At 60.2% G+C, this 56,200-nt stretch carries 56 protein-coding genes and 3 tRNA genes (1 of these 59 running past the window's edge); 42 read left to right on the plus strand and 17 right to left on the minus strand.

What is annotated here, in order from left to right:
- The first annotated feature begins 6 nt into the window (after positions 1-6).
- The 10 genes from AAEZ10_RS15620 to AAEZ10_RS15665 are packed head-to-tail and all read left to right on the plus strand — an operon-like array spanning position 7 to position 11,966.
- Entirely contained in the window at positions 7-1,398 is a 1,392-nt protein-coding gene (locus AAEZ10_RS15620; protein WP_122692670.1) for an undecaprenyl-phosphate glucose phosphotransferase, read from the plus strand.
- 46 nt (positions 1,399-1,444) lie between these two features.
- Positions 1,445-2,803, plus strand: coding sequence for a UDP-glucose dehydrogenase family protein (locus AAEZ10_RS15625; RefSeq protein ID WP_110646543.1), 1,359 nt, complete (start codon positions 1,445-1,447; stop codon positions 2,801-2,803).
- Complete coding sequence (locus AAEZ10_RS15630; protein WP_110646542.1) at positions 2,800-3,507, plus strand: WecB/TagA/CpsF family glycosyltransferase; 708 nt, start codon at positions 2,800-2,802, stop codon at positions 3,505-3,507. Before AAEZ10_RS15625 ends, AAEZ10_RS15630 begins: the two co-directional genes overlap by 4 nt.
- Before the next feature lie 11 nt (positions 3,508-3,518).
- Positions 3,519-4,598 (plus strand): glycosyltransferase, encoded by a 1,080-nt coding sequence (locus AAEZ10_RS15635; protein WP_350569950.1) that lies wholly within the window; start codon positions 3,519-3,521, stop codon positions 4,596-4,598.
- Positions 4,595-5,701 (plus strand): glycosyltransferase, encoded by a 1,107-nt coding sequence (locus AAEZ10_RS15640; RefSeq protein ID WP_350569952.1) that lies wholly within the window; start codon positions 4,595-4,597, stop codon positions 5,699-5,701. The genes AAEZ10_RS15635 and AAEZ10_RS15640 overlap by 4 nt, the downstream gene beginning before the upstream one ends.
- A gap of 1 nt (position 5,702) precedes the next feature.
- Positions 5,703-7,010 carry an O-antigen ligase family protein gene (locus AAEZ10_RS15645; protein WP_350569954.1) on the plus strand — a complete coding sequence of 436 codons (1,308 nt, stop codon included), beginning with the start codon at positions 5,703-5,705 and terminating at the stop codon, positions 7,008-7,010.
- Entirely contained in the window at positions 7,004-7,933 is a 930-nt protein-coding gene (locus tag AAEZ10_RS15650; RefSeq protein ID WP_110646538.1) for a glycosyltransferase family 2 protein, read from the plus strand. Before AAEZ10_RS15645 ends, AAEZ10_RS15650 begins: the two co-directional genes overlap by 7 nt.
- Positions 7,934-7,950: 17 nt before the next feature.
- Complete coding sequence (locus AAEZ10_RS15655) at positions 7,951-9,369, plus strand: oligosaccharide flippase family protein (protein ID WP_350569956.1); 1,419 nt, start codon at positions 7,951-7,953, stop codon at positions 9,367-9,369.
- Between the two features lie 31 nt (positions 9,370-9,400).
- Positions 9,401-10,456, plus strand: coding sequence for a UDP-glucose 4-epimerase GalE (gene galE, locus AAEZ10_RS15660; RefSeq protein ID WP_350569958.1), 1,056 nt, complete (start codon positions 9,401-9,403; stop codon positions 10,454-10,456).
- 31 nt (positions 10,457-10,487) lie between these two features.
- On the plus strand, positions 10,488-11,966 hold the full coding sequence (locus tag AAEZ10_RS15665) for a family 16 glycosylhydrolase (RefSeq protein ID WP_110646535.1): 1,479 nt from the start codon (positions 10,488-10,490) through the stop codon (positions 11,964-11,966).
- 185 nt (positions 11,967-12,151) lie between these two features.
- Here the strand turns inward: AAEZ10_RS15665 and AAEZ10_RS15670 are convergent, their stop codons facing one another.
- Positions 12,152-12,466, minus strand: coding sequence for a hypothetical protein (locus AAEZ10_RS15670; protein WP_016774554.1), 315 nt, complete (start codon positions 12,464-12,466; stop codon positions 12,152-12,154).
- Positions 12,467-12,786: 320 nt separating this feature from the next.
- Between AAEZ10_RS15670 and cyoA the strand changes: the two genes are divergently transcribed.
- The 9 genes from cyoA to AAEZ10_RS15715 all read left to right on the plus strand — a co-directional run bounded on the left by cyoA (position 12,787) and on the right by AAEZ10_RS15715 (position 21,396).
- Positions 12,787-13,716, plus strand: coding sequence for a ubiquinol oxidase subunit II (cyoA, locus tag AAEZ10_RS15675; protein ID WP_016774553.1), 930 nt, complete (start codon positions 12,787-12,789; stop codon positions 13,714-13,716).
- Positions 13,717-13,719: 3 nt separating this feature from the next.
- Entirely contained in the window at positions 13,720-15,693 is a 1,974-nt protein-coding gene (gene cyoB, locus AAEZ10_RS15680; protein ID WP_039760284.1) for a cytochrome o ubiquinol oxidase subunit I, read from the plus strand.
- A gap of 2 nt (positions 15,694-15,695) precedes the next feature.
- Complete coding sequence (locus AAEZ10_RS15685; RefSeq protein WP_130929946.1) at positions 15,696-16,310, plus strand: cytochrome o ubiquinol oxidase subunit III; 615 nt, start codon at positions 15,696-15,698, stop codon at positions 16,308-16,310.
- 1 nt (position 16,311) lies between these two features.
- Positions 16,312-16,650, plus strand: a complete 339-nt coding sequence (gene cyoD / locus AAEZ10_RS15690) for a cytochrome o ubiquinol oxidase subunit IV (RefSeq protein WP_016774550.1) — start codon at positions 16,312-16,314, stop codon at positions 16,648-16,650.
- On the plus strand, positions 16,608-17,633 hold the full coding sequence (gene cyoE / locus AAEZ10_RS15695) for a heme o synthase (protein ID WP_350569962.1): 1,026 nt from the start codon (positions 16,608-16,610) through the stop codon (positions 17,631-17,633). The genes cyoD and cyoE overlap by 43 nt, the downstream gene beginning before the upstream one ends.
- Positions 17,626-17,886 carry a metallothionein gene (locus tag AAEZ10_RS15700; RefSeq protein ID WP_122704539.1) on the plus strand — a complete coding sequence of 87 codons (261 nt, stop codon included), beginning with the start codon at positions 17,626-17,628 and terminating at the stop codon, positions 17,884-17,886. Before cyoE ends, AAEZ10_RS15700 begins: the two co-directional genes overlap by 8 nt.
- Entirely contained in the window at positions 17,883-19,067 is a 1,185-nt protein-coding gene (locus AAEZ10_RS15705; protein WP_350569964.1) for an MFS transporter, read from the plus strand. The genes AAEZ10_RS15700 and AAEZ10_RS15705 overlap by 4 nt, the downstream gene beginning before the upstream one ends.
- Before the next feature lie 27 nt (positions 19,068-19,094).
- The gene (locus AAEZ10_RS15710; RefSeq protein ID WP_071172297.1) at positions 19,095-19,769 is read left to right on the plus strand and encodes a polysaccharide lyase family 7 protein; all 675 of its coding nucleotides are present in this window, start codon (positions 19,095-19,097) and stop codon (positions 19,767-19,769) included.
- A 289-nt stretch (positions 19,770-20,058) separates the two neighbouring features.
- Positions 20,059-21,396 (plus strand): MFS transporter, encoded by a 1,338-nt coding sequence (locus AAEZ10_RS15715; RefSeq protein ID WP_350570068.1) that lies wholly within the window; start codon positions 20,059-20,061, stop codon positions 21,394-21,396.
- Between the two features lie 7 nt (positions 21,397-21,403).
- Here the strand turns inward: AAEZ10_RS15715 and AAEZ10_RS15720 are convergent, their stop codons facing one another.
- Complete coding sequence (locus tag AAEZ10_RS15720) at positions 21,404-21,532, minus strand: hypothetical protein (protein ID WP_024012797.1); 129 nt, start codon at positions 21,530-21,532, stop codon at positions 21,404-21,406.
- Between the two features lie 132 nt (positions 21,533-21,664).
- Complete coding sequence (locus AAEZ10_RS15725) at positions 21,665-22,216, minus strand: cytochrome b (protein WP_073474667.1); 552 nt, start codon at positions 22,214-22,216, stop codon at positions 21,665-21,667.
- Positions 22,217-22,391: 175 nt separating this feature from the next.
- Between AAEZ10_RS15725 and AAEZ10_RS15730 the strand changes: the two genes are divergently transcribed.
- The 9 genes from AAEZ10_RS15730 to AAEZ10_RS15770 all read left to right on the plus strand — a co-directional run bounded on the left by AAEZ10_RS15730 (position 22,392) and on the right by AAEZ10_RS15770 (position 29,456).
- Positions 22,392-23,069, plus strand: coding sequence for a thermostable hemolysin (locus AAEZ10_RS15730; RefSeq protein ID WP_350569967.1), 678 nt, complete (start codon positions 22,392-22,394; stop codon positions 23,067-23,069).
- Entirely contained in the window at positions 23,059-24,537 is a 1,479-nt protein-coding gene (locus AAEZ10_RS15735; protein ID WP_350569969.1) for an AMP-binding protein, read from the plus strand. The genes AAEZ10_RS15730 and AAEZ10_RS15735 overlap by 11 nt, the downstream gene beginning before the upstream one ends.
- Entirely contained in the window at positions 24,537-25,211 is a 675-nt protein-coding gene (locus AAEZ10_RS15740; protein WP_073474673.1) for an iron-containing redox enzyme family protein, read from the plus strand. Before AAEZ10_RS15735 ends, AAEZ10_RS15740 begins: the two co-directional genes overlap by 1 nt.
- On the plus strand, positions 25,198-26,007 hold the full coding sequence (locus AAEZ10_RS15745; protein WP_350569971.1) for an SDR family oxidoreductase: 810 nt from the start codon (positions 25,198-25,200) through the stop codon (positions 26,005-26,007). The genes AAEZ10_RS15740 and AAEZ10_RS15745 overlap by 14 nt, the downstream gene beginning before the upstream one ends.
- Positions 26,004-26,648 (plus strand): tetratricopeptide repeat protein, encoded by a 645-nt coding sequence (locus tag AAEZ10_RS15750; protein WP_041478760.1) that lies wholly within the window; start codon positions 26,004-26,006, stop codon positions 26,646-26,648. The genes AAEZ10_RS15745 and AAEZ10_RS15750 overlap by 4 nt, the downstream gene beginning before the upstream one ends.
- A gap of 11 nt (positions 26,649-26,659) precedes the next feature.
- Complete coding sequence (locus tag AAEZ10_RS15755; RefSeq protein ID WP_016774538.1) at positions 26,660-27,322, plus strand: response regulator; 663 nt, start codon at positions 26,660-26,662, stop codon at positions 27,320-27,322.
- Positions 27,319-28,689: an ATP-binding protein gene (locus tag AAEZ10_RS15760; protein ID WP_350569974.1), complete on the plus strand. Its 1,371-nt coding sequence runs from the start codon at positions 27,319-27,321 to the stop codon at positions 28,687-28,689. The genes AAEZ10_RS15755 and AAEZ10_RS15760 overlap by 4 nt, the downstream gene beginning before the upstream one ends.
- Before the next feature lie 8 nt (positions 28,690-28,697).
- Entirely contained in the window at positions 28,698-28,901 is a 204-nt protein-coding gene (locus AAEZ10_RS15765) for a hypothetical protein (protein ID WP_224787232.1), read from the plus strand.
- A 342-nt stretch (positions 28,902-29,243) separates the two neighbouring features.
- Positions 29,244-29,456, plus strand: coding sequence for a hypothetical protein (locus AAEZ10_RS15770; protein ID WP_225914367.1), 213 nt, complete (start codon positions 29,244-29,246; stop codon positions 29,454-29,456).
- A 44-nt stretch (positions 29,457-29,500) separates the two neighbouring features.
- Here the strand turns inward: AAEZ10_RS15770 and AAEZ10_RS15775 are convergent, their stop codons facing one another.
- Complete coding sequence (locus tag AAEZ10_RS15775) at positions 29,501-30,421, minus strand: universal stress protein (RefSeq protein ID WP_350569977.1); 921 nt, start codon at positions 30,419-30,421, stop codon at positions 29,501-29,503.
- Positions 30,422-30,654: 233 nt separating this feature from the next.
- Here AAEZ10_RS15775 and fnr point away from each other — a divergent pair, with 233 nt between their 5' ends.
- The 4 genes from fnr (at position 30,655) to AAEZ10_RS15795 (ending at position 35,176) form a co-directional block, all read left to right on the plus strand.
- A complete protein-coding gene (gene fnr, locus AAEZ10_RS15780; protein ID WP_073474686.1) occupies positions 30,655-31,395 on the plus strand; it encodes a fumarate/nitrate reduction transcriptional regulator Fnr in 741 nt (246 codons plus the stop codon).
- Between the two features lie 71 nt (positions 31,396-31,466).
- The gene (locus AAEZ10_RS15785) at positions 31,467-32,657 is read left to right on the plus strand and encodes a cation:proton antiporter (RefSeq protein WP_122746382.1); all 1,191 of its coding nucleotides are present in this window, start codon (positions 31,467-31,469) and stop codon (positions 32,655-32,657) included.
- A gap of 223 nt (positions 32,658-32,880) precedes the next feature.
- Positions 32,881-34,221 carry a putrescine-ornithine antiporter gene (gene potE / locus AAEZ10_RS15790; protein ID WP_350569980.1) on the plus strand — a complete coding sequence of 447 codons (1,341 nt, stop codon included), beginning with the start codon at positions 32,881-32,883 and terminating at the stop codon, positions 34,219-34,221.
- Between the two features lie 49 nt (positions 34,222-34,270).
- Positions 34,271-35,176 carry an amino acid ABC transporter substrate-binding protein gene (locus AAEZ10_RS15795; RefSeq protein WP_350569982.1) on the plus strand — a complete coding sequence of 302 codons (906 nt, stop codon included), beginning with the start codon at positions 34,271-34,273 and terminating at the stop codon, positions 35,174-35,176.
- Positions 35,177-35,217: 41 nt separating this feature from the next.
- On the opposite strand, the gene AAEZ10_RS15800 is transcribed toward AAEZ10_RS15795, so the two are convergent.
- On the minus strand, positions 35,218-36,129 hold the full coding sequence (locus AAEZ10_RS15800; RefSeq protein ID WP_350569984.1) for a universal stress protein: 912 nt from the start codon (positions 36,127-36,129) through the stop codon (positions 35,218-35,220).
- Between the two features lie 212 nt (positions 36,130-36,341).
- On the opposite strand from AAEZ10_RS15800, the gene AAEZ10_RS15805 reads away from it, so the two are divergent.
- The gene (locus tag AAEZ10_RS15805; protein ID WP_122704567.1) at positions 36,342-36,905 is read left to right on the plus strand and encodes a GNAT family N-acetyltransferase; all 564 of its coding nucleotides are present in this window, start codon (positions 36,342-36,344) and stop codon (positions 36,903-36,905) included.
- 53 nt (positions 36,906-36,958) lie between these two features.
- On the opposite strand, the gene AAEZ10_RS15810 is transcribed toward AAEZ10_RS15805, so the two are convergent.
- The 4 genes from AAEZ10_RS15810 to AAEZ10_RS15825 all read right to left on the minus strand — a co-directional run bounded on the left by AAEZ10_RS15810 (position 36,959) and on the right by AAEZ10_RS15825 (position 40,595).
- Positions 36,959-37,882: a universal stress protein gene (locus tag AAEZ10_RS15810; RefSeq protein WP_350569987.1), complete on the minus strand. Its 924-nt coding sequence runs from the start codon at positions 37,880-37,882 to the stop codon at positions 36,959-36,961.
- 100 nt (positions 37,883-37,982) lie between these two features.
- The gene (locus AAEZ10_RS15815) at positions 37,983-39,224 is read right to left on the minus strand and encodes an MgtC/SapB family protein (RefSeq protein WP_280035691.1); all 1,242 of its coding nucleotides are present in this window, start codon (positions 39,222-39,224) and stop codon (positions 37,983-37,985) included.
- A gap of 37 nt (positions 39,225-39,261) precedes the next feature.
- Positions 39,262-39,486, minus strand: a complete 225-nt coding sequence (locus tag AAEZ10_RS15820; protein WP_071172276.1) for a hypothetical protein — start codon at positions 39,484-39,486, stop codon at positions 39,262-39,264.
- Between the two features lie 35 nt (positions 39,487-39,521).
- The gene (locus AAEZ10_RS15825; protein ID WP_350569990.1) at positions 39,522-40,595 is read right to left on the minus strand and encodes an NAD(P)-dependent alcohol dehydrogenase; all 1,074 of its coding nucleotides are present in this window, start codon (positions 40,593-40,595) and stop codon (positions 39,522-39,524) included.
- 258 nt (positions 40,596-40,853) lie between these two features.
- Here AAEZ10_RS15825 and AAEZ10_RS15830 point away from each other — a divergent pair, with 258 nt between their 5' ends.
- Positions 40,854-41,780 (plus strand): universal stress protein, encoded by a 927-nt coding sequence (locus tag AAEZ10_RS15830; protein WP_350569992.1) that lies wholly within the window; start codon positions 40,854-40,856, stop codon positions 41,778-41,780.
- Between the two features lie 144 nt (positions 41,781-41,924).
- Here the strand turns inward: AAEZ10_RS15830 and AAEZ10_RS15835 are convergent.
- Positions 41,925-42,011 (minus strand) — tRNA-Leu (locus AAEZ10_RS15835).
- Between the two features lie 491 nt (positions 42,012-42,502).
- On the opposite strand from AAEZ10_RS15835, the gene AAEZ10_RS15840 reads away from it, so the two are divergent.
- A complete protein-coding gene (locus tag AAEZ10_RS15840; protein WP_163012213.1) occupies positions 42,503-43,036 on the plus strand; it encodes a GAF domain-containing protein in 534 nt (177 codons plus the stop codon).
- Between the two features lie 83 nt (positions 43,037-43,119).
- On the opposite strand, the gene AAEZ10_RS15845 is transcribed toward AAEZ10_RS15840, so the two are convergent.
- The 6 genes from AAEZ10_RS15845 to AAEZ10_RS15870 form a co-directional block, all read right to left on the minus strand.
- Positions 43,120-43,193 (minus strand) — tRNA-Cys (locus AAEZ10_RS15845).
- Between the two features lie 46 nt (positions 43,194-43,239).
- A tRNA-Gly gene (locus AAEZ10_RS15850) sits at positions 43,240-43,315 on the minus strand.
- A 60-nt stretch (positions 43,316-43,375) separates the two neighbouring features.
- Positions 43,376-43,936, minus strand: a complete 561-nt coding sequence (pgsA, locus tag AAEZ10_RS15855; protein ID WP_016774513.1) for a CDP-diacylglycerol--glycerol-3-phosphate 3-phosphatidyltransferase — start codon at positions 43,934-43,936, stop codon at positions 43,376-43,378.
- A gap of 32 nt (positions 43,937-43,968) precedes the next feature.
- Complete coding sequence (gene uvrC, locus AAEZ10_RS15860) at positions 43,969-45,792, minus strand: excinuclease ABC subunit UvrC (protein ID WP_024012762.1); 1,824 nt, start codon at positions 45,790-45,792, stop codon at positions 43,969-43,971.
- Between the two features lie 2 nt (positions 45,793-45,794).
- Entirely contained in the window at positions 45,795-46,436 is a 642-nt protein-coding gene (gene gacA / locus AAEZ10_RS15865; RefSeq protein ID WP_024012761.1) for a response regulator transcription factor GacA, read from the minus strand.
- A 127-nt stretch (positions 46,437-46,563) separates the two neighbouring features.
- Positions 46,564-47,007, minus strand: a complete 444-nt coding sequence (locus AAEZ10_RS15870) for a GNAT family N-acetyltransferase (protein ID WP_122707932.1) — start codon at positions 47,005-47,007, stop codon at positions 46,564-46,566.
- A gap of 602 nt (positions 47,008-47,609) precedes the next feature.
- Between AAEZ10_RS15870 and AAEZ10_RS15875 the strand changes: the two genes are divergently transcribed.
- Positions 47,610-48,683: a 3-deoxy-7-phosphoheptulonate synthase gene (locus tag AAEZ10_RS15875; RefSeq protein WP_350569996.1), complete on the plus strand. Its 1,074-nt coding sequence runs from the start codon at positions 47,610-47,612 to the stop codon at positions 48,681-48,683.
- Positions 48,684-48,700: 17 nt separating this feature from the next.
- Here the strand turns inward: AAEZ10_RS15875 and AAEZ10_RS15880 are convergent, their stop codons facing one another.
- A complete protein-coding gene (locus AAEZ10_RS15880; RefSeq protein WP_110646512.1) occupies positions 48,701-49,813 on the minus strand; it encodes a hypothetical protein in 1,113 nt (370 codons plus the stop codon).
- 334 nt (positions 49,814-50,147) lie between these two features.
- On the opposite strand from AAEZ10_RS15880, the gene AAEZ10_RS15885 reads away from it, so the two are divergent.
- The 6 genes from AAEZ10_RS15885 to AAEZ10_RS15910 form a co-directional block, all read left to right on the plus strand.
- Positions 50,148-51,017 (plus strand): esterase/lipase family protein, encoded by an 870-nt coding sequence (locus AAEZ10_RS15885; protein ID WP_073474794.1) that lies wholly within the window; start codon positions 50,148-50,150, stop codon positions 51,015-51,017.
- 95 nt (positions 51,018-51,112) lie between these two features.
- The gene (locus tag AAEZ10_RS15890) at positions 51,113-51,394 is read left to right on the plus strand and encodes a peptidylprolyl isomerase (RefSeq protein ID WP_073474718.1); all 282 of its coding nucleotides are present in this window, start codon (positions 51,113-51,115) and stop codon (positions 51,392-51,394) included.
- 131 nt (positions 51,395-51,525) lie between these two features.
- On the plus strand, positions 51,526-53,394 hold the full coding sequence (locus tag AAEZ10_RS15895) for an extracellular solute-binding protein (RefSeq protein ID WP_073474720.1): 1,869 nt from the start codon (positions 51,526-51,528) through the stop codon (positions 53,392-53,394).
- Entirely contained in the window at positions 53,394-54,455 is a 1,062-nt protein-coding gene (locus AAEZ10_RS15900; RefSeq protein ID WP_071172270.1) for a microcin C ABC transporter permease YejB, read from the plus strand. Before AAEZ10_RS15895 ends, AAEZ10_RS15900 begins: the two co-directional genes overlap by 1 nt.
- The gene (locus tag AAEZ10_RS15905; RefSeq protein ID WP_024012756.1) at positions 54,455-55,477 is read left to right on the plus strand and encodes an ABC transporter permease; all 1,023 of its coding nucleotides are present in this window, start codon (positions 54,455-54,457) and stop codon (positions 55,475-55,477) included. Before AAEZ10_RS15900 ends, AAEZ10_RS15905 begins: the two co-directional genes overlap by 1 nt.
- A 9-nt stretch (positions 55,478-55,486) precedes the next feature.
- Positions 55,487-56,200: the start of an ABC transporter ATP-binding protein gene (locus AAEZ10_RS15910; protein WP_073474724.1), read on the plus strand. Its footprint extends 861 nt past the window's final position; the window shows 714 of its 1,575 coding nt (coding positions 1-714); its start codon is at positions 55,487-55,489; its stop codon lies beyond the right edge, outside the window.

Consider the following 56,200-nt stretch of genomic DNA (forward strand, 5'->3'; position numbering starts at 1 on the left):
GCGCCGATGACCTCGCAATATTCCGCGCAAATGGCACACCGTCGCGGCCTCACCTTCTGGGTGCAATGGCTGTGCGCAATGACCCTGGTCAACCTGTTGCTGATCGTGCTGGTGCACTGGCGCATCGGCGAGTTGCCCAGTGAATATCGGCTGCTGATCATTCTCACGGTGCTTGGCTCGATGCCGGTCTACGGCCTGGTGCAGGTCTACCACAAGCGCCATGGTCTGCTGGTCGGGCTCGGGCGTTTGCTCGCCGGCTGGCTGATTCTGCTCGGGCTGCTGATGAGCATCGCCTTCGTCACCCAGACCAGCGCGTTATTCTCCCGGCAAGTGGTGATTGTCTGGGCCGTGGTGGGTTTTCTCGCCCAGGCGGCGACGTTTCTGCCGCTGCACCTGTTCGTGCGCATGTACACCAAGATGATCTGCAACGAGCGCCGCGCGGTGATCATCGGCACCTGCCCGACCGCCCATGAACTGGCGCGCAAACTGCTCGACCCGGATCGCGCACTGCTGCTGGGTTTTGTCGCGGCGAAAGCCGACAGCGGCCCGGCGCCGAGCATCCTGCCGCTGCTCGGCGAGGTCGAGGACATTCGCGAAATCATCACGCGGTTGCAGGCGCGGCGCGTGTACATCGTGCTGCCGATGGCTGAGGCAGCGACCATCGAAGCGCTGTACATCAACCTGCTCGACATGAACGTCGACGTGGTGTGGATTCCGGATCTGGGCAGCATGGTCCTGCTCAATCATTCGATCTCCGAGATCGAGCGCATGCCGGCGATCTATCTCAACGAAAGCCTGCTCACCTCGCACCCCGGCAGCCTGTTCTGCAAGGACCTGTTTGAACGCAGCGTCGCTGCGGTGGCGCTGATTCTGCTCAGCCCGCTGCTGCTCGGCGTGGCCATCGCGGTCAAGCTGAGCTCGCCGGGGCCGGTGCTGTTCAAGCAGAACCGCCATGGCTGCGACGGCGAAGTGATCCGCGTGTGGAAATTCCGCTCAATGCGCGTGCACGACGATCAGCAAGTGCGTCAGGCCACCCGCGACGACGACCGCGTCACGCCGCTGGGGCGCTTTCTGCGACGCAGCTCGATCGATGAGCTGCCGCAACTGTTCAACGTACTGTTCGGTCACATGGCGCTGGTCGGCCCGCGCCCGCACGCAGTCACCCACAACATCTATTACACCGGCAAGGTGCGCGCCTACATGGCGCGGCATCGGCTCAAGCCTGGCATCACCGGGCTGGCACAGATCACCGGGCATCGCGGCGAAACCGAGACCGTGGAAAAGATGCAGCGCCGGGTCGCCCAGGACCTCAATTACATCAATCAATGGTCGCTGTGGCTGGACATCAAGATCCTGCTGAAGACGCCCTTCACCCTGTTCTCGAAAAACATCTACTGACAGCGGCCTGCGCTCTGGCCCACCCCGCCACGCATGAGGTTTTCCCATGAATGTGAGTGTATTCGGTATCGGTTATGTCGGACTGGTCCAGGGCGCCGCGCTGGCCGAGGTTGGCCACAACGTGCTGTGTGTGGATGTCGATGCGGCCAAGGTGCAGGCCTTGAACGACGGCACTCTGCCCATCTACGAACCCGGGCTGAAAAGCCTGGTGCGGGACAATCATCACAGCGGCCGTCTGCAATTCGGCAGTGATCTGGCCGCTGCGGTAAAGCACGGCGATGTGTTGCTGATCGCGGTCGGCACGCCGCCGGACGAGGACGGCTCGGCGGATCTCAAACATGTGCTCAGCGTCGCCCGCACCATCGGCGAGCACCTGCGCGGCGAGCAGATCATCGTCGACAAATCCACGGTGCCGGTGGGCACGGCGGATCGGGTGCGCGAATGCATCAGCGCCATCCTCGGCGAAAGCGGCCGTGGTGCACTGACCTTCGATGTGGTTTCCAATCCGGAATTTCTCAAGGAAGGCTGCGCGGTCGACGACTGCATGCGCCCCGACCGGATCATCATCGGCACCGACAGCCCGCGCGCTGAAGCAGTGATGCGCGAGCTGTACGAACCGTTCAATCGCAGCCGCGAAAAAATCATCGTCATGGATGTGCGCAGCGCCGAGCTGACCAAGTACGCGGCCAACTGCATGCTCGCGACCAAGATCAGCTTCATGAACGAAATGGCCGGGCTCGCGGAAAAGCTCGGCGCCGACATCGAAATGGTTCGCCACGGCATCGGCTCGGATCCACGCATCGGCTATCAGTTCATCTACCCCGGCATCGGTTATGGCGGCTCCTGTTTCCCCAAGGATGTGCGGGCGCTGATCCACGCCGCCCACGGCGTCGACATCGATGCGCGCCTGCTCCGCGCGGTGGAATCACGCAACAACGAGCAGAAAAGCACGCTGTTTCACAAGATCGCCGAGCACTTCAACGGCGCGCTGGAAGGCAAAACCTTCGCGCTGTGGGGCCTGAGCTTCAAGCCCAACACTGACGACATGCGCGAAGCCCCCAGCCGCGTGCTGATGGAGGCGTTGTGGCGAGCCGGCGCCAGCGTGCAGGCGTTCGACCCGAAAGCCATGGAACAGGCGCAGCAGCTTTACGGCGCGCGCGATGACCTCTCGTTGGCGGGGACCAAAGAGGCGGCGCTGAAAAATGCCGACGCGCTGGTGATCGTCACCGAATGGCAATCGTTTCGCGCACCAGACTTCGAACTGCTCGCCCGCCAGTTGAAAACTCCGCTGATCTTCGATGGCCGCAATCTGTTCGATCCGCAACGCCTCAGCGCACGCGGCTTCACCTACATCAGCGTCGGACGGCCAACCTGCGCCGCTGAAGCACAGGATCTCGCGTCATGATCCACCTGGAATTGCTCGACCGTTATTCGCCGGCGCTGCTGGACTCCAACCGGGCCTTCTCCTTTCTCAACTTCGCCTCGATCGGCAGTTTCATCCGCCAGCCGCCGCCGTCGCTGGCGTATTTCTGCGACGGCATGCTGATGTCCGGGTTCATGTCGCGCATCACCGGGCGCGCGGTGCAGCGGGTCAGTTTCGATTTCACCTCGATTGCCGACCCGGTGCTGAGTGAATCCGAGCAGCGCGGCAAGCGCGTGTATGTGGTCGGTGCGAAGCAGGCAGAGCTTGACCGCTTCGTGGAAAAACTCGGCACGCAGTACCCGCGCCTGCAATTGGTCGGCGCACACAACGGTTACTTCGACGCCGAACAAGGTGCGGCAATTCAAGCTGACATCCGCCGACAGCGCACCAACCTGCTGCTGGTCGGTCTCGGTGCAGGTCTGCAGGAGCGCTTTATCCTCGAAGCACTGCGCGGTGGTTTCAGCGGCGTGGCGTTCACCTGCGGCGGTTTCATTCGTCAGGAGGCCAATGCCAGCGAGCGTTACTACCCCGACGCGATCAATCGCCTGCACCTGCGCGCCTTTTACCGCATGTATCGCGAGCCGCACACGATCAAGCGTTACCTGCTCGACTACCCGAGCAATGCGCTGCGCCTGACCGAACTGATTCTGCGCCAGCAAGTGGCAATCAATGTCACTGCCCCATGAGGATTGTGCCGATGCATATTCTGTTCACGCTCAAGGATTATCAGACTGGCGGCGGCGTCGAGTGCGTGCAGCAACGCCTCGCCGAGCAGTTTCTGGCGGACGGACGGCGGGTGAGTTTTTTCGTCATGAACGGCGACTCGCCCAACGTTGACGGCGCGCCGAGCATGGCCGGTGGCGGCGGCGGCCTTGCTGGCTGGCTGAAATCGATCGTACTGCTGCGCCGGCTGATTCGCCGCGAAGGCGTGACGCACCTTATTGGCGCCAAGGAACAGGCCAATCTCTGCACCTGGTTCGCCACCCTGGGCAGTCCCTGCAAAGTCATCTACACCCGCCATGCCGCGCTGGATTGTGCCGAGCAGAACACCGGGCGCGCCAGCCTGCGGCTGTTGTACGCGCTGTACCTGTGCGGCAGCGGCAAGGTGGTCGCGGTGTCCCACGGTCTGCGCCAGTCGCTTGCCGGGTTGATGCCGTGGGGGCGACCGCGTATTCGTTATTGCCCGAACGCAGTGATCAGCGAACAACTGATGCGTGCGGCACAAGCGCCGTTGCCCGGTGGTGTGCCCCATCATTACTGGCTGGGCATCGGCCGATTGGTGCACACCAAGGGCTTCGATCTGCTGCTCGACGCCTACGCGCTGGCGGCGCAACAACGCCCGCTGCCGTATCTGGTGATTGCCGGCGACGGCCCGTTGCGCACAGCGCTTGAAGCGCAGGCACAACGGCTGGGCATCGAACGCCTGGTGCATTTCACCGGGCATCTGCGCAATCCCTATCCGCTGATCCGCCATTCGCAACTGTTGGTGCTCAGCTCTTTGCACGAAGGCTTGCCGACGGTGCTGGTCGAGGCGCTGGCGCTGGGCACTCCGGTGATCTCCACCGATTGTGGCAGCGGGCCGCGCGAGTTGCTCGAAGATGGACGCCTCGGGCGTTTGGTCGGTGTCAATGATGTGCCGGCCCTGACCGAGGCAATGCTCGACAGTCTGGCCAACCGCGAACCGGCAGCTCCAGCCCGACATTCAGTCAGCGAAGCGATCCTGCCCTATACCAGCCAGTACGCCGCCCAGGCCTATTACCAGGTATGGAACCGATGAAAAAGCTGCTGATCATCCTCCAGGACCTCGGCGCCGGTGGCGCGGAGAAAATGATGGTGCGCCTCGCCGGCGCCTTGGTTGAGGCCGGCAATGAAGTCACGCTGCTGATGCTCACCGGTGCCGGCATCAATCAACCGGCGCTCGACCCACGGGTCAGGCAAGTGTTGCTCGACAGCCCGCGCAGCGCCGCTGCCGTGCCCGCGCTGATGCGCTTTTTGCGCAGCAATCGCTACGACGCGCAACTGGCGGTGCTCACTCATGTCAACGTCGTGGCGATTGCCGCCGCCGCGTTGTCCGGTACCTTGGCGCGGCTGCATGTCAGCGAGCGCAATGCCTTTTCGCGGGACAAGCACGTCAACCCGGCCCTGTCGGTCAAGCTCGCCTACTGGCTGGCGCCGTGGCTGTACCGGCTGATTCCCAACCCGGTGATCTGCGTGTCGCAAGGCGTCGCCGAAGACCTGGTCGACACCACCATCGCCCGCCCGCGCGATGTGACGACCGCTGACAACCCGGTGCTCGACAACGATTTTCGCGACAAACCCGCCGCCGCGCCCAGCCATCCCTGGCTGAAGGACAAAACCACCCCGGTAATCGTCGCTGTAGGACGCCTGGCGCAACAAAAAGGCTTCGACACCCTGATCGACGCCTTCGCCCGCCTGCCGCAAGGCGATGCGCGGCTGATCATCTTCGGCGAAGGCGCTTTGCGCGGCGAACTGCTGGCCCAGGCGACAGCGCTCGGCGTTGCAGAGCGTTGCGATCTGCCGGGGTATGCCAGCGACCCCATCGCCGAAATCGCTCGGGCCGATTGCTTTGTTTTGTCGTCACGTTTCGAAGGCAGCCCCAACGCCCTGGTCGAAGCCCTGTCGACCGGCACGCCGGTCGTGGCGACCCGCTGCCCGTACGGCCCGCAGGAAATTCTCGCCGATGGCGCCGTCGCGCCCTTGGTCGAGGTCGACGACCCCGCCGCGCTCGCCGTCGCGATCAGCCAACAATTGGCCACGCCGCGAGCCGTGCATCGCCAGCGCCGCATTGATGCTGCCGCGCGCTTTGTCAATGCTCGCGCGGTGCAGACCTACCTCAAGGCGTTACTCGGGAGGCGCTGAGATGAACCGCCTGCAAGTGCGTTATTCGACGCTGGCCGATGCCTTCACCCTATTCGGTGTGCTGTTCTATACGCAAGTGATCGGCTTCTTTTTGCGCCTGGGCAATGTGAGCACGCTGGACGATGCCCAGCAGGATCTGGAAGGCAATCTGGCCAATCAAGTCTGCGGTTTGCTGACCTTGCTGGTGCCGCTGTTTTTCTTCATCCGGCACAAGGTGTTCCTCAGCAAGAGTTTCTACCGGCAGAACCTGTTCTTGCTGTTGTTTCTCGGCTGCGTGGCGGCGTCGATCAGTTGGTCGAGCGAGCCGATGCTCAGCTTCAAGCGTTTCATTGCGCTGCTCAGCGTGGTGTTCTTTGCCGGTTTTATCGCTTGGCGCTACAGCATCGAGCGGATCGCTTTTCTGTTCGGCTGCGTGATCGGTGCAGCGGCACTAGTCGGGTTGATCTTCGCCGTGATTCGCCCGGACATCGCCTTCATTTCCGGCGGCATCCGTGACGGTGCGTTTCGCGGGGTGTTCGCGGAAAAGAATGCCGGTGCACGCCTGAACGCTATTGCGATCCTGTTGCTGCTGCCGATGATCCGCCAGCGCAACCCAATGGCCATGCTCTACGGCCTGTTCGCGCTAATTGCCATTGGCCTGGCGCAGTCAGCCACGGCGATTGCGCTGATCGTCGCCGGCACCGCCAGTTACGCCTACTTCATCACGCTGATCCGCTTGCGCATCAACCGCTCACTGTTGGCGTTCACAGCGGCGACGCTGGTGTTCTTCCTTCTGTGTGGCGTGCTCTACGCCAACTACGCGATGCTGCTGGAACTGGTTGGCCGTGACCCGTCGCTGACCGACCGCACGCTGATCTGGGAGCTGTTGCAGCCGCTGATCGATGCGCAATTTCTCAAGGGCTACGGTTTCGGCGCGTTCTGGGCCAGTGCCGATGCCGATGCGTTCATCACGCGGTGGGGCTACATCGGCAATGCCCACAGCGGCTACGTCGAAACCCTGCTCAACGGCGGTTTGATCCAGTTGATCGCCCTGCTGCTGATGTTTGCCCAGACCCTGAGCAAGCGCTATCGCGCAATCACCGCAGATCAGTCCGCGCGCTATCAGGCCTGTGCGCTGGTGATCATCGGCCTGTTCGTCGTTACCAATTACGTCGCCTACGTGATCCCAAACTATCGCTCGGGTGAGTTCCTGATCTTCTGCGTGCTCAGCCTGACCTTCCGCCACCACCTCGTCGCCCGTCCGCAGCCGCTGCCAGCGGCGAATGCTCGGCCAATGCGCGGCACTTTCCGGGAGCAACGCCCATGCTGAATGATCCCTCCGCCGTCACCGTGTGCGTGGTGATTCCGCTGTACAACGCCGCCGCCAGCATCCAACGCACACTGGACTCGGTGTGCGCACAGACCCGCCTGCCGGACAAAGTCATTGTCGTCGATGATGGTTCCAGTGATGCCGGTCCAGAGATCGTCAAGCACTACGCCGCGCCCTTGCCCATCGTGCTGTTGCAGCAGCCCAACCAAGGCCCGGCGAGTGCGCGCAATCACGGCGTGTTCAGCGCCGAAGAAACCTTTATCGCCTTCCTCGATGCCGATGACCGCTGGCATCCGGAAAAACTGCAAAAACAACTGGCGCTGCACGCGGAGTTGACCCGACAGGGACGCAAAGTCGGCTTGATCGATTGCTTTCAGATGAGCGAATTCAGCGACGGCAAACGCCAATTGGAGGACCGCTGCAAACACGGCGAGCACTTTGCCGACTTCATGCGCGAGAACATCATCAACGGCACCTCCGGCGTACTCGCCCTGCGCGAGATCATCGTCGCCATTGGCGGCTTCGATCAGAGCCTGCGTTTTGCTGAGGATCGCCTGCTGTGGACGCGCATCGCGGAAATCAGCGAGATCCACAGCGTGCCGCAGATCCTCCACTGGCGCGCCGTCAACGCCGCCAACATCACCGCGCAACCGCACAAGTATTACCCGCACAAACTGCGCTTCATCCAGCTGTACCTGGCGCGTTACGGCACCCGGCTGAACAAACAGCAACGGATCTATTTCGTCCTCGCCAACCACGTGGAATTTCTCAATGCGTTTTCCCGGCGCGGCGATCATCGACGGGTTATCGAGGTGTTCCGGCAGATGCTCGGGCATTCGTGGCAGACGCTGTTCTTCTTCCAGGGCAAACCGACCCTGCGCTACCTCTACGCCTGCTTGAAAAGCCTGGGCAACAGCCGCTGAATTACAGGGATCGCGCCATGGCCAACCGTCGCCTGATGACCCTCGTATGGATTTTCACCGAGAAGTTCGGCCTGATCTTTCTGTCGATGATTACCTTCGTCGTCTACGCGCATCTGCTGACGCCGACGGAGCTGGGCATTGGCACGCTGATCATCGCCGTGGTCGAAGTGGTCGGCATTCTATTCTCGTCGATGCTGGAAGATCCGCTGGTGCGCCTGCAACGTGTCGAGGACAAACACATCAGCAGCGTGTTCTGGTTTGCCGTGCTGGTCAGTCTGTTGTCGATTGCTTTGATTTCGCTGGCAGTGGTGCTGTATACGCCGTCCACCGCGCTGCGCTGGATGACCGCTGTGGCCTCGGTGAAAATCCTTTTCACCCTGATGGCGCGGGTGTATGTGGCGCAAATGCGCCGCAGCGGCAATTTCAAGTTGCTGGCCTCGCGTACCTTGCTCGGCAAAGTCGCGGGCGGTGTCGGCGGTGTGGCTGTGGCGATGCTGGGTTTCGGCCCGTGGGCGGTGGTTGCCCAGGCGCTGATCATGGACAGCGTTTCCACACTGGTACTGATGCGCAGCGAGCGTCGGCGCATTCCCTTCCTTATCGACCGCCAGGTGCTAGGCGAACTGCTGCGCGCCGGTCTCCCCGTCTGCGTCAACGTGATGAGTTCGCAAACCCTGCAACGCGGCGTCAACCTGATTCTCGGCCTGACTGCCGGGGCGCATGCGGTGGGCATGTTCAACCTGGCCATGCGCATCATCGACCTGCCGCGCTCGGCGATCTACAACGGCTTGATGAGTTACGCCCTGCCGGTGTTCGCCCGGCGCAGTGCCGAACCGGCGCGGCTGATCGGGATGATTGGCGATTCCACGGCGATCAGCGGCTTCGTGCTGACACCGCTGTTCTGCGGCATCGCCCTGACCGCCGAGGACATCATCCTGCTGATCTTCGGCGCGAAATGGGCCGATGCGATTCCCTTGCTGCAAGTGCTCGCCTGCACGGCGGCGCTGGGCAACCTGGCGCTGTATGCAACCACTGCGCTGGTGGCGGTCAACCGCACGCATTTGACCCTCAAGGCGGAAGTCGCCACCACCTTGCTCGCGCTGGTGCTGGTGTATCTGCTCGGCGCGAGCTACGGCGGCATGGCGGCGGCGCTGGCTTTGCTGCTGCGCATGCTGCTGATCACGCCGTTGCAGGTACGCGGCCTGCACGCCGCGATCGGTTACGACTGGCGCAGCTTCTTTCAGTCCGGTTACCGCAGCCTGCTTGCCTCTCTCGTGATGGTCGTCGTGGTGATGTGGGCGTCGCGGCAAACCGGCCTGTCCGGCTACGCGCACCTGGCCGGCGATATTGCCATCGGCGCGCTGACCTATGCCTTGGCCTACAGCCTGCTGCACCCGCGCTGGCCGCAAGAATTCAAGTTGGTGTTTACCGCCCACTGAGCTGCATTTCCTCGCAATGGAGCACGTCGTCATGCGCAAAACCACGTTGATCACGGGCGGTGCCGGCTACATCGGTTCGCACACGGCATTGCAACTGATCGGATCCGGACACTCGGTACTGATCCTCGACAACCTGTGCAACAGCAGCCGCGAAGCAGTCGCACGGCTGGAGCTGTTGAGTCACTCGCACGTCGATTTCATCGAGGGCGATATCCGCGACGCCGCGCTGCTGGACGAGATTTTCAGCACCTACGCGATTGATGCAGTGCTGCATTTCGCCGGCCTCAAAGCCGTTGCGCAGAGCGTGCGCCGGCCGCTGGATTACTACGCCAACAATGTCGTTGGCACCCTGAGCCTGTGTCAGGCGATGGCCCGCGCCCACGTGTTCAATCTGGTGTTCAGTTCCTCGGCCACCGTCTATGGCGAGCCGAGCGTGATGCCGATCGTGGAATCGCATGGCACCGGCAAACCGGCTAACCCGTACGGGCGCTCGAAGCTGGTGATCGAAGAACTGCTCAGCGACCTCGCCCTCGCGGATGCGCGCTGGAGCATCGCTGTGCTGCGTTACTTCAACCCGATCGGCGCGCACCAGAGCGGGCTGATCGGCGAAGCGCCCAACGGTCGGCCGAACAATCTGCTGCCGTGCCTGACCGAGGTTGCCAGCGGCCAGCGCGCTGCGTTGACTGTTTACGGCAACGACTATCCAACCGTCGACGGCACCTGTATTCGCGACTACATCCATGTGCTGGATCTGGCCGAAGGTCATCTCAAGGCGCTACAGGTTTTGCAGGACGATGAACATGGCCTGCACGTGTGGAATCTCGGCACCGGCAGCGGCTACAGCGTCTTGCAGATCATCAGCGCCTTCGAAGACGTCACCGGCCTGCGCATTCCCTACCGCTTCGCCCCGCGCCGCGCCGGTGATGTCGCCGAGTGCCGCGCCGATGCGAGCAAGGCCGGGCGCGAACTGGGCTGGCGGGCGGAGCGCGAGCTCACGCAAATGCTCATCGACAGCTGGCGCTGGCAGACCAACAACCCCTGGGGCTACCGCCCGCAACCGGCGCCGCTGCTGGCGGTGGGCACGTAATAACGGGGCAAATCCACGTTAGGGACGACTCATGAACAGATCACGCTGCTTGCTGTTGGTTTTGCTGCTGCTGAGCGCTGGCGCCAACGCCAATATTCCACGACCGGTGGCTGACGGACTGGTGCTGTGGCTGGACGGCAATGATCCGGCCTCGATGACGCTGGAGGGACAAAATCAGGTCGTGCGCTGGCTGGATAAATCCGGCAAGGGCAATGACGTGGTCGTCGACAACCGCGCGGCGACGACTTTGCCCACACGCGTCGATGGCGCCGTCAACGGCCACGGCGTGGTGCGCTTCAGCGGCACGGCGGCGTTCATGGGCCAGACGATCCGCACAAGCAAAGGGCCGGTGACGGTGTTCGTTGTCTCGCGGCGTCTGCCCGAGCAAGCCGGCGGCAAGGCCTGGCAGCGCCTGTTCAGCTCGCGGCCGCAACTGGCGGATAACGATAACGTCGCGCCGAACTTCGGCATCAGCGTGCAGCAGACCAGCGCGTACGAGCCGGCGCTGGCGTTGCTGGAAACCACTGACGTGCCGATCGGCCCGTTTGCGGTGGCGCGCAATGTGGTGGGCACCTCGGAAATCCTCCGCGGTGACATCGCCGAAGTACTGGTTTATGACCGCCCATTCAGCAGCCAGGAAGAACGCCGCAACGTGTTCGAATATCTGGCGCAAAAGTGGGCGGTCGCCATTCCGCAACAGGTCGATGCCTGGACTCGCGTCGGTCCGCTAGGCCCGACCCCGACGCACGTTACGCCCGACCTGCCGTTATCGGACCAGGCCAATGCCGGCGGTTGGAAACGCGATACGCGGCTGTCCGACGAATTCAACGGCAGCGCCCTCGATGCCGAACGCTGGCACGTCAACAACGCCACCGGCACCGATTCCCTCGGGCGCAAACCGGCGCTGTTTTTGCCGGAGAACGCCAAGCTCGGCAACGGCAATCTGAACATCACTTTCCGCAAGCAGACCTTGCCGGAAAAATACGTCGCACTGGGCTACAAGGACTACAGCTCGGCGATGGTGCGAACCAACGAACGGGGGATGTACGGCTATTACGAAGCCCGGGCGAAACCGATGAACTCTGCCGGTTCCAGTGCCTTCTGGCTGGCCTGGACGGGGCTGCCGGACAACGCCACGGAAATCGATATCTTCGAAATCGGCGGCAAGACCCGAAACGAAGCCTTTGATCGCCGGTACAACATGAACGCGCATGTCTGGGCCAGACCGCAGAATGATCAACACTTGAGTTCCGGCAGTACCTGGGTCGCACCGTGGCGGCTGGCCAATACCTTTCACGTCTACGGCTTTGACTGGCAACCCGAGACTTTGCGCTGGTACGTCGACGGCGTGCTGGTGCGAGAGGCGAAAAACAACTACTGGCATTTCCCGATGCAAATCGTCTTCGACAGCGAAGCGATGTGGGACTGGTTCGGCGTGGTCGACGATGCTGACCTGCCGTCGGTGTTTCGCATCGATTACGTCAGGGTCTGGACGCGCTCAGAGCAATAAGTCAGCGCTCAGCGGTTACGGACCAGCGCCTGCATCTCCCCCCTGGCCTGCGTGCAGCTCCTGCGGCGTGCCGCCCTGCACGATCTCGCCGTCCTCCAGCGCCATCCCTCCCCCTCGATACCCGCACCCCCCAAAACCGCTCGGAAAGGTTGGAGCGCGCCAAGCCAACTGTGCGTTGCACACGCTCACTCATTCTCGTGACCGTGCGCATCGGCACAGGACAATCGTCCGGACTCGCCGCCGGCAATTCGTTCTGCCTGATCGATGCCACGTTTGAGCGCGTCCTCGACTTCCCACTCCACGCCGGGCAATTTCCTGATGCGCTCGTAGGCGCATTCGCCGGTCGCGGTGTAAACGCTGATGAACATTTCGACGTCGCCATCATCGGCTTCCCGTGCCCGTACCTCGATATGACAGCCGTTTTCAACCTCTTCGGTATGGCACTTTTCCGCCTTTTCCGTCGCCTTCCATTTGTTGTAGGTTTCGCCGCGTTTGAACATGTCGTACTCCTGAACTCAACTCGCTCACATCAAAGATCTTTCCTTTGGCGGAATAATTCCACGGACTGCCAAGAGGCATTTTCAGCATAGCGCGTTGATTCGCGCCCGCCGTTTCGCTAGTTCAACCGTTCGTCAGCTTGCGTAACATTCTGTAAAACCAACGCCGGAATGCTCATTCAAAAAGTTCGTGGCCCAGGCGAGCTCAAGTACAACTCGTTATTCAGCCCAGTGTGATTAGCCGGTACAGAAACAGGGTTTTCTGTCCATGGCCAACTGTTGCCCGAAGAAAACAAGGATCGATATAAAGAACAGGAGCATGTATGAAGCGAACAATCAGCTATTGCCTGGTCTATCTCGCTACCAGCGTTCTGCTCGCCGGTTGCAATCTGGTGGTGTTCAACCCCAAGGGCGATGTTGCCCGCGATGAACGCGACCTGATCATTCTCGCCACGGGCCTGATGCTGTTGGTGGTGATCCCGGTCATCGTCATGACCTTCCTGTTCGCCTATCGCTACCGCGCGACCAACAAGAAGGCCCGTTATTCGCCGCGTTGGGCCAGTTCGCACAAGATCGAAGCGGTGGTCTGGGGCGTGCCGTTCCTGATTATTTGCGTACTCGGCTGGGTGACCTGGGAAACCACCCATGCACTCGATCCCTATCGCCCGTTGGACTCCGACGTGCCGCACCTCAATGTGCAAGTGGTGGCAACGGACTGGAAATGGCTGTTCATTTACCCCGATCTGGGTATTGCCTCGGTCAATGAACTGGCGATACCGGTGAATACGCCGGTAAGTTTCACCGTCACTTCCGACGCGGCCATGACTTCATTCTTTATTCCGGCACTCGGTGGGCAGATATATGCCATGGCCGGCATGCAGACCAAGTTGCATTTGATCGCCAATGAAATCGGCCAGTATCGCGGGATTGCTGCGAACTATAACGGCCACGGTTTTTCCGACATGCACTTCAGCACCCTGGCACTCAGTGGCGCGGATTACGAAGCGTGGGTCAACAAAGTCAAAGCGGCGCCCGGGCAACTTGATCAAGCCAGTTACGCGGAATTAGCCAAGCCCTCCGTCGCGCACAAGATCACTTATTACTCGGCTGTGCAGGAGCGACTGTTTCTCGACATCGTCGACAAGTACGAAGGAATGAACAAAGCACCGCGCAAGAAGGAAACCCAGGTGCAAAGCAACAGCGACGATGTGCGCGTCAATCAACAACCGAGTCTGCTGGCCGAGGAGCGTTAAATCATGTTCGGGAAACTTTCATGGGACGCGGTTCCATTGCACGAGCCGATTGTCATGTACACCCTGGCTATCGTCGGCCTGATGGGTTTTGCCCTGGTCGGTACCGTCACCTGGAAGCGCAAGTGGGGCTACCTGTGGCGCGAGTGGTTCACTTCGGTGGATCACAAGAAAATCGGCTGCATGTACATCATCGTCGCGCTGGTCATGCTGCTGCGCGGTTTCTCCGACGCGATCATGATGCGCACCCAGCAGGCCATGGCTTCGAGCGGCGGCCCGGGTTATCTGCCGCCGGAACACTACGACCAGATCTTCACCGCCCACGGCGTGATCATGATTTTCTTCATGGCCATGCCGTTCGTAGTCGGCCTGATGAACATCGTCGTGCCACTGCAGATCGGCGCCCGCGACGTCGCCTACCCGTTCCTCAATGCGCTGAGTTTCTGGCTGTTCGTGGTTGGCGCGGCACTGGTGAACATCTCGCTGGGCGTTGGTGAGTTTGCCCGCACCGGCTGGGTCGCCTACCCGCCCCTGTCCGAGCTCGGCTACAGCCCCGGAGTCGGGGTGGATTACTACATCTGGTCATTACAGATATCCGGCATAGGGACGCTGTTAACCGGGGTTAACTTCTTCGTGACCATCCTGAAGATGCGCACCGAAGGCATGACCCTGTTCAAGATGCCGGTGTTCACCTGGAACGCACTGTGCACCTCGATCCTGATTCTCGCTGCGTTCCCGATCCTGACCGCCACCCTGTTGATGCTGACCCTCGATCGTTATCTGGGTATGCACTTCTTCACCAACGAGGCCGGCGGCAACCCGATGATGTACGTCAACCTCATCTGGGCGTGGGGGCATCCGGAGGTGTACATCCTGATTCTGCCGGCGTTCGGGATCTTCTCGGAGATCGCCGCGACCTTCAGCAGCAAGCGCCTGTTCGGCTATGTCTCGCTGGTGTGGGCGACGATTGCGATCACGATCCTGTCGTTCATCGTCTGGCTGCACCACTTCTTCACCATGGGCGCGGGGGCCAACGTCAACGCGTTCTTCGGCATCATGACGATGATCATTGCAGTGCCGACCGGGGTGAAGATCTTCACTTGGCTGTTCACCATGTATCGCGGCCGCGTGCGCTTCGAAACGCCGATGCTGTGGACGCTGGGCTTTATCGTCACGTTCAGTATCGGCGGCATGACCGGCGTGCTGCTGGCGGTGCCCGGGGCCGACTTCCTGCTGCACAACAGCCTGTTTCTGATCGCGCACTTCCATAACGTGATCATCGGCGGCGCCGTGTTCGGCTACATGGCCGGGCTGACTTACTGGTTCCCCAAGGCGTTCGGCTTCCGCCTCAACGACCGCCTCGGGCGCATTGCGTTCTGGTGCTGGCTGGTCGGTTTCTACTTCGCGTTCATGCCGTCTTACGTGCTCGGTTTCATGGGCATGACCCGGCGCCTGAACCATTTCGACAACCCTGCCTGGCAACCGTGGCTGCTGCTGGAACTGTTTGGCGTCGGCATCATTCTTTGTGGCGTGTCCGCGCAGGCGTTGCAGCTCTACGTAAGTATCCGCAACCGCGCGAAACTGCGCGACCTGACCGGCGACCCGTGGGACGGTCGCACGCTGGAATGGGCCACGGCCTCGCCGCCACCGTTCTATAACTTCGCCGAGCAACCGAAAGTCAACGATCTCGACGCCTATTGGGGCATGAAAGAGCGCGGCGTCAGCACCCTCAGTCACACCGACTACCGCGCCATTCACATGCCGCGCAACACCTCCGCCGGCCTGGTGATCAGTGTCTTCGCGCTGATCTGCAGCTTCGCCTTGGTGTGGCATATCTGGTGGCTGGCGATCTTCGGCTTGGTCGCTTCGGTGGTGGCGATGATCGTGCGCAGCTATGACGAAGACATCGACTATTTCGTCCCGGCGCAGGAAGTGGCGCGGATTGAAAAAGCGCGTCTCAAAGACTTGGCGGAGGCTTGAACATGTCCAACATCGTTCTGGATAAAGACATCGCGCACAGCCATGAACATGGCCACGAAGACGCGGGCTCGATGCGCATTTTCGGTTTCTGGATCTACCTGATGACCGACTGCATCCTGTTTGCGACGCTGTTCGCAGGCTATGCGGTACTGCGTGACAGCGTGGCTGGCGGGCCTTCGACCGTCGACATTTTCGAACTGCCCTACGTCCTTGCCGAAACCGCGTTGCTGCTGCTCAGCAGCATCACTTACGGCTACGCGATGCTGGCGATGAACCGCAATGACAAATCCCACGTGCTGCGCTGGCTTGGCGTCACCTTCGTGCTGGGTTGCGGCTTCATCGCCATGGAAATCAACGAATTCCATCATCTGATCGCAGAAGGCTACGGGCCGGATCGCAGCGGTTTCCTCACCGCGTTCTTCACCCTCGTCGGCACCCACGGCGCCCACGTGCTCAGTGGTCTGGTGTGGATGGCGGTGTTGATGCTGCAAGTGCGCAGCCGGGGCCTGACCAATACCAACACCACGCGCCTGAGTTGCCTGAGCCTGTTCTGGCACTTCCTCGATGTGGTGTGGATCTGCGTATTTACCGTGGTTTATCTGCTGGGGGTGGTGTGACATGTATAACCAGAGCCCGATTCATAGCAGTGCCGGCACCAGCCATGGCACCAGTCGTTCGTACATGGTCGGTTTCATCATTTCGGTGATTCTGACCGTCATTCCCTTTGGCCTGGTCATGTACCCGACGTTGCCACGCAGCGTCACCGCCTGGGTGGTGGTTGCACTTGGCGTGGTGCAGGTCTTCGCCCACCTCAAATATTTCCTGCATCTGGACACCGCCAAGGAGCAACGCTGGAACCTCAGAGCGCTGATCTTCTCGGTGGTGATCATTCTTCTGCTGGTGGGGCTTTCGCTATGGATCATGGACAGCATTCACCACAACATGCTGGCGCACTGAAGCAATGGCGGCTGTCGCTGAATGTCGGGCTGGAACTGACCAAGCCCGGCATCATCGTCGGCAATCTGGCTTCGGTGTTCGGCGGCTATCTGCTTGCCGCCGGTGGCCGCCCGGTGTCCCTGGCGCATTTATTGACCGCCCTGCTCGGCACCGCGCTGGTCATCGCTTGCGGTTGCGTGATCAACAACTGCGTCGACCGCGATATCGACCGGCGCATGGTGCGCACCTGTCATCGGGCGCTGGCCGTTCGCGCTGTGTCGTTGCCCAGTGCGTTTTGCTACGCGGCAGTGCTGGGTGTGATCGGCTTCGGTTTGCTGTGGGTCGGCACCACAGCACTGGCCTGCGCCATGGCGGCAGTCGGTCTGATCGTTTATGCGGGCGTTTATACCTGCCTGATGAAACGCCGTTCGCACTGGGGCACGCTGGTCGGCAGCCTGTCCGGGGCCATGCCGCCGGTGGTCGGTTATTGCGCCGTGACCGGCAGCTTCGATGCCACGGCGCTGATGCTCATCGTGGTGTTTTGCTGCTGGCAGATGCCCCACTCCCACGCGATCACCGTCATGCGCCATGAAGACTTTCGTGCCGCCGGATTGCCAACGTTGACGCTCAGACAGGCACGACGCGAGATCAACCTGTACATGGTCGCGTTCCTGATCAGCGCGGCGATATTGGGCTGGGTGGCAGCTATCAATGTTTCTTATCCGCTGGTGGTGCTCGGGCTGGGCGGCTACTGGTTTTATCTGACGTTGCGACCGGTGCGAAATGCCAATGCGAAAGTCTGGGCGCGGCGCATCTTCAGCGTGTCGATCCTGCTGATCCTGGCGCTGAATCTTTCACTGGCGTTGAACGCCGTACTGCCCTCGCCCTCTGCGCTCTACCGCTCATCGAGCGTGGGGGAAAATCATCAAACGCAGGTGCGTGGCGGGTTATCAGAATCGATAACGGCTTCAACACCAGACACCCTGGAGGAAACCCATGGCTAACGATCCTTCAACATCCGATTGCGCCTGCCCGGGCTGCACCTGCAAGTGCAGCGGTGAGCAAACCTTCGAACGCGACGGCAAGCAGTTTTGCAGTCAGGCCTGCGCCGATCTTCACCCGAAGGGCCAACCCTGCCCGTCCTCGGCCTGCCATTGCGAGCAGAACCTTGGCGCCGATGAGCGTAATGTCAGTGATTCGAAACTGGATCAGGCGGTCGAGGAAACCTTCCCTGCCAGCGATCCGATTTCACCGTGAGCCACAATCGACGCAGCCTCAATCTGGTCGCGGCAGCGTTCGCGCTGACCGCCTTGTCCTATGGCCTCGCGCGCTTCGCCTATGGACTGCTGCTGCCACAGATTCGTCAGGATCTGACGCTCAGCGTGACCGCTGCCGGATGGATCGGAGGCAGTGCGTTTGCGGCTTACTGTGTGGGCATCGTTGCGACGTTTGCCTGCAACGGCAAAGTCAGTCCGCGCGGGTTAACGGTAATGGCCGGCGCGGCGGCGGCGCTCGGGATGGGTTTGATTGTGCTCGCGTCGTCGGGATTGGCGTTGGGCTGCGGTGTGGCGCTGGCGGGATTGAGCACGGGTCTGACTTCGCCGCCATTGGCCAGTGCGGTGGCAGCGCGTCTTGATGATGCGGATCGCCCACGGGCCAATGGTTTTATCAATGCCGGGACAGCGGCGGGCATCGTTTTTTCCGGTTTGGCGGCGATATTGGCAGCCGGGCAATGGCGCCAGCTGTATGCCCTGTTTGCCTTGATCGGCATCGGCGTCACGATCTGGCTCTGGTTTGCGCTACCGCGCCGGGTCGAGCATTACGTCGCGCAGAACTTCTCGCTGGCAATGCTGCGTCGACCCGGCGTACTGCCTTTGTGCGCCAGTGCTTTCCTGATGGGCCTGGCGAGCACGGCGATCTGGACATTCGGTGCCGACATTCTGCGCAGCGAGGCTGGATTCAGTGATCGGTCGATCGCCTGGGCGTGGATCGTCCTGGGGGCGGCGGGAATCAGCGGATGCATGACGGGCGTGCTCACTGGCCGCTTCGGTGTCGCACGGATGCAGCATCTGGCGCTTGCCGGGATCGCCCTCGGGACATTGGGCCTTTCTGCCGCATCAGTTTCCGCCGGATCGGGCCTCGCCGCGATGTGCCTGTTTGGCGCGGCCTACATCGTTTCTTCAGGCGTTTATCTGCTGCAAGGCATTCGTTTGTTGCCGGACCGCCCGGACCTGGGACTGGGCATTCCGTTTCTGCTCCTGGCACTCGGCCAAACCGCCGGCACGCCGATTTTCGGCGCAGTGCTGGAGGCAACGGGCGTGACCTTTGCCCTGTGTGTTTTCGCGGCGGCCGCTTGCGCCGCCATGGTGCTGCGCCCAAGAGATGGTGAAAGTCCGCGCGGACAGATGTGCCAATCCACCGAAGGCTTGGGTCGCTAATGATTTTTATCGTCAGGAGTACAAACCATGGCCGTAAACATCAGCAATCTCACCCTCTCCACCCCGGTCCCCGTTTCGGCAACCAATCCGGTCGCACTTGAGCTCAACGGCGCCGAGGCCATTGCGCAGTTCCCCAGCATCGTCACGGTGCTGCCGGATGGATCGCTGCAACTGTCCGCGCCAACCAAAGGCGCCTCGAGCAAGAGCACTCACCGCACTCGCTGCGAATGGAAAGAATCCTTCTATTGGTCTCTGGCCAGCGCCGCTGACCACCTCAACTATCAGGAAATGACCGTGACCAAGGTCAACTCTGCGCAGAAAGTGGTTATCTCGCAGATGCATGTGAAAAACGACGACAGCCCTGCAATCAAAGTGTTCTGGCAGAAAGGCAACATCACCATGGGCTTCCGCCAGAGCTTCAACCAGCCCACCCCGGTCAACACCACGGTGCTCAAGGGCGTGCCGCTGGGGGCGAAGTTCAAGATCACCATTCGCGCCAATTCAGCCGGCGTGGCTCGAGTCACCGTTGACTACAACGGCGTTGTCGGTACATCAGGTGATTTGCAGCTCGACTCAACGTGGAATTCGCAGGTGTTCAATTTCCACGGCGGGGTCTACAACCAGATCGACTACACCGACGCCACGCCGCCAGAGGATGGCTCGATCTGCATCATCAGTGACTTGTTGATTTCGCATACTTAGGCGCTGAAACGAGCAAGGGCCTGCGTCAGCTTTCGCTGGCAGGCCCTTGTCAGAGCTGAGCTCGATGGTGGGTTTTCAGCCTCCTCTTCGACTTCGAAATTGCCTGCGTCCTAACGTCGCAGCCTTCGGCTATTGGCAAATCCTGCGCAAGCCGTAGAATCCCGCGCGCTCTTGCAATCGCGCGTCTGGTCACAGACGCGAACTTGCAGGGCTGGCCATGTCGTCCGACGCCACCGCCCTGCCCGATCGGCAGACATTTGCACAACACCTGTTCCAGCCTGGCAACCGCATGCGCAGAGGCGCACGTTGCGCTGTACGATTTCTTGAGGTTTTTATGTCTCCGCGTTTGCTGGCCATGGCGCTGGCGCCCCTGCTCGGGCTGTTCATTATTGCTCTGGGCAACGGTTTTCTGTCTTCCCTGACCACCCTTCGCCTGGACGCCGCCGGCGCCTCGGCGACGATGATCGGAATTGTTTCGTCGGCCTACTTCATCGGCCTGACGCTGGGCGCGGTGTTCAACGACCGGCTGATACTGCGCATCGGCCACATTCGTGCCTACGGCAGCTTCGCCTCGCTGATCGCCGTGACGATCCTTTTGCAGGGTCTGTTCTATGACGCTTGGGGCTGGCTGGTCCTGCGCCTGATCAACGGCTGGGCCACGGTCGGTGTGTTTCTGGTGATCGAAAGCTGGCTGCTACTGGCCGGTGACGAGAAGATTCGCGGGCGCTTGCTCGCGCTGTACATGATCGTCCTTTATGGCGCTGGCGTTTTGGGCCAGGCGACGCTGGGAACCATCACCGGCATGAGCGACAGCGCGCCGTTCATGGTCGCCGGCATGCTCGCTGCGTTGTCGGTGCTGCCGATCGTGATCCTGCCGCGCGTGTCGCCGCTACTCGATCAGGTCGAGCCGCTCAAGCCCCGGCAACTGCTGGGCGTGACGCCGACCGGGCTGGTCGGCTGTTTCGGTTCGGGCGTGACCATCGCGGCGATCTACACCTTGTTGCCGCTGTATCTGCAACGCATAGGTCTGGACGTCGGTGAAGTCGGCAGCATGATGGCCTGGACGATTCTCGGCGCGATGTTGCTGCAGTATCCGGTCGGACGCTGGTCCGACCGCACCGATCGCTTGCAGGTGCTGACGCTGCTGACGGTGGCATGCACGGCCTTATCGCTGGTGATTGTGCTGCTGCCGCTGTCTTCGACAATGCTCGCGGCAATGCTGTTTCTGCTCGGTGGCGGCGTCTTCGCGCTGTACCCGGTGGCCGTCAGCCACGCGGCCGACCGCGCCCCGGCCGAAGCGCTGGTGCCGATGATTCAGGGTTTGCTGCTGATCAACTCGCTGGGCTCGGCCATCAGCCCGATGATGATCTCGCCGGTGATGAACTCGTTCGGCGCCAACGGCCTGTTCTGGGTCTTCGCAGTGGTCAATTTGAGCATGGTCAGCTTTTTCTTCTGGCGCCGTGGCAAACGCCCGGTGCCGGCCAACCCCGCACCGTTCACGGCGGCAGCCACCTATTCGCCGACGGGTGCGGAGTTGCGGGTCACCGAGGATTTGCGCGTCGCCGCTGAGGAGCATCCGGCGATGATGGATGCGATCAGCGGGGAACTGGTGACGCAGCCACGGTGACCGCTGATCAGCAACTGCCCGGCGGGATGCCGTCCTTGTTGAAGTCCTTCAAGCGCTCGCGCTCTTCTTCGGTGGAATGCGCCGGGGTTGTTTGATCCGGTACTTCTTGCGGCACTTCGGTTTTTTCTTCAGTCATGGCTTTGCCCTCGTTGTCGATGCTATTTCGGCATCGGCGAGGGCTGGCAGTTCCGGATTTGCAGCTCCACCGCAGCCATGCGCTTGAGTTGCGGCGAACACTCCCTTCGACGAACAGCGCAAGATGCTTGCCTCAAGAGCGGGCACGCTCAATCAACATCCTCTGCAACGTGTTGTCCTTCACCCAATAATGGTGGAACAGCCCCGCCAGCGCGTGCAGGCCGATCAGCCAGTAGCCGGCACTGCCAATCCATTCGTGCCAGTACTTGAGTTGTTTGGCCAGGTCCGGATCAATAGCCACCGGCGCCGGCACATGGAAGCCGAAGTACGGAAACGGCTTATCGCCCGCCGCGAGCATCAGCCACGCGAGGAGCGGTGTGGCAATCATCAATCCATACAGCGCCAGGTGTGTCAGGTGCGCGATTGCGGTCTGCCACGCCGGCGGCTTGGGGATAATCGGCGGACGCGGAGTCAGGCGGCCGATCAGGCGAATCCACACTAATGCGAAAATGCTGGCGCCAAACAGGCCATGCAGGCCCATCAGCACGCCGCGTCCCTCACTGCCCTTGGGCAGGTAGCCCTTGATTTCGACGCACGCATACACCCCGACGAACAACGCCAGCATCAGCCAGTGCAGGATGATTGAGAGTTTTCCATAACGGGTTACAGCGGTGTCGCGGATCATAGGAAACGCCTCGTGATTGTTGTGGAACGACGAACTTTTCGCTGGCCTACCGTGCTCGCCCAGCCTTAAGACAGTCTGAAGATCGGCGCTGCGGTTAACGGTTTTTCATCTTCAGACTTCGTTAAGAAATGGCTTGGATACTGCGCTCAAACCCATTGAGGGAGGCGCTCTGCCCATGCCCGAATTCGACTGGAACATCCCGCTGCCCTTGCACTTCGGCCAGGCCGAATCGATGCCGATGACGCTGAGAAACGCGTTGCCGGAGGACGAGCTGCGCGCGCCCTTCGAAGCCTTTATCCAGCAGCGTTTCCGCACGGCTCACGGTGCCGAAATCCGCCATTTCATGCCCGAGCTGTTCGGCATGCACAACAGCGATGGCCAGTTGTGCGCGGTGGCCGGGGTCCGTCGAGCGCATCTGGAGGCACTGTTTCTCGAGCGCTATCTGGATGAACCGATCCAGTCGTTGATCAGTGCCGCCGCCGGTCGTGCAGTGGATCGCACGGTCATCGTCGAAGTCGGCAACCTCGCCGCCAGCGATACCGGCAGTGCGCGCCTGAGCATCATCGCCATCACCTATCTGCTGGCCATGGGCGGCCTGGAATGGGTGACCTTTACCGGCAACATCGGGCTGGTCAACAGCTTCCATCGCCTGGGCCTGAAGCCTGTGACATTGTGCGCCGCTGATCCACAGCGACTGGGTGACGAGCGTCAACACTGGGGCAGTTATTACGAAAGCAAACCCTGGGTGCACGTCGGCAACATTCGCGCGGGATTTGTTCATCTGCGCAATATTGGCCTGTTCACTCGCCTGGGTTTGCCGACTTCCGTTGAAGGAGCCTGCCATGTCGCTTGAATTGCAGCGCTTCCAGGAAACCCTGCGCGACCATGCCCGGCGCAATGACAACGCCTCAGCCCTGTGGGGCGACACGCTGAGAATAGATTACGCCACGCTGTATGCCGAGGTGTTGTATCGCCAGGAGCGCCTGCGCGATGAGCAGGTGCAGGTGATTGCGCTGGCGCTGGACAACGGCGTCGACGCGATGCTTTGGGATCTGGCTGTGTTGTTCGAAGGCTTGACCTGCGTAACGCTGCCGCCGTTTTTCAGTGCCGCGCAGCGCGCCCATTGTCTGGAACAGAGCCAGGCCGAACGGGTGATCGCCGAGCCGGTACTGCAAGCCGAGCTGCTGGCGGCGGGCTATGAATTACGAGGCGAATTCTGGTGTCGCTCGTTCAATGGCCCGAGTCGCATGCCGGCGGGCACCGCGAAACTCACGTTTACCTCCGGGACCACCGGCACGCCGAAAGGGGTGTGCCTGAGCGCCGACAGCTTCCTGCGCGTTGCCCGGGAGCTTGATCAGGCAAGCGCAGCTACTGGGCCGGAGCACCATCTGGCGCTGTTGCCTTTGGCGATCCTGCTGGAGAACCTGGGCTGTTATGCCGCGCTGTACGCCGGTGCGGTGTTGAGCCTGCCAAGCCAGACAACCCTCGGCATTCAAGGCGCCAGCGGCATCGATGTTGCGCGCCTGCTCGGTTATCTGGCCAAGCGTGCGCCGGAGAGCCTGATACTCGTACCACAGCTTCTGCAAGTTCTGGTCAGCGCCGCTGAACAGAAGGCTTTCGATCCGCAAACTTTGCTCTTCGCCGCGGTCGGTGGCGCGCGGGTGTCAGCGGATCTGCTGCACCGCGCGCAACGGGTCGGGTTATCGGTTTACGAGGGATACGGCTTGTCCGAATGCGCCTCGGTCGTATGCCTCAATCGCCCCGGCGCGCGCCGTCCGGGCAGCGTCGGGCGCCCTCTGCCTCACATCGAGGTGCGGTTGGCCGAGGACGGTGAAGTGCTGATCAAGGGTTCGGTGTTGCTCGGTTATCTGGGGGAGCCGGCGTATACCGATCAATGGTGGCCGAGTGGCGATCTGGGCGAGTTCGATCCGGAAGGTTTTCTCTATCTCAAGGGCCGCAAAAAACACCAATTCGTCACCAGCTACGGGCGAAACGTCAACCCGGAATGGGTCGAGTCGGAACTGACCCAGCGCCGCCACATCGCTCAAGCGTTCGTCTATGGCGAGGCGATGCCGCACAACCACGCCCTGCTCTGGCCGCATCGTCCGGACTGCACCGATGCCGAGATGGCCGCCGCCGTCGCCGAAGCGAACGAGGCGTTGCCCGATTACGCCCAGGTGCATCAGTGGACGCGCCTGGCGCAGCCCTTCACCGCCGCCAACGGCCTGCTCACCGCCAATGGCCGGCCGCGCCGCGACGCCATCATCGCGCAGTACCGCACGCAACTGACCGAATCCGCCACTTCCGAGGAATCCGCATAATGAGTTTTTTCGACACCCTGCAAGAAGCCACGCAACGCGAGCGCCACGAGCTGTTCAACCTGCCGATCATCGTCGATGCGTTGCAAGGCAAGGTCAGCCTCGACAGCTATCGGGCCTTTCTTGCCCAGGCTTACTACCACGTGCGCCACACCGTGCCGCTGATGATGGCTTGCGGTGCACGCCTGCCGACGCGCCTGGAATGGCTGCGCAAAGCGGTGTGCGAATACATTGAAGATGAATACGGCCACGAGCAGTGGGTACTCAACGACATTGCCGCCTGTGGTGGTGATCGCGACGCCGTGCGCGATGGTCAGCCGTCATTGTCAATCGAGCTGATGGTCAGTTTTCTCTACGACCTGATCGCCCGGGGCAATCCGGTGGGTCTGTTCGGCATGGTAAACGTGCTCGAAGGCACCAGCATTGCCCTGGCCACCCACGCGGCGGGGAGCATTCGCGATCGCCTGACGCTGCCGGAAACGGCATTCAGCTATCTGAGCTCCCACGGCGCGCTCGACATCGAGCACATGCAGACCTATCGGCGGTTGATGAATCAGCTGGAAGACCCTGACGATCAAGCGGCGGTCATTCATGCCTCGAAAGTCGTCTATCGCCTCTACACCGACATGTTCCGTGATCTGCCGCGCGACGCTGAGGCTCAACATGCAGCTGCATGAAGCCCGCGTGGTGCTGACAGGTGCCAGTGGCGGCATCGGCCTGGCCATCGCCAGTGCCTTGTGCGCCGCCGGTGCCAGGGTATTGGCCGTGGCGCGGCATCAGGAGGCGCTGTTGCCGCTGCTTGAGCGGTATCCGCAGAACCTGTGCTGGGTCGCCGCCGATCTGACCTTCATCAGCGATCGGCGCAAAGTGTTGGCCGCCGCCGACGGCATCGGCGGCATCAATCTGCTGATCAACGCCGCCGGGGTCAATCACTTCGCCATGCTCGAACAGCTCGATGACAGTGACATCAACGCGATGCTGGCGGTGAACATCAGCGCGCCAATCTGCCTGACCAAAATGCTCTTGCCGCAGCTCAAGCAGGCTGACAGCGCGATGGTGGTCAACGTCGGCTCGACCTATGGCTCGATCGGCTACCCCGGTTACGCCAGTTATTGCGCGAGCAAATTCGCCCTGCGCGGGTTCTCCGAGGCGTTGCGCCGCGAGCTGGCCGACACGCGGGTCAGCGTGTTGTATGTAGCGCCCCGGGCAACTCGTACCTCGATGAACAGCGCCGCTGCGCAAGCCTTGAACGATGCCCTCAAGGCCAGCGTTGACGATCCGCAAACCGTGGCGTCGGCAGTGATGCATGCGATTGCCGGCGACCGTCGTGACCTGTACCTAGGCTGGCCGGAGCGGTTTTTCGTCCGTTTGAACAGCTTACTGCCGCATCTGGTGGATCGCGGTCTGCGCAAGCAGTTGCCACTGATCCGCCGTCTCAGTGAAAAACCTGATAACGAGGCTCCAACGCCATGAAAAAACTCTCCACATGCCTGCTGTTTGCCGCCCTCAGTCAAAGTGTCTGGGCGCTTGAGCCGGCTGATCAGCAACGTCTCACCGGCATCCAGCAGAACTGGGCGCACATTCAATACGAGGTCGCGGAAAAACAGCGCGCCGCGGCGTTCGAGCAATTGGCCAGCGAAGCCAACGCGTTCACCACGCAACGTCCGAATGTGGCCGAAGCCTGGATCTGGAAAGGCATCGTCACCAGCAGTTGGGCCGGTGCCGAGGGCGGGCTCGGTGCCTTGGGCAAAGCCAAGGACGCCAAGGCGGACCTGGAAAAATCCCTGACTCTTGACCCTAAAGCCTTGCAAGGCTCGGCCTATACCAGCCTCGCTGCACTGTACGATCGGGTACCGGGCTGGCCGATCGGCTTCGGCGACAGCGACAAGGCCGAGCAATTGCTCAAACAAGCCCTGCAGCTCAACCCCGATGGCATCGACAGTCTGTACTTCTGGGGCGACCATCTCTACCGTCAGAAGCGCTACGCTGAAGCCAAGGCAGCGCTGATCAAGGCCAGACAAGCCGCACCCCGTGCGGGCCGCGAAAGCGCCGATGCCGGGCGTCGTAAAGAGATCGACGCCTTGCTGGTGGACGTGAACAAGAAACTCGACTGAAAGGAGTGCGCGTGCGTTTATTACTGATCGAGGACGACGTAGCGCTGGGTGAAGGCATTTACCAGGCGCTGGGTCGCGAGGGTTACACGGTCGACTGGCTCAAGGACGGCAGCAGCGCCTTGCATGCACTGCTCAGCGAAACGTTTGACGTCGCCGTGCTGGACCTCGGCCTGCCACGCATGGATGGCCTCGAAGTGTTGCGTCGTCTGCGTGACAGCGGATCGAACCTGCCGGTGTTGATTCTCACCGCGCGCGATGCCACCGAAGACCGCATTGCCGGACTCGACGCTGGTGCTGACGATTACCTGGTCAAGCCGTTCGACCTCGCCGAACTCAAAGCCCGTCTGCGCGCTTTATTGCGCCGCAGTGCCGGGCGCGCCCAGGCGCTGATCGAGCACGCCGGTATCAGCCTCAACCCCGGCACCCAGCAGGTCAGTTATCAAGGCCAACCGGTCGCGCTCACCCCCAAGGAATATCAGTTGCTGCACGAACTGCTGTCGCCGCCGGGGCGGGTGATGACTCGCGATCAATTGATCCAGTTGCTCTACGGCTGGAATGAAGAAGCGGAAAGCAACACCCTGGAAGTGCACATTCATCACCTGCGCAAGAAGTTCTCCACCGACCTGATCCGCACCATCCGCGGCGTGGGTTATCTGGTGGAGGAGCGTCGATGACCTCGATCCGCCGGCGCACGCTGACCCTGATCATCGGCCTGTTACTGGCCGGTCTGGCGGTACTCAGCCTCTTCAACGTGCATGACAGCAACCACGAAATCGCCGAGGTGTACGACGCGCAATTGGCGCAGAACGCACGCCTGTTGCAGGGCGTAATGCGTATGCCGATGGCGAGTACCGAGCACGCGCAGTTGTATCAGGCGTTCAATCAGGCTCTCGGGGAAGCCAAGCCCCGGGTTGACGGACATCCTTACGAAAGCAAAATCGCCTTCCAGGTGTGGAACCCGCAAGGCGAGGTGCTGGTACACACCGCCAGTGCGCCCTCCTTCACTGCGCCGCCGACGAGAACGGGCTTCAGCGACGTTGTCGATCTGAAAGGTCGGCAATGGCGAGCGTTCATGCTGGAAGACAAGCAGAACGGCCTGCGCATCTGGGTCGGCGAGCGCGACGATGTGCGCACCGACCTGGTCGACCGCATCGTACGCCACACGCTGTGGCCGAACATGCTCGGCAGCCTGATCCTCGCCGCGATGATCTGGCTGGCCATAGGCTGGGGGCTCAAGCCCCTGGCAGACATGGCGGCGACTCTGCGCGCCCGTCACAGTGGTTCACTTGAGCCGCTGCAACTGACGCCCCTGCCCAGTGAGCTGGAGCCCATGCAGGCAGCGCTCAACCGCATGCTCGCGCAGATTCAGGAAGTGCTCGGCCGCGAGCGTCGCTTTATCGCCGATGCCGCGCACGAAATGCGCACGCCGCTGGCGGTGCTGCGGGTGCATGCACAAAATCTGCAGGAGGCCGGTACCGAAGAGGAGCGCCGTGAGTCGCTGGAATTTCTGATCTCCGGAGTCGACCGCACCAGCCGGCTGGTCAACCAACTGCTGACCATGGCACGTCTTGAACCCAAACCCAACCCGCCGCCACTGCAACGCATTGATCTCAGCGAAACCGTACGCAACAGCCTGGTGCAATTGACACCGTGGTTGCTGAGCAAACACCTTGAGTTGATCTTCGAGGTCAGCGACCAACCGTTTCATGTCCTCGCCGACCCCGCCGCCATCGATATCGCGCTGAATAACCTGATCACCAACGCGGCGAATTTCTCCCCCGAACACGGTGCGATCACCGTGCACCTGAGCAAGTCCGATGGCTTCTGTCATTTGACGGTCGACGATCAAGGGCCGGGAATCGATGAATCGGACAGAGAGCGATTGTTCGAGCGTTTCTACAGCCGTGGCACGGAGCATGGCGCCGGGTTGGGGTTGACCATTGTCAACACCATCGCGATGCGACTGAACGGACGGATTGAACTGGCGAACCGCGCAGAGGGAGGTTTGAGGGCGACGTTATCGATTCCGGCAGGGGAATAATCATCCGATTGATTCAGCTGTATGCCGCCGGCCCCAAATACCTGCTGCTCAGCGCTCTGCTCTACGCGCCTGGCTCGTTGATTTACCTGGGCACGCTGAAAACGCGTCAGGGTCAGCCGCTCAGCGGTCCGGAAACGGGTGTGTTGATCATCATCTGGGCCGCCGCGATTTACGCTGGCCGGATGTTGTGGGCCGGAACGCTGACTTTGTAAGGTGCACCAGCGTTGGCGCTAGACCGCCAGTACGCTGCAGGGGACCTGGTACAGCGAAAAACCTGAATATCGAGGCTTGTCCACCACCCTTGCGCAAGCGCCTGGAAAACCGACAAAGCGGCGATGAAACCGGCGAGCGACATTGATCTGGATCAATCGCTGCGACGACAAACTGGATCGAAATAGAGTCATGACTCGGCTGCGCCCGCATCTCGGATCAGGGACAGTCACAAGCTGCTCGAAGGCGTGAAAGTTACAGATGCGGCCACAGGGTGACAGGTCCGCAACCCACCCTCATTCTTGCTTTGCGAGGTTCACGGTATGGTCATCAATGATCCAGCCATGACAACCGCCAATGTCCCCGACGCGATCGATGACAGTGGCGCACTGTTTCACGAAGCCGATCGGCTCAGCGAACGGGCCTATGCCGTCCTTGAAGAGCCGTTTTCTCCAGACACCATGCACAAGTTCACTGAAGCGAGGAAACGCGCCGATGAGAAATATCGGCACGCCTGGCAACAATGGCATTACGCACACGGCGGGCGCAGTCACTGATGGATTACCCCCAACCGATTACCATCAACTGCTGCGATGACCGGTCAGGCTGTGGCAGGCATTGCCTTGACCATCAACAAACTGCAAGGAGCCCGGTTCATCAGGCATTCGGCCGTGCCGCCGATAAAGCCGTCGAGCGCTTGATGGTGACAGATGCCGAGCACCAGCAGATCGAACGCGTGCTGCCGGGCGAAGTCTTCGATCACCCGGAACGGGACACCTGAGAGCAGGTGGCTATGTTCTTCATCGAGACCATAGCGCTCGGCCAGCGTATCGAAGGCTTCCTGCTGAGTGTCGTTGATCGCATCGCGCAAACTGTGATCCAGACTCAAGTTCGGCACACTCATCGCCGCATCACCCACCACCGACCAGTTGCTCACATTCAACAAGTGCAGCGAGGCATCGCATTTCGCTGCCAATGTCGATGCAACGTCAAGTAACCGGTCGTTGAGGCCTTGGGTCAGATCCTCGAGATGCGACAGGTCAACGGCCGCCAGTATCTTCAAGGGTTTCGGATGTGCGGCCTCGGTGACCAGATGCACGCAGGCGGGACAATCTCGTACCAATAGCCAGTCCAATGGCGGATGAAACGATTGATTGAGTGCCGAAACATGGTGAGCATCCTTGATCACCAGATCGACATGAAAGTCATTGATGTACTCAAGCACATGCGCCGGGGTGGCCCTGGCCCAGACCACTTCGGTGCTGACTTGCACGCCGGCGCCACGTTGAAACCGGGCCTGCTGCTCCAGCCACTGGCGATGCATCTGCAAATAGCCTTCACGCGCTTGCGCCATGGCGTCGTGGTCGAACAGACCGACCAACGCCAGGGACTGGACATGATCGAACGCCACGATGTGCAGCAACGCGCCAGTGGCCCGAGCCAGCGCCTGGGCGCGATCAAACGCCGGGGTGCGGGTCATTTCGGCAGGTGCGATCAACAGAATGCGTTTGAGCCTGAACATCACGAGTGTTTCCAGTCAGCGCCATCGGACGATTCTGCAACTCTGCCAACCGCCACGCTTGATATGCATCAAGTCTCCCCATCAACCCTGCGACACAAGAGCGGCGCAGAGGCCGTTGCCTTTGTGATTCCCCTCCTCGCCGTTCGTCCGTAATCACGCTGACAAACCAAACGAAAGGCACGTGCGCTGCGAAGACTTCTATGCTTATCACACTCATTGGAGGCTGCTTATCCATGCTTGAAGCCCACTCGCCCCCGCCGATTCTCAAAACTGCCTGTTCCAACTGCAGCGTGGTTGAGTTGTGCCTGCCGCTCGGTCTGACGGGCGCGGAGGTCGAGCGGCTCGACACGCTGATTGTGCAGCGATACAAAGTGAAGAAAGGTGCCGCTCTCTACCGCACCGGGGACCCGCTGCGCTCGCTGTACGCTGTGCGAATAGGTTCGTTCAAGACCAGCGTGGTCTCCGTCGATGGGCGCGAGCAAGTGACCGGTTTTCATATTCCCGGCGAAATGCTCGGGCTGGACGCCATCAGCATCGATCAACACGCGTGTACTGCGTATGCGCTGGAAGACAGCGAAGTCTGTCCGATCCACTTCGCACAGCTGGAAAAACTCGCGCAAAGCCTGCCATCCCTGCAGCACAACCTCAATAAACTGCTGAGCCGGGAAATTGTGCGCGATCACAGCATGTTGATGCTCATGGGCAACATGAACTCCGATGAGCGCCTGGCGGCTTTCCTGCTCAACCTCTCACAACGCCTCAGCTCCCGTGGCTATTCCTCGAAAGAGTTCGTGCTGAAAATGCGCCGCGAAGAAATCGGCTCCTACCTTGGGCTGCGTCTGGAAACCATTTGCCGCGGCATTGCCCACTTGCGCGATCAGGGCTTGGTGGAAATCACCGCGCGTGACGTGAAAATCCGCAACATGGACGGCCTCAAGCAGATGGTGTCGGGCTGCAACCGCCAGAGTCATTGAGCCCGTCCAAGCTCGCCTGAGAAGGCCCGTAATGCCATTGCTGTGGCATCCATCAGAACAGGCAAGCGGTCATGTATCAGAACCTCGCCCTGCTTGCCGCTTTCCTTCTGACCTACAGCATATTTGCCGGGCGATTCGAGTCACGTCTGCTCAATGGACCACTGATGTTCATGCTGGCGGGTCTGATTCTCGGCCCGGCGTTTCTGGGCATTCTGCAACCACGGATCGATAGTCATGGGCTCAGGATTCTTGCAGAACTGACATTGGCGATCGTCCTGTTCAGCGATGCCGCCAATGCCGATCTCAAAGTTCTCAAGGCGCACGAAGGATTACCGCTGCGCTTGCTGTTGATCGGTCTGCCGCTGACCATGCTGAGTGGCTGGCTGCTGGGCATCTGGCTGTTCCCGCAGGCGCCCTTGATCGAGTTGGCATTACTGGCAATCCTTCTGGCCCCCACAGACGCAGCGCTGGGCAAGGCTGTCGTGACCAATCCCAAGGTTGCAGCGCCCGTGCGCGAGGGATTGAACGTGGAAAGCGGGCTCAACGACGGCATTTGTGTTCCGGTGTTGTTGATGTTCCTGGCCTTGTTGATCGAAGAGCACACGCAGTCCCCCCTCTCGCTGGCGATAGAGCTTTTTTTCGAGGAGCTTGGTATCGGCGCGCTCATCGGCGGCACCCTGACTTTCATGGCCTGGCTGATGCAGCGCTACTCTGGAAAACATCACTGGCAGACACCGATGTGGTCGCAGCTGACGCTGCCCGGGTTGGCGGTGCTTTGCTTTGCCACCGCCCAAACACTGGGTGGTAGCGGGTTTATCGCCGCGTTCGTCGGCGGGCTGCTCGCCAGCTATCTGTTCGCTGAACAAAAACATGACCTGCTCAAGGCCAGTGAAGAGTTCGCCAGCCTGCTGTCGATCATCACCTGGGTCGTGTTCGGCGCGCTGGTGATCCCTTCGGTCTGGAGCAGTTTCACGGTCGATGTCTGGCTGTATGCGTTGCTCAGTCTGACCGTGATTCGCATCGTGCCGGTACTTGTCAGCCTGGCGGGAACCGGCTTCGATTTCGAAACCCGCCTGTTCATCGGCTGGTTCGGCCCGCGAGGTTTGGCCAGCATCGTCTTCGCCATAATGATTTTGGACTACCCTCTGCAAACCGGTCGGACGTTGGTAGCCGTGGCGGCCTGTACCGTTTTACTCAGCGTGCTGCTCCATGGCTTGAGTGCCAATCCATGGGTGTCACGGCTGGCAAATCGGATTAATTGATAATTGTCAGAAATGCCACCGTCTGCCGCGACTAGGGTTGTGACGGGACGTGATCAAGCGTCTGCCCGAACACCCCTCACAGCGCAAGGAATGGGCAGGCGCATGAGCCTTTTCCGGCAGTTGCTCAGATAGCCCGTCGCCATTTTCGTCGGCGGTCTGAGCCTGTCTCCCAGTGCGTTCGATGGCTGAGCGGTGACGCGTTGCGCAAATCGAGGGAACTCCGATGGCCGACTCAAGCAAGAAAATGAGCCTCATGGGGCTCACCACACTGGTGACGGTGAACATGATGGGCTCAGGCATCATCATGTTGCCGACGAGCATGGCCCAACTCGGGGCTGTTTCATTGCTGTCATGGATCGTCACCGCTGTCGGCTCGATGGCTATCGCGTACTGCTTTTCCCAATGCGGGATCTTCTGCCTGCGCTCAGGCGGGCTATCCGCCTACACCGAAGAGGCGCATGCAAAGTCAGGCTTTTTTCTGTGCTCTTACCTGTACTTCCTGTCGCTGGCCATCGCCAACGTGGCGGTGGCCATTTCGGCAGTGGGCTACATGACGTCGTTCATGCCCTGGCTGGGAAGCGGCGCCATTCCTTTATTCGTTGGAACGGTCGGCCTGCTCTGGCTGACCACCGTGGCGAATTTCGGCGGCCCAGGCATCACCGGCAGGATAGGCGCGGTTACGGTGTGGGGGGTGATCATTCCTGTAGCGGGCTTGAGCATCATCGGTTGGTTCTGGTTCAAACCCGAGCTGATCATCGCCGCCTGGAACCCGAACCAACTGCCGATATCCGAGGCGATCAGCAAAGCGATTCCCCTCACGCTCTGGGCGTTTCTCGGCATGGAGTCGGCAGCCCAGGCCTCAGATGCGGTGGAAAACCCCAAGCGCACCGTACCGCTGGCCTGTCTGTTCGGGACACTGGGGGCAGCGGTGGTCTATGTGCTATCGACGACGGTCATTCAGGGCATTATTCCCAACGCCGAACTGGCCAACTCATCTGCGCCTTTCGCGCTCGTTTATGCGCACATGTTCAATCCCCTGGTCGGCAACATCATCATGGCGCTCGCGGTGATGGCCTGTGTCGGCTCGCTGCTGGGCTGGCAGTTCACCTTGGCGCAAACGGCCAAAGTGACCGCTGATCAGGGCATGTTTCCAAAACTGTTCAGCAAGGTCAGCGCACGCAACGCCCCCATCGTCGGGATGCTGGTCTGCGGCGTCCTGCAGACCTTTATGGCGCTGTCGACCGTTTCGCCGAACGCGAGCGCGCAGTTTGGAAAACTCGTCAGCCTCGCGGCGGTGACCAACCTGATTCCCTATGTGACGGCAGCCACCGGGCTGCTGGTCATGATGTACAAAGCCAGAGTCAGCGCAGCCGTATACACGCGCAATACCCTGCTGTTAGTGGTTGCCGTGGCCTATTCCTTGTATGCGCTGTATGCCTGCGGCAAGGACGCGGTGTTCGGCGGCATCCTGGTCCTGGTGTTCGGCTACCTGCTTTACGGTTTCCTTGCCAAACGTTTTGTCGATGCCCCTGCGCCTGTCGGCCCCCGGCCTGATAACCCTTGATCGAAGTCTTCGGTACAGCACAGAAATCTGAATTCGAGGAACCGCGCGCATGAACGTGAAACTGATCAGAGCCCACCACCTGCTGCTCGCCTGCGTCCTTGCCCTGCTACCGGTAGCGACCCATGGAAACACGCTGGAGCGCATCCGTGCCAGTCAAGCGATCACCCTTGGCTATGTGCCTGACTTCATGCCGTTCAGTGATCAGGCCGCCGATAAAGCCAGCGGCTATGCCATCGATCTCTGTCTGAAAATAGCCGAGAGGGTAAGGATCGATCTGAATCTGCCGGCGCTGAAAATCCAGTACCAAGCGGTCTCGCTCAACGACGAGATGAGCGCTGTCAGTTCCGGCAGGATCGACATTCTTTGTACTCCGACCCCACCCACGCTGGCGCGGCGCAGGATCGTCAGTTACTCGGTGCCGATTTACACCGCTGGCCTCTCGGCTGTGGTGCGCCAGGATGCGTCCGAAACCTTGCTCAATGTGCTGAATGGCAAAGTGGCCCATACAGGGCCAACGTGGCGAGCCACGGTGAACCGTGGTCTGGCCAATCAGACCTATGCCGCCATTGCTGGTGGTGTCACCGAGACGTGGATACAACAGCAGATGCGATTGCTGGGTGTAGTAGCCACGCTGGTCACCGTAGAGAACGCAGAAGCCGGTCTGAATCTGGTTGCCAATGGCAAAGCCGGTGCGTTTTTCGCTGAACGCATGATGCTCAAGCATCTGCTGACCAGAAATTATCCATCGGGCAACCTGGTGCTGCTGGAGCGGATTTTCGAGTACGCACCGACGGCGATGGCAGTGGATCGAGAGGATGAGGACTTTCGTCTGCTGGTCGACACTGCGCTGAGTGATATGTACCGATCCGGCGAAATTGAACAGGCATTCGACAAACATCTGGGCGGCGCCAACAGTGCCGCCAAAAAGCTCTTCAGGATCTATGCAATACCCTAGCGAGCCAGCGAACAGGCCGGCTCGCTACGCTGCGATCATGCTCACCGCACAGGCTCTTTCCTCACCGCCAGAATGCTCCCCGGCAGCGAATACAAGGCGCGCTCGGTGGTGCTGCCGATCATGCGTTCGATGCCCACGCGATGAACCGTGCCCATCACCACCACGTCGGCCAGGTACTGCTCGACGAACTCATTGATGACCTGCACTGGATGGCCCATGACGAAGTGTCGACGCTCAGGGGGCACACCGTGGCGATCGGCAAGGGCGACAAAAGCCTGATGCAGTGTCTGACGCAGTTCGTTCGCCAAATCTTCGTTCCAGCCACCGTTGACCACTGGCGCTTCGCCGTTGAAGGCAGCGGACAAATCGTAGGCGCAGAGCAGGTGCAACGGCACGTCGCATTGCAAGGCCAAAGCGTTCGCCGACCGTATGATCACGTCGTTCAAGCCACTGATTTGGGTATCCGGATCGAACGGGTCCACGGCTGCCACGACACGATGCGGCAACGCATAGCGAATCTGATTGACCAGATGCACCGGAATCGGACACTCACGCAGCAGGTGGCAATCGAGCGGCGTGATGAACACGCGCTTGAGCGCCGGTTCCAGTCGCACGTCCTTGATCAACAGGTCGGGCTTGAGCACATGGACGGTCTTCAGGATGTCCAGCAGCGGATGGCTGGAGAAGACCACGTCAACGGTGCCGTCCAGCCCCTGGTTGCTGAGCTGCTCGAGCTCATCGGCCACCCAGCGACGGTAGCGCCGCTGATAGCGCTGAGCATCCACGTCATCGATTTTTTCCTCCCACAGATGGGTGATCGGCACCGGCGAAACAAAGGCCCGCACATCCAGCGCCGCCCCGCTCGCCTTGGCCAGCGCGATGGCACGCAGCATCGCCGCTGATTGATGCAGCGTCTGGTCAGCGACCAGCAACAGACGTTCATATTGGCCCATCACAAACCTCCGCTCGGCACCGGCGCGGTGGGCCGGCAGACTTCAAGACTGCGCCCGCTCGCCCTTGCCCGGCGTTGATTTACATCAAGCCCGGGTCAATGAAAGAGGCGTCTGATGTAGATCAGATGTCGCCGTGGGCAACCGCGTAGAAGGAAGGCAAGCGGACGCTTTTTCAACGTCCGCCAGCCTTTCGAACCGGATGGAGAATGACCATGCTCACCGTCAAAGACCACAACGATCAGGCCGTGGCCGCTTATGCGGCGGTCGCCGGACAATACTGGATTGAGGCGCTCAAGGACGGCCGCCATGTACTGATCCGGCCGCTCACGGAAAAGGATCGCCTGCGCGAATACGACTTCATCAAGCGCCTGTCCCCCGAATCCAGGCACATGCGTTTTCTCGCCCAGATCATCGAACCCGGCACCGCTCTGCTCGACCAGTTGATGGACACCGATAACAAACAGCGCACCGCCTTCATTGCACTGGTTCACGAGAACGGCAAGTTGATCGAAATCGGCATCAGCCGCTACGCCGGCACAGGCGCCCATCAATGCGAGTGCGCGGTGACGGTCGCCGATGAATGGCAGCACCTGGGCTTGGGCACGTTGCTGATGGAACACTTGATCAAGGCAGCCCGCCACAACGGATTCCGCCAGATGTACTCGGTCGATGCCGCCAGTAACTCGGCGATGCGCGATCTGGCCAAAAGCCTGGGCTTCGAGACCCACAATGATCCTGACGACGCACGCCAGGTCATTCATCGTCTTGACCTGTAAATGAATCGCCCTGAGGTGGGTCGGCCAACGATTCACCTCGGGGCGATCGTGTCTCAGGATTGCAGTGTGGGTTGCGGCTTGATCGCCAGCACACTGAAAGGTGCCCGATGCAGCAGCTGTTCGGCGGTGGTGCCTAACAACTTGCTCAAGCCGTGGTGCTGCACTGTGCCCATGACAATGACGTCAATCTGCTTGTCGATGGCGAACCCGCAGATACTGCGCACCGGCGCGCCCTCGATGAAGTGCCGGCATGAGACCGGCACGCCGTGGCGCTCGGCCAAGGCCGTAAATGCCTCATGCTGCGCAGTGCCCAGCGTTTCATGGATCCCGGTGGCCAATGGCAGTGCGCCGAACCCCATGTCCGTGGCGTAAACCGCCGTCCAGTCGTAAACATGCACCACATCAAGACTGGCATCGCACTGCGCGGCGAGTTGGGCGGCGGCATCGATGATCTGATCGTTGAACACGCAGTCCTGCTCTTCGCTGCGCAAGACATCGACGATGGCCAGCACACGGCGTGGGCGCGGATGGGTGTCGTCGGTCACCAGATGCACCGGCACCGGGCAATCGCGCAACAGTTGCCAGTCCAGCGGGGTGTAGAAAATACGCTCCAGCACGGATTCGTGCTGCACATCCTTGATGATCAATAGCAACGGCATCTCGTTGATGAACTGCAGGATCTCGGCGAAGGGATCCTGAACCCACATCACCTCGCTGGTGACCATGATCTGATGCCTCGCCAGCAATGAAGCCTGCTCTGCGAGCCACTGCCGGTGAGTGCGCAGATAACCATCGCGGGCGAGGCGGATCTGCTCGGGGGCAAACAGCCCTGCCACGGCCAGCGCCTGCAAGTAGTCGAAGGCCACGATGTGCAGCGGCAACTGCATGGCCTGGGCCAGTGCAGCCGCGCGCTCGAACGCCGGCGTGCGCTCCATGGCTGAAGGAGTGATCAACAGTAAACGCGGAGTCTGTGACATGGGATACCTCGGCATGCGGCCAGCCAGGAGAAACAGACTTCAGGGTGAATGCTGTGCCCATTGGCAGCTTGATCTTTATCAGCAAGAGCACCGATCGCGCTCAAAACAGCACATTGCCCGCCCACATGGCCAAGGTCAGCAATACCTGGCCCGGGATCACGCAGGCAGCGAAACGCCTGCCGCCGCTGACCCACGCCACCACGCATTTGCTCACCGAGTTACTGCTGACGGCAATCAGCGCTGGCACCGCTATCGAGTCATAAGGCACCTGGCCCGCCTTGGCCAGGCTGGCGATGGACGCTGTGGCAGAGTGCGCATCGGCAAAGCCCGACAGCATTGCGGTCAGCCACAAGCCTGCCTGACCAAAGTGGCTGAGCATGGCCGAGGAGACGAATGTGATGCCGGTAAGGGTCAGTGTCACGATGACCGCGAGTTTCAGATTGAACGCCCCTGCCGTGTCGACCGGCTTGCTGCGGCTCCCTCGTGTGGGGTCGGGGAACATCAGGCAGGCGCCGTACAACAACGTAGCGATCAAGCCGAAGAGCAGTGGCGCCCATAAACTGGTCAGCAGATCCGCATCAACCATCGTCAGGATCAGGCCGACCTGTATCACCGTTGCGAGATTGGAGAAAATCGCAGCGGCGCTGAGGATGCGGATATTGCCCGGCTCATGGGCAAGGCGTTGGCCCATGGTCGCGATCGTCACGGTACTGGAGGCGAAGCCGGATGCAATCGCGCTGATGACGTAGCCATAGCGCGAGCCCAAGGCGCGCACGGCAATGTGGCCGAACGCGCCGACCAGCATCAGCAACACCGTCACGGTACAAATGGTGCGCAGATTGATCGCGGCGTACGGGCCGATATATCGGTCCGGTGCCAATGGCAGTATGACCAGCGCTGCGATCAGCAGGATCAGGCCATCACGCATTTCCGTTTCGGACAACTGGCTGTTGGCAAAGTGATGCAGCGCCTGGCGATACGCCAGAAGGCCCGCGATCACCACGCCAAGGGCAATGGCCAGCGCCGGCGCGGTTGCGCACAACGCGCCCAGGACCAGCACTGCGGTCAACGCCACCTCGCTGGTCACCCCGGGATCGTCGCTCTGACTGCGCCAGTACGCGACGCTGGTCAGCAACGTGACACAGCCGGCGATGATCCCCAGCAGCAGGCCACCGCCGACTTGTAGCGCGACATATCCCAACAGCGCGGTAATGGCGAACGTGCGCAAGCCGGCGCAGTGTCGCGCATCGCCAGTACCCTTGTGCCGTTCACGCTCAAGACCGATGAGCATGCCGATCCCCAACGCCGCAGCGGCGCCGGACAGATCAAAAACCTCATTCATGGGTAGCGTCCCGCAGGGTTTGCGCACCCTGCTCGGCTTATGGCGAGCATTCAACACTTGCGCTGACGCGGCGAGCCGTTGCCGGCCTTGCTGGCAACGGCTGGGCAAACGCATTCGGCCACTCGTGAGGGGCGTTGATACGGGCCTCAAGCACCTCGACAAATTCCTGCGCAGCCTTGAGGCTCCTGAAGCCCACATCCCAGTCATCCATGTGCACGACCCAGCCATGGGGAGCGTGTTTTTCAGTGATCTTGATGTTCATGCAAACCCCGGTTTCAGCGGCACGCCAAGGTGCTTTCAAGGAGTGATTGCGACTTTCATGACTCCATCGCGTTGATGAGCGAACAACTCATACGCCTGCTCGATGTCGTCCAGTCTGAAACGGTGAGTCACCAGCGGTGACAGATCGACGGCGCCGCTCTGCACCACGGCCATCAACCTACGCATGCGTTCCTTGCCGCCGGGGCACAAGGTGGAAACAATGCTGTAATCGCCCAATCCGGCGGCAAACGCGCCGAGCGGGATGTGCAGGTCGCTGGAATACACCCCGAGGCTGGACAAGCGCCCACCCGGGCGCAGCACCCGCAATGCCGACTCGAACGTGCCTTGGGTGCCCAGCGCTTCGATGGACACATCCACGCCACGGCCATCGGTCAACGCCATGATCTGCTCCACCACATTGCCGTCCTTGAAATTGACGGTATGGGTCGCGCCCAGTTGGTGCGCCATGGCCATGCGTTCGGGCACCGCGTCGACACCGATAATCGTCGTGGCGCCCTTCAGCCGTGCTCCGGCCACGGCACAGAGGCCGATCGGGCCCAATGCAAACACCGCGACAGCGTCGCCGATGGCGATCTCGCCCCGCTCGGCCCCCGAGAACCCGGTGGACATGATGTCCGGGCACATCAGCACCTGTTCATCGCTCAACTGATCGGGGATCGGGCACAGGTTGGCCTGTGCATCCGGCACCAACACGTACTCGGCCTGGCAACCGTCGATCGTGTTGCCAAACTTCCAGCCGCCGATGGCCTTGAAGCCGTGCCGGGTGTCCGGGCCGTCCTGCGAGCCGCAGCCACACAGGCACGCATAACTGTGCCCGCTGGGGGTGATGGCCCCGGCGATCACCCGCTGCCCTTCGACAAAACCGAGTACTTGCGAGCCCAATCGCTCAATAATGCCGACCGGTTCGTGGCCGATGGTCAGTCCTCTGGCCACTGGGTATTCGCCGCGCAGGATATGCACGTCGGTGCCGCAAATGGTGGTGGTGGTCACGCGGATCAACGCATCCAGCGGCCCGACCTCGGGAATCGGCTTGTCATCGAGCACGATGCGGTTTTTTTCAACGAATATTGCGGCTTTCATGGTGGCCATGATGGCTTTCCCTCCGCCGACAGGTGAGTGCAGAGCAGAGCTTGAGCCGCGACGGCAGGGTCGTAGTTGATAATGGTCAACTATCCGAGGATCAGTGGTCTTGCTCGACCGTACATCCGCTCACGACCACGCGGTGATGTCTGGTTGATAAATATCAACCCCGCCCTGCTGGCTCGCTCCACGATAGGCGCATGCCCACTACTCACTGTTTCCAGGCATGCAGCGCAATGCTTGGGTGACTACCTCGGGAGTCCTGTCATGTCTGAGCAATCGCGTTTCATGCTGGTCGTGTCGCCGCTGATGAAAAACAGTCCGGCGTTCGACCGCGCCGCCTCCCTGGCCAAAGCGTCGGATGCCGCACTGCATATTGTCGCGTTTGATTATCTGGAGGGCCTGGCGACCGCAGGAATGGTCAACGAGCAAGCCCTGGAGCTGATGCGCCTGGGCTATGTCGAACGCCATCATCAATGGCTCGAAGACCAGGCCCGGCCGCTGCGCAAGATCGGAGTGACCGTCACCACCGAGGTCGTCTGGGTGGACAATCCTTTGAAGGAGATCCTCATCCATTTGAAGGAACAGCCGATGGCTGTCCTTATAAAGGCTCTGGAGCACGAATCAGTTCTGTCGCGGCTGATGTTCACCCCGCTGGACATCCATCTGTTGCGCGAATGCCCGGTGCCGCTGCATTTTGTCAGCCACGCTCAAAACGCTCTGCCACGCCGAATCGTCGCGGCGGTCGACCCCTTCCATCGTGAGGGCCAATACCAGGGCCTCAATGATCGGATCCTGCGCGAAGCAGCAAGACTGGCCAGTGTCTGCAATGGCAGCCTGGACGTGATCTATGCCCATGACCTGTCATCGATCAGCGCTGCCGAGTTCGGCTTCAATAACGCCTCAGCGATCTTTTCTTCCAGCGCAGCCAAAAAACTGTTCGAGGCCCAAGGCGAAGCCTTCCAGGCGTTGGCTGAACGTAACAACATTCCGGCAGAGAACCAGCACATGATTGTGGGCGATCCCGCCAAGGTGCTTTCCAGCTATGCCGATGCGTACGACATCGATGTGATCGTAATGGGCCGCGTCACTCATCGAGGAATAGGCAGACTGGTTGGCAGCACGGTGGAGCATCTGTTGTACAAAATGCCATGTAGTGTGTGGGTTGTGGCCCCGGAAACGCTTACTCGCTGATGGATGCAGTCGACGCTGAAGAAAGGAGTGGATTTCCAAACACCAGACGGTGACGGAATGGCCAGTCAGGAGCGTGGAAAACATTTCCATTGCACAATAAATAAGGGCTTGCATGACATATGTCATGCAAGCCCTTGATATTTATGGTGCCCGAAGCCGGAATCGAACCGGCACGCCCTTACGAGCGGGGGATTTTAAGTCCCATGCGTCTACCAGTTTCGCCATTCGGGCGGTAGCGCGGTGTTGCTTCGTCAGCCCTGCGGTTGCGATCCTGACAGGATGGCCGCTTGAAAAGCCGAGCGGGGAATATATACATCACGTCCCGGTGAAGCAAGTTTGGAGTGCGCGATTTGAGAACTAAATATCGCTGACCGCGGAAAATCAAAAAGCCTCAGAAATCAGTGAGCTACGCAGTTTGCTTGAAGTAGACGCCGAGGTTACTGGCAAATCGCAGCAACCCGACTGGAAATTGAGACGATAAACTCAAAAGATTCAGATGCTCACCATCACCTTAGCTGCACGGGTGACAGATGTTTCATCGATTGAGATTATGAGCAGGCAACCCAGGACTGGACGGGATGTCTACGCTAAAGGTTGGCGCCGAAATCAATAATCAAAGGGTAATCAGCACGCCCCCCTTCAACCACGATCACGCCGCACAGAACGTCACCAGAGCAGAGCTCAGGGATGTACAAGCAATCAGGAGATTTGATTCCATGCAAATGAGTGACACCGTTCTAAAAGCGTCTTTAAGCCAAGAGGAGCGCTCGGCGATCGCCGAGATCGAAGCGACCACCAATATCCTGCAGCTTGTCACCCGTCTGACCGGTACACGCTTTGCCGGTATCGCAAAATTCACGGAAACAGAGTGGATCGTGTGTTCGGCATACGATCCCATCGAACTGGGTATAAACGTCGGCGATACGCTGGATCTGGAAACCACCCTTTGCAGTGAGTTTCGACGAAATCCGCAAGCCCTCTTCCTTCCACAAATCAGCCAGGATGGACGACTTTCGTCACGTCCTGTGGTGAAGCAATATTCGATTGAAAGCTACGCAGGCGCGCCTGTTTTCCTGCCGGACGGGAGACTCTGGGGTGCCTTATGTGCTCTGGACTCAAGGGCTGTTCTGTTTGACAACCCCGATCTTGCAGAGACATTGACGCTGTTCGCGCGGCTCATTGGCTGCATCTTTTTCTCGAATCTCACGGTGGAAGGTGCCAGCCACATCCAGACCGGATCGTGCTTGACTGATTGACCCTCCGCAAACAGGTGAGCACCACACTTTTCTGCAGACAACAAAAAACCCCGTAGATCATTGATCTACGGGGTTTTTGATAGTGGAGGCCGAGGTCGGAATCGAACCGGCGTAGGTGGATTTGCAATCCACTGCATAACCATTTTGCTACTCGGCCTCAAAGTATTCGCTGTCAGTAGCACAACAACAAACACTGTACAAATTGGAGCGGGAAACGAGACTCGAACTCGCGACCCCGACCTTGGCAAGGTCGTGCTCTACCAACTGAGCTATTCCCGCTTGGTGTGGCGCATTCTATAGAATTAAGATGCCCCGTCAACCCCTTGATTCAAAAAACTTTTATTTCTTTTCGACATCGGTCTTCAGGTGCGGCCAGGCGGCGCGAAGGTATTGAACCATCGACCACAGGGTCAGCCCTGCCGATACGATCAGCAGCGTATAACCGAGCACGACCCAGAAGCTGAATGCCTTTGGATGAGCCAGCAAAATCACCAGCGCGAGCATCTGCGCAGCGGTTTTCCATTTGCCCAGATTGGAAACGGCTACCTGCGCTCGTGCGCCGAGTTCGGCCATCCATTCGCGCAGTGCCGAAATCACGATCTCGCGACCGATGATGACCGCCGCTGGCAGCGTCAGCCAGAGATTGCCGTGTTCCTGCACCAGCAGGACCAAGGCAACAGCGACCATCAGCTTGTCGGCGACCGGATCGAGGAAGGCACCGAACGGTGTGCTTTGCTCCAATCGGCGCGCCAGATAACCATCGAGCCAGTCGGTTGCAGCCGCGAAGGCGAACACCGAAGCGGAGGCCATGTAACTCCACTCGTAGGGCAGATAGAACAGCAAAATAAAGATCGGGATGAGCAGGACGCGTAGAACGGTAATCAGATTAGGGATATTCATCGGCACAACTGGCTACGAGGTGAAGGGGCATTCTACTCACTATGCAGGTTCGCATAAATCGACTCAGCGAGCTTTTTACTGATCCCCGGGGCTTTGGCGATCTCTTCGATGCTTGCACGAGACAGCTCCTGCAATCCACCAAAATGTTTCAACAGGTCACGGCGGCGGGTCGGCCCTACCCCTGCCACGCCTTCCAACGTTGAGGTTCGGCGGGTCTTGCCGCGACGAGCGCGATGCCCCGTAATTGCGAAGCGGTGCGCCTCATCGCGGATCTGCTGGATCAAGTGCAAGGCGGGTGAATCGCCGCGCAAGGTGAACTCGTGCGCTGCATCATTCAGATACAACGTTTCGAAACCGGCCTTGCGCGTGGCGCCCTTGGCGACGCCTAACAGGATCAGATCCGGTACGGCCAGTTCGTTGAGCACATCACGGGCCATCGACAATTGGCCTTTGCCACCGTCGACCAACAGAATGTCCGGCAACTTGCCCTCGCCGTCCTTGAGTTTGCTGAAGCGGCGAGTCAACGCCTGGTGCATGGCCGCGTAATCGTCGCCGGCGGTGACGCCTTCGATGTTGTAGCGGCGATAATCCGACTTAATCGCGCCTTCCGGCCCGAACACCACGCAGGAGGCAACCGTCGCTTCGCCGCTGGAATGACTGATGTCGTAGCATTCCAGGCGTTGCGGCGGTTCATCCAGATTCAGCACTTCGGCCAGCGCGTCGAATCGCGCGGCGGTGTGCTGACGGTTGGCCAGACGCGCGCCCAACGCTTGCTCAGCGTTGGTCACGGCCAGTTGCTGCCAGCGCGCACGGGTGCCGCGCACCCGATGACTGATGGCCAACTCACGGCCGCGCAAGGTGTGAATCCCTTCGATCAACGCCGGGAAGTCTTCGTGAACCACGTTGACGATCAGTTCGCTCGGCAGATCGCGTTCGGGGCTGCTGATGTAGTACTGACCGAGGAACGCTGCCATGACCTCGGAAACGTCTTCCTCGATGCCGACCTGCGGGAAGAAATTCTTGCTGCCCAGCACGCGCCCGCCGCGCACGCTGATCAGGTGGACACAGGCGCCGCCTGGGTTGACGAATGCGGCAATAACGTCGATATCGCCGGTTCCGCCTTCCATGCTTTGCTGGTCCTGCACCCGACGCAGCAAGGCAATCTGGTCGCGCAATTCGGCCGCGCGTTCGAATTCGAGATTGATCGCTGCCTCTTCCATCGCGGTGGACAGCTCATTAGTCAGCGCGTGGCTGCGACCCTCGAGGAACATCACCGAGTGGCGCACGTCTTCGGCGTAGACGTCAGGCTCGACCAAACCCACGCATGGTGCCTTGCAGCGTTTGATCTGGTATTGCAGGCACGGACGGGTGCGGTTCTTGTAATAGCTGTCTTCACACTGACGGACGAAAAAGGTTTTTTGCAGGATGCTCAGGCTTTCGCGAATGGCGCCGGCACTCGGATAGGGCCCAAAATACTTGCCCTTGGCCTTTTTGGCGCCGCGATGGATGCTCAGGCGCGGAAACTGTCCGTCGGAGAGAAACACGTACGGATAGGATTTATCGTCGCGCAGCAGGATGTTGTACGGCGGGCGCCACTCCTTGATCAGCGTCTGTTCCAGCAGCAGCGCTTCGGTTTCGTTGGCGGTGATGGTCGTCTCGACCTGAGCGATACGCCCGACCAGTGCAGCCGTTTTCGGCGCCAGCCCGGTCTTGCGAAAGTAGCTCGCCAGACGTTTCTTCAGGTTTTTGGCTTTGCCGACATACAGCAGGCGCGCCTCGCTGTCGAACATGCGATAGACGCCCGGGCGACCGCTGACGGTCGACAGGAAAGCACTGGAATCAAATGTCTCGGTCATGGTCAGGCGCTGGCATCCACCATGCCGTGACGCACCGCGAGCAGTGTCAGCTCGACGTCGCTGCTGATCGAAAGCTTCTCGAAAATGCGGTAGCGGTAGGTGTTCACGGTTTTCGGCGACAGGCACAACTTGTCGGAAATGATCTGGACCTTCTGGCAGCCGACAATCATCAAGGCAATCTGGATTTCCCGCTCCGACAAGGCATCGAACGGCGAATCATTGGTTGGCTGGAATGATTTGATCGCCAACTGCTGAGCAATCTGCGGACTGATGTAACGCTGCCCGGCGAAAACCAGCCGAATGGCCTGAACCATTTCCGGCAGACCCGCCCCCTTGGTCAGATAACCGGCGGCGCCGGCCTGCAGCAAACGCGTCGGGAAAGGGTCTTCCTCGCACACCGTAACGGCAACCACCTTGATGTCCGGGTGGCTGCGCAGCAGTTTTCGTGTGGCTTCGAGGCCGCCGATGCCGGGCATCTTGACGTCCATGAGCACTACGTCAGGCTTCAATTCACGGGCTTTGATCAGGGACTCTTCACCTGACTCGGCCTGACCCACCACCTGCAGGCCATCGATATCGGCCAGCATCCGTGTAATGCCTGTACGAACGAGATCATGGTCGTCGACCACTAGCACCCTAATCAAGCAGACACCTCGCGATATGGTCTTATTGGGATGCCGGACACCTTAGCAAAAAGTGCCAGACAGACCTAGCGGAAAGCCGCATTTAAAAAGTTTCAATTCGTCATTCAGGGCTTGCCGGCTGTGGGTTTCAGAGCACAGCTGTACTCAAATCGAGCTGCATTCTGAGGAAACACTCATCCCTGCCCACGATGTGCAGTCCTTTAGATGCATACAGTTTTTGCGCCGGGTTATTGTCAAACACTGTCAGCCGCAGTGCCGGTCGCCTTGCCTGCCGAGCCATCTCGATCACCTGATCAACGGCCCAGGAACCGGCGCCCTGCCCTTGCCAGGGCTGATCAATCTGCAATTCGCGTATGTACAGCGCTCGGGCATCCTGGCTCAGACTGACAAAGCCGATCAGCAGTTCATCCTGAAGGATCATCCAGTTCTCACGATGCTGCCAGCCTGCGTCGAATGCCTCGTCCTGCCACAACAGATCGTGGTCAATGTAATAGCGCAGCATGTTGCGACAGGTCAGATCCCGCGCAAAAGCAAGATCATCATGGGTGGCATGCCGAATTCGATAACTCATTCAGCTCTCTCCAATCGTAAAAATGTACTTTAACCAGATCGTTTACCAGTGATAGCCGTTTCGCTCGGCACGCAATAGCATTTTCTGATTGCTGACGCGTATCAGCGTCGAGTAAGCTCGGCGTATTCATCGGAGACAGACCATGTTCAACGCCCCTTCACAGTCTTGCATCGCCAGCGCCTCGCGCTCGATTGCGGCTGCGTGGGTGAACGACGCCTGCGCTCCAGACAACTTTTATTTTGGGTATTGGTTTAGCCACTGGCGCGCCTGATACCCAAACGGCGCCCATGATAACGGGTCGCCTACCAGAGATTTCTCAACCCCCGGTCGGCCTCCCGACCGGGGGTTTTGTTTTTCAGGCCCATCACTTTCAGCGACACACCACATTTCGAGGATTCCACCATGAACTACGCCACTTATTACCGTTACGACAGCTTTAGCGCCTGGCGATTTACCAGCCTCCGCTCGGGACAGCCTGCCGCCTCCGATCGGTCACCTACAGGTGGCAAACACACACGCCGAGCCAGTACGGCCATTTGTCGAACACCCCAATAGGGCCGAGTGCGCGGGAAAAACCCGCCATCCGCCCAGGAAGACCGAACATGAACTCTTCAGTTTCCGCTTTGCCGCTGTCCACCCTCGATTCTGCCAACGAAGCGCTGACCCTGCGTCTGCCCAGCTCGTTGCAGCTCAAACAGCAATTACCGCTCAGCCACTCCCTGCATCAGCAGGTCAATGCCCATCGCCAGGCGGTGCGCGCCATCCTCGACGGTGAAGACCCGCGCCTGCTGGTCATCGTTGGCCCCTGCTCCATCCATGATCCGCAGTCGGCAATCGAATACGCCAGCAAACTTGCTCGACTGGCCGAAGATGTCAGCGGTGAAATGCTGCTGGTCATGCGTGCTTACGTCGAAAAGCCGCGAACGACGATCGGCTGGAAAGGTCTGGCCTACGATCCGCATCTGGACGGCTCTGACGACATGGCTGCCGGTCTGACGCTGTCGCGCGAACTGATGCTGGAAATGATCCGGCTCGGACTACCGGTCGCTACCGAACTCCTGCAACCCATGGCCGCCAACTACTTTGATGACCTGCTGAGCTGGGTGGCCATTGGTGCCCGCACCACCGAATCGCAAATCCACCGCGAAATGGCCAGCGGCCTGAACATGCCGGTGGGCTTCAAGAACGGCACCGACGGCGGCGCCGCCGTTGCTGTCGACGCCATGCGCTCGGCAGCCCATCCGCATCGACACTTCGGCGTCGACAGCCAAGGGCATCCGGCGATCGTGCAGACAGCCGGCAACGCTGACACCCACATCGTGCTGCGCGGTGGACATCAAGGGCCGAACTACGATGCAACCAGCGTGGCCAACATCAGCGCCGAGCTCAGCAGACTGAAGATCCCCAGCCGGATCATGGTCGATTGCAGCCATGCCAACAGCGGCAAGGATCCACTGCGCCAGCCAGCAGTCTTCAATGACGTCCTTGAACAACGCCTGCGTGGAAACCACTCGTTGATCGGCATGATGCTGGAATCTCACTTGTTCGAAGGCTGCCAGCCGCTGAGCAGCTCTCTGCGCTACGGCGTATCGATCACCGACGGCTGCCTCGGCTTCGATGCAACTGAGCGATTGCTGACCGATGCCGCACGACGCGTCGCACAAGCCAAACGTTGATCGAACCGCCCTCCCGCTCATTCAAAGCGCGGAGGGCCGGCATTCACTGGCAAAGCCTCCACGCTGATCTGCCTAACAGGGGATTGCTGACTGACATCGTCCAGACGCTCCACGGTGTAGGCGATCTGCACCGTTGTGCCGTGATGCTCACGCCAGAACCGGTGAGGAACGATGAAACACACCGCTTGACCAGCCGTCTCCCGCGTAATTTCAAGATCATCCCGGTGACTGAAAAACTCACCGTCACACTTGAGATAGACCAACTCATCCTCTTGCACCTGCGCCCCTTCGATGAGAACGGAAACGCCGTCGACCGAATCCTTCAGTGACAACAGGTTTTCAACTGCCTCAACGACATCCGGCGCAGGCAATTGCGCACGCGCTGCAGGGCCGAGGAAAACCGTGGCAGGCTCGGACGCTCGAACCGTTCCACAGCGTTGTTCGACACGGTAGGCGACGACCACTTCACCGCCTCGGTGAGCTTCGATGTAGCTCCCCGGCACCCAGAACGACAGGCATTGCGCGACGGAGTAGGCCTCCACGTTCAATGAGTCGGTAAAGATCTCGGGCGAAGTATCGCCGTGCCAGGACAACATCACCCGATCGCCCGCCGACATCCTCGCGTAAGGCTGCAGAGTCACCAGGGTGCCCTCTGCCACTCGCGATGGCTCCAGCGCTCCGTTTACCGAGCCTTCGATCTGTGGCGCCAACAATTGCGTGCGTATATCGCCCACAGACAGTTGCAGGCGTGCAGATTCCACTGCCTTGGGCGCGGACGCACTTTGCAGTGTCCAGTAAACCTCCAGCGAGCCCCCGTCCAGCGCAGCCACATGCATGGCCTTGATGACGAAGATTACGTCCCTGCCGACCTGAGCCTGGCTGATGAATCGAACACTCTCGTATTGATAGGTGAAGCCTTCGATATCCAGCCCCTCCCAATACAGCGTCAACTGATCGCCGCAGCTCATGTTGGCATAAGGAGAAATGCGAACGATGGCTTTGACCAGTGAAGGATCCAACACGCTCCCACTGAGCCCGTCAATCATCGGCGCGACAAGAGTTTCGATGGACACTTCGGCAACCATCGGCTGACGCATCCGCCAGCAAAACTCGACTTCATGGCTATTCATTTTCGTTTCCACTCCCTGGAAAACGTGCCGCCCCGAATGGCGACACTGACATCTACATTGAGGACTTCTTCGAATGTTCTTGATGTCAGCCGAATACACCGCGACGACGGCGCAAGCGCTACTCGCAAGGTAGGCAACCGCGGAGTTCGCGCGGTTATGCCGACAAACGACCCACTGAACTTCCGATTCGGATTTCACAGCTCTCCGAAATTTCGTACGCCTCGTAGTCCATTTTCAAACACAACGCGAAGCCTCTTCGTACTTCCTCAGCGACAGGGGTGTTTTAGAGTGGCTCGGTGATTTCCCGATGAACTTCTACGAAAAAGGTAAGAACATGCAACGGAATGCTACAACTCGTTATCCCATCCTGTTGGTCCACGGTCTGTTCGGGTTCGAGCGTATCGGTCATTTCGAGCTGTTCCATGACGTCAAATCCGCGCTGAAAGCGGCTGGCTGTCGATTGTTTGTTCCACACCTTTCGGCCACCCACGACAATGAAATGCGGGGTGAGCAATTACTGTCACAGATGGCCTGCGTGCTGCGAGGCACAGGAGCGAAGAAAGTCAACCTTATAGGACACAGTCAAGGTGCACTCGCTGCACGCTATGCGGCAGCGCTTGCACCAAACGTCGTCGCTTCAGTCACCTCCGTCAGTGGTCCGAACCATGGTTCGGAGCTCGCCGACTTCCTGCGCAAGGCACTGGTCCCGGGCAAGCTGCCGGAGGTCGTTGCACAAAACGTGGCGACGCAATTTGCCGATTTGTTGTCGCTGCTCAGTGGCAGCGTGGCACTGCCACAGAATGCGGTGGCTGCACTCAACGCACTGACCACCGTCGGCGTCGGTCAATTCAATGACAAATTCCCACAAGGCCTGCCACACACCTGGGGCGGTCACGGTCCGGAGCAAGTCAACGGCGTGCGCTATTACTCGTGGAGCGGAGTTGTTGCGCAATCCAGGCTGCCGGCGCTGGATCCGGTTCAAGCAACCTGCCGGGTCCTGTCGCAGTATTTCACCACCGAACCCCAGCAGAATGACGGCTTCGTCGGACGCTTCAGTAGCCATCTCGGCCAAGTGATCCGCTCTGATTATCCAATGGATCACCTGGCGAGCTTGCGGCGCAGCCCGGGCGTAACCGCGTCTTCGCCGGACCCTATCGAGCTGTACGTCGAGCATGCCCAGCGCCTGCGTGCGGCGGATCTTTGAGTAGAGTCAGGAAATCAGAATGGAACTTTGCCGAGAATTCACCGACTGATTCCGGTACGCTCCACCTTTTATTGAAACAGTTCGGAGAATTCCCCATGGCCAAAGCCACTGCCCGCCACATCCTGGTTTCCAGCGAAGACAAGTGCAACGAACTCAAGGCTCAGATCGAAGCCGGCGCCGATTTTGCTGATGTAGCCAAAGCCAACTCCAGCTGCCCATCCAGCCGTCAGGGCGGTGACCTGGGTTCGTTCGGTCCAGGCCAGATGGTCAAGGAATTCGACACCGTGGTGTTCAGCGCGCCGATCAACGTCGTGCAAGGCCCGGTGAAGACCCAGTTCGGTTACCACCTGCTGGAAGTCACCAGCCGTCAGGACTGATTCGTCGTCCTGTTGCTGACAACGGCCCACCCTTTGGTGGGCCGTTGTGTTTCGGTTACATATACGGCTGGCGAGTGGCGCGCCGCTCGCGTACAACTTGCGCTTATCGATTTTGCGTTCCAAGGCTGACGATGCGACTGGTTTTTCCCACACTGATGCTCACCGCCCTCGCCCTGCTCACGGGTGCCGCCGGTGCGACCGCTGCCCCGCAACACGCACTGACCGTTTACGGCGAACCGGCCAAATACCCCGCCGGCTTCGGCCATTTCGACTACACCAATCCGCAGGCGCCGAAGGGTGGGACGATGCGGCGCTCGGCAATCGAAATCGGCCACTTCGATCATCTGCTGCCCTATATAGACAAAGGCATCGGCGTCACGCAGATCGACGGCCTGCTGTATTCGCCGCTGGCCCAGCGCTCGCTGGATGAGCCCTACACGGTGTACGGTCTGGTGGCGGAGAAAATGGAACGCTCGGAAGACGGTCTGTCGCTGCGCTTTTTCATCAATCCGAAGGCGCGCTTTGCCGATGGCAAACCGATCACTGCCGAAGACGTTCGCTACACCTACAACCTGCTGATGACCCAGGGCAGCCTGCGTTATCGCACCCAGTTTGCCGACGTCAAAGGCGTCGAAATCGAGGCACCACTGACCGTGCGCTTCGACTTCAAAAGTAACGAAAACCGCACCCTGCCCCTGGATATCGCGACACTGCCGGTGTTCCCCGAACACTGGTGGAAGAGTCGCGATTTCGCCGGCGGCGGTGGTTATGAGCCGCCGCTGGGCAGCGGGCCGTACCGTGTTGGCAAGGTCGACTCCGGGCGCAGCATCACTTTCGAACGCAATGGCGACTGGTGGGGCAAGGACCTGCCGGTCAGTCGCGGCCTGTACAACTTCGACCATTTCAGTATCGAGTATTTCGGCGACACCGATGTCGCCCGCCAGGTGCTGCGTGGTGGTGCCTATGACTACAACCGCGAGTTTTCCGCGACCGGCTATTCGATCGGCTACGACAGTCCCGCCCTCAGCGATGGCCGTTTGCAGAAGGCCCACCTCGCCACTGAAGCGCCGCAATCGGCCCAGGGTTTCGTGTTCAATCTGCAAAAGCCGATGTTCCAGGACCGCCGGGTACGCCAGGCACTCGCGATGCTCTGGGATTTCGAGTGGAGCAACCGGCAGATGATGCGCAACGTCTATATCCGCCAGCAGAGCTACTTCTCCAACACCGACCTCGCCGCCCGGCAGTTGCCCGATGCGAAAGAGTTGGAAATTCTTGAACCGCTGCGCGGTCAGGTGCCTGAGGAAGTGTTCAGCAAAGTCTTCGAGGCGCCGAAGACCGACGGCAGCGGCATCATCCGTGACAAGCAGTTGCAAGCCCTGCAACTGCTTGAGCAGGCCGGCTGGAAACCGGATGGCGATCAACTGGTCAACGACGCCGGCGAGCCGCTGAGCTTCACTTTTCTGGTCAGCCAGAACGGCATGGACCGCCTGCTGTTGCCCTACAAGCGCACGCTGAAGCAGATCGGCATCGAGCTGAATATCCGTCGCATCGACGCCTCGCAATACGTCAATCGCCTGATGAGTCGCGACTACGACATGATCGTCACCGGCTACCCCGTTACCACTTCTCCGGGCGGTGAGTTGCTCAATTATTTCGGCTCGGCAGCGGCCAACGACCCGGGCGCGAACAACTACATGGTGCTGAAAAATCCGGCAGTCGACACTTTGATCAACGGCCTGATCCGCGCCTCGACCCAATCGGACATGCTGCATTACGCCCATGCGCTGGACCGGGTGCTGCAATGGAACTACTACTGGATTCCCAACTATTACCCGCCAGGCACCTCGACCGTATGGTGGAACCGCTTCGGCATTCCCACGGTGCAGGCGAGCAATGACGAAGCCATCGAGAGCTGGTGGGAAATCAGCCGCACGCCACTGACCAATCAGCAAATGACCGCCGAGAAAATCAGTCGCGGCAGACCCGGAGGGCCGCACTGATGTGGGGTTACATACTGCGGCGCCTGCTGCTGATCATTCCGACGCTGGTGATCATCCTGCTGGTCAATTTCGTCATCATCCAAGCCGCGCCCGGCGGACCAGTGGAACAAGCCATCGCCCATCTGCAAGGCATTGGCGGCGCCAGTGTCGGCGGTGGTGCCGGCGAGACATCGAGCAACGCTTCGCGCGCCAGCCGTGGCCTCGATCCGCAATTGATCAAGGACATTGAAAAACAGTACGGCTTCGACAAACCGGCCCACGAGCGCCTGTGGCTGATGCTGAAGAATTACGCGCAACTGGACTTCGGCAAGAGCTTCTTCCGTGGTGCAACAGTCACCGACCTGATTCTGGAAAAGATGCCGGTGACCATTTCGCTCGGACTGTGGGCGACGCTGATCACCTATCTCGTGTCGATCCCGCTGGGCATCCGCAAGGCCGTGCACCACGGCAGCCATTTCGACATCTGGAGCAGCACGGCGATCATCATCGGTTACGCCATGCCGGCGTTTCTGTTCGCGATGTTCCTGATCGTGGTATTCGCCGGCGGTACTTCGTTGAACTGGTTTCCGGTGCGCGGGCTGGTTTCGGACAACTTCGAATCGCTATCGACGCTGGGAAAGATCGCCGATTACTTCTGGCATCTGGTGCTGCCGGTCACCGCGCTGGTGATCGGTGGTTTCGCGACGCTGACAATCCTGACGAAAAACTCGTTCCTCAATGAAATCACCCGACAGTACGTAGTAACGGCCCGCGCCAAAGGCTTGAGCGAACGCCGCGTGCTGTACGGACACGTGTTTCGCAACGCCATGCTGTTGGTGGTTTCGGGGATACCTCAGGCGTTCATCAGTGTGTTCTTCGCCGGCTCGCTGCTGATCGAAGTGATCTTCTCCCTCGATGGCCTTGGGCGCATGAGTTACGAAGCAGCGGTATCGCGGGACTATCCGGTGGTGTTCGGTTCACTGTTCATCTTCACCCTGTTCGGCCTGCTGATAAAACTGATCGGCGACCTCTGCTACACCCTGGTCGACCCGCGTATCGACTTTGCCGCGAGGAATGCCTGATGTTCAAGCTCTCGCCTTTGGGTCGACGCCGTTTCGAACGCTTCAAGAAAAACCGTCGTGGCTGGTGGTCGCTGTGGCTGTTCATCGGCCTGTTCCTGCTGACGCTGGGTGGCGAATTGATCGCCAACGACAAACCGTTGATGGTCAGTTATCAGGGCCAATGGTACTTCCCGGTGTTCAAGCGCCATACCGAACAGGAGTTCGGCGGGCAACTGCCTTTTCAGGCCGATTACCGCAGCGAGTACGTGCAGAATCTGATTCGCAAGGACGGCGGCTGGTTGCTGTTCCCGCCGATTCCGTTCAGCGACGACACGCCCAACTATGACCTGAACAAACCGGCGCCGAGCCCACCAACTTCGGTGAACTGGCTGGGCACCGACGATCAGGCGCGGGATGTGCTGGCGCGGGTCATCTTTGGTGCTCGGGTGTCGATTCTGTTTGCCCTGATGCTCACATTTGTCAGTGCGCTGATCGGTATCGCTGCCGGCGCGTTGCAGGGCTATTACGGTGGCTGGGTCGATTTGCTCGGGCAGCGCGTACTTGAGGTCTGGTCGGGGCTGCCGGTGTTGTATCTGCTGATCATCCTTTCCGGGTTCGTCGAGCCGAATTTCTGGTGGCTGCTGGGGATCATGGCGCTGTTTTCCTGGTTGGCGCTGGTGGACGTGGTGCGCGCCGAGTTCCTGCGCGGGCGCAATCTGGAATACGTCAAAGCCGCGCGCGCCCTGGGCCTGACTGACCGCAAGGTGATCTTCCGGCACATCCTGCCCAACGCAATGAACGCGACGCTGAGCTACCTGCCGTTCATTCTGACCGGCGCGATTTCAACGCTGACCGCGCTGGATTTTCTCGGCTTCGGCATGCCGGCCGGCAGTGCCTCGCTGGGTGAACTGATCGGTCAGGGCAAGCAGAACCTGCAAGCACCGTGGCTCGGGTTGACCGCGTTCTTTACCCTGGCGTTGATCCTCTCCTTGCTGGTATTCATCGGCGAAGCGTTACGTGACGCTTTTGACCCTCGATCCTGAAGCGTGACCATGACAGAAAACCTGATTGAAATCCGCAACCTCAATGTCGCCTTCCATGGCCAGACCGTGGTGCGCGACCTGTGCCTGGATATCCGCCCCGGTGAGTGCCTGGCACTGGTCGGCGAATCGGGCTCGGGGAAATCGGTGACCGCGCATTCGATCCTGCAACTGCTGCCCGAGAGTGAGGCGCAAACCCGTGGCAGCATCCGCTATCGCGGGCAGGAACTGCTCGGTGCTGATCCGAAGGTCTTGCGCGAGCTGCGCGGCAATCGCATCGCCATGATCTTTCAGGAGCCGATGACTTCGCTCAATCCGCTGCACACCATCGAAAAGCAGATCGGCGAGACCCTGTTGCTGCACCGCGGCCTCGGCGGCAAGCAAGCGCAGCAGCGCATTCTCGAATTGCTCGGACTGGTCGGCATTCAAAAGCCCAAGGAACGCCTGAAAGCCTATCCGCATCAGCTCTCTGGCGGGCAACGGCAACGGGTGATGATCGCCATGGCCCTGGCCTGCGAACCGGAGTTGTTGATTGCCGACGAGCCGACCACGGCGCTGGATGTCACCGTGCAACGCAAGATTCTCTTGCTGCTCAAGTCCCTGCAACAGCGGCTCGGCATGTCACTGTTGCTGATCAGCCATGACCTCAATCTGGTGCGCAGCATCGCGCAGCGGGTGTGCGTGATGAAGGCTGGCGAGATCGTCGAGCAGGCACCCTGCGAAACC

Source organism: Pseudomonas sp. H26/SER47-MNA-CIBAN-0231 (assembly GCF_040310465.1).
Taxonomy (GTDB): Bacteria; Pseudomonadota; Gammaproteobacteria; order Pseudomonadales; family Pseudomonadaceae; genus Aquipseudomonas; species Aquipseudomonas atacamensis.

Excerpts from the sequence above, each read along its gene's own strand:
- AAEZ10_RS15710 (WP_071172297.1), top strand. The coding sequence starts at position 19,095 with ATGGCCGTAAACATCAGCAATCTCACCCTCTCCACCCCGGTCCCCGTT.
- AAEZ10_RS15715 (WP_350570068.1), top strand. The coding sequence starts at position 20,059 with ATGCGCAGAGGCGCACGTTGCGCTGTACGATTTCTTGAGGTTTTTATG.
- cyoD (WP_016774550.1), top strand. The coding sequence starts at position 16,312 with ATGTATAACCAGAGCCCGATTCATAGCAGTGCCGGCACCAGCCATGGC.
- pgsA (WP_016774513.1), bottom strand. The coding sequence starts at position 43,936 with ATGAATATCCCTAATCTGATTACCGTTCTACGCGTCCTGCTCATCCCG.
- AAEZ10_RS15805 (WP_122704567.1), top strand. The coding sequence starts at position 36,342 with ATGCTCACCGTCAAAGACCACAACGATCAGGCCGTGGCCGCTTATGCG.
- uvrC (WP_024012762.1), bottom strand. The coding sequence starts at position 45,792 with ATGACCGAGACATTTGATTCCAGTGCTTTCCTGTCGACCGTCAGCGGT.
- AAEZ10_RS15875 (WP_350569996.1), top strand. The coding sequence starts at position 47,610 with ATGAACTCTTCAGTTTCCGCTTTGCCGCTGTCCACCCTCGATTCTGCC.
- AAEZ10_RS15665 (WP_110646535.1), top strand. The coding sequence starts at position 10,488 with ATGAACAGATCACGCTGCTTGCTGTTGGTTTTGCTGCTGCTGAGCGCT.
- AAEZ10_RS15810 (WP_350569987.1), bottom strand. The coding sequence starts at position 37,882 with ATGTCACAGACTCCGCGTTTACTGTTGATCACTCCTTCAGCCATGGAG.
- AAEZ10_RS15785 (WP_122746382.1), top strand. The coding sequence starts at position 31,467 with ATGTATCAGAACCTCGCCCTGCTTGCCGCTTTCCTTCTGACCTACAGC.
- AAEZ10_RS15800 (WP_350569984.1), bottom strand. The coding sequence starts at position 36,129 with ATGGGCCAATATGAACGTCTGTTGCTGGTCGCTGACCAGACGCTGCAT.
- AAEZ10_RS15750 (WP_041478760.1), top strand. The coding sequence starts at position 26,004 with ATGAAAAAACTCTCCACATGCCTGCTGTTTGCCGCCCTCAGTCAAAGT.
- AAEZ10_RS15830 (WP_350569992.1), top strand. The coding sequence starts at position 40,854 with ATGTCTGAGCAATCGCGTTTCATGCTGGTCGTGTCGCCGCTGATGAAA.
- AAEZ10_RS15795 (WP_350569982.1), top strand. The coding sequence starts at position 34,271 with ATGAACGTGAAACTGATCAGAGCCCACCACCTGCTGCTCGCCTGCGTC.
- AAEZ10_RS15820 (WP_071172276.1), bottom strand. The coding sequence starts at position 39,486 with ATGAACATCAAGATCACTGAAAAACACGCTCCCCATGGCTGGGTCGTG.
- AAEZ10_RS15770 (WP_225914367.1), top strand. The coding sequence starts at position 29,244 with ATGACAACCGCCAATGTCCCCGACGCGATCGATGACAGTGGCGCACTG.
- AAEZ10_RS15650 (WP_110646538.1), top strand. The coding sequence starts at position 7,004 with ATGCTGAATGATCCCTCCGCCGTCACCGTGTGCGTGGTGATTCCGCTG.
- potE (WP_350569980.1), top strand. The coding sequence starts at position 32,881 with ATGGCCGACTCAAGCAAGAAAATGAGCCTCATGGGGCTCACCACACTG.
- AAEZ10_RS15685 (WP_130929946.1), top strand. The coding sequence starts at position 15,696 with ATGTCCAACATCGTTCTGGATAAAGACATCGCGCACAGCCATGAACAT.
- cyoA (WP_016774553.1), top strand. The coding sequence starts at position 12,787 with ATGAAGCGAACAATCAGCTATTGCCTGGTCTATCTCGCTACCAGCGTT.
- AAEZ10_RS15815 (WP_280035691.1), bottom strand. The coding sequence starts at position 39,224 with ATGAATGAGGTTTTTGATCTGTCCGGCGCCGCTGCGGCGTTGGGGATC.
- AAEZ10_RS15725 (WP_073474667.1), bottom strand. The coding sequence starts at position 22,216 with ATGATCCGCGACACCGCTGTAACCCGTTATGGAAAACTCTCAATCATC.
- AAEZ10_RS15630 (WP_110646542.1), top strand. The coding sequence starts at position 2,800 with ATGATCCACCTGGAATTGCTCGACCGTTATTCGCCGGCGCTGCTGGAC.
- AAEZ10_RS15635 (WP_350569950.1), top strand. The coding sequence starts at position 3,519 with ATGCATATTCTGTTCACGCTCAAGGATTATCAGACTGGCGGCGGCGTC.
- AAEZ10_RS15760 (WP_350569974.1), top strand. The coding sequence starts at position 27,319 with ATGACCTCGATCCGCCGGCGCACGCTGACCCTGATCATCGGCCTGTTA.
- AAEZ10_RS15735 (WP_350569969.1), top strand. The coding sequence starts at position 23,059 with ATGTCGCTTGAATTGCAGCGCTTCCAGGAAACCCTGCGCGACCATGCC.
- AAEZ10_RS15900 (WP_071172270.1), top strand. The coding sequence starts at position 53,394 with ATGTGGGGTTACATACTGCGGCGCCTGCTGCTGATCATTCCGACGCTG.
- AAEZ10_RS15895 (WP_073474720.1), top strand. The coding sequence starts at position 51,526 with ATGCGACTGGTTTTTCCCACACTGATGCTCACCGCCCTCGCCCTGCTC.
- AAEZ10_RS15905 (WP_024012756.1), top strand. The coding sequence starts at position 54,455 with ATGTTCAAGCTCTCGCCTTTGGGTCGACGCCGTTTCGAACGCTTCAAG.
- AAEZ10_RS15775 (WP_350569977.1), bottom strand. The coding sequence starts at position 30,421 with ATGTTCAGGCTCAAACGCATTCTGTTGATCGCACCTGCCGAAATGACC.
- AAEZ10_RS15670 (WP_016774554.1), bottom strand. The coding sequence starts at position 12,466 with ATGTTCAAACGCGGCGAAACCTACAACAAATGGAAGGCGACGGAAAAG.
- AAEZ10_RS15745 (WP_350569971.1), top strand. The coding sequence starts at position 25,198 with ATGCAGCTGCATGAAGCCCGCGTGGTGCTGACAGGTGCCAGTGGCGGC.
- AAEZ10_RS15730 (WP_350569967.1), top strand. The coding sequence starts at position 22,392 with ATGCCCGAATTCGACTGGAACATCCCGCTGCCCTTGCACTTCGGCCAG.
- galE (WP_350569958.1), top strand. The coding sequence starts at position 9,401 with ATGCGCAAAACCACGTTGATCACGGGCGGTGCCGGCTACATCGGTTCG.
- cyoE (WP_350569962.1), top strand. The coding sequence starts at position 16,608 with ATGGATCATGGACAGCATTCACCACAACATGCTGGCGCACTGAAGCAA.
- cyoB (WP_039760284.1), top strand. The coding sequence starts at position 13,720 with ATGTTCGGGAAACTTTCATGGGACGCGGTTCCATTGCACGAGCCGATT.
- AAEZ10_RS15890 (WP_073474718.1), top strand. The coding sequence starts at position 51,113 with ATGGCCAAAGCCACTGCCCGCCACATCCTGGTTTCCAGCGAAGACAAG.
- AAEZ10_RS15880 (WP_110646512.1), bottom strand. The coding sequence starts at position 49,813 with ATGAATAGCCATGAAGTCGAGTTTTGCTGGCGGATGCGTCAGCCGATG.
- AAEZ10_RS15840 (WP_163012213.1), top strand. The coding sequence starts at position 42,503 with ATGAGTGACACCGTTCTAAAAGCGTCTTTAAGCCAAGAGGAGCGCTCG.
- AAEZ10_RS15625 (WP_110646543.1), top strand. The coding sequence starts at position 1,445 with ATGAATGTGAGTGTATTCGGTATCGGTTATGTCGGACTGGTCCAGGGC.
- fnr (WP_073474686.1), top strand. The coding sequence starts at position 30,655 with ATGCTTGAAGCCCACTCGCCCCCGCCGATTCTCAAAACTGCCTGTTCC.
- AAEZ10_RS15700 (WP_122704539.1), top strand. The coding sequence starts at position 17,626 with ATGGCTAACGATCCTTCAACATCCGATTGCGCCTGCCCGGGCTGCACC.
- AAEZ10_RS15740 (WP_073474673.1), top strand. The coding sequence starts at position 24,537 with ATGAGTTTTTTCGACACCCTGCAAGAAGCCACGCAACGCGAGCGCCAC.
- AAEZ10_RS15620 (WP_122692670.1), top strand. The coding sequence starts at position 7 with ATGACCTCGCAATATTCCGCGCAAATGGCACACCGTCGCGGCCTCACC.
- AAEZ10_RS15870 (WP_122707932.1), bottom strand. The coding sequence starts at position 47,007 with ATGAGTTATCGAATTCGGCATGCCACCCATGATGATCTTGCTTTTGCG.
- AAEZ10_RS15825 (WP_350569990.1), bottom strand. The coding sequence starts at position 40,595 with ATGGCCACCATGAAAGCCGCAATATTCGTTGAAAAAAACCGCATCGTG.
- AAEZ10_RS15655 (WP_350569956.1), top strand. The coding sequence starts at position 7,951 with ATGGCCAACCGTCGCCTGATGACCCTCGTATGGATTTTCACCGAGAAG.
- AAEZ10_RS15645 (WP_350569954.1), top strand. The coding sequence starts at position 5,703 with ATGAACCGCCTGCAAGTGCGTTATTCGACGCTGGCCGATGCCTTCACC.
- AAEZ10_RS15720 (WP_024012797.1), bottom strand. The coding sequence starts at position 21,532 with ATGACTGAAGAAAAAACCGAAGTGCCGCAAGAAGTACCGGATCAAACA.
- AAEZ10_RS15885 (WP_073474794.1), top strand. The coding sequence starts at position 50,148 with ATGCAACGGAATGCTACAACTCGTTATCCCATCCTGTTGGTCCACGGT.
- AAEZ10_RS15640 (WP_350569952.1), top strand. The coding sequence starts at position 4,595 with ATGAAAAAGCTGCTGATCATCCTCCAGGACCTCGGCGCCGGTGGCGCG.